The organism is Flavobacterium panici, from assembly GCF_903819335.1.
In the GTDB taxonomy this organism is placed as follows: domain Bacteria; phylum Bacteroidota; class Bacteroidia; order Flavobacteriales; family Flavobacteriaceae; genus Flavobacterium; species Flavobacterium panici.
The window spans coordinates 57,672-115,342 of sequence record NZ_CAIJDE010000050.1; the positions used below are offsets into that span (position 1 = coordinate 57,672).

The window sequence follows — 57,671 nt, forward strand, 5'->3', positions numbered from 1 at the left end:
TCCAACAATTGGAGCAATCATCGCATTATAAGCACGTCCGGGTTGATGTGGCCCATATTCCTGTTCGTATAGTTTTTTAGCGTTTTCTAATAAAACCGGATCGTTTTGAATCACTTCTTCCGGCATCCAGATTTCAGCCGGAGTTCCGCCCCAATTAGATGAAATTAATCCGATTGGAACATTTTTTAAATCTTCGCGTAAGCGTTTAGCAAAAAAATAACCAACGGCGCTGAAATACTTCATAGTTTCAGGAGTCGATTCAACCCAATTTCCTAATACATTATTTTGCGGAGTTGTTGCCGTGGATTTTGAAACGGTAAAAAATCGAATATTTGGATTTGCGGCATTTTTAACTTCTTCATCGCCGTTATCGATTCCCCAACTTGCCGACATTTCCATATTGGATTGTCCTGAACATATCCATACTTCGCCAATTAAAATATTTTTTAAAACAACTTCAGTATATCCTTTTATAGAAATTGTGTAAGGGCCGCCGGCTTCAGGAGTTTTAATTATAAGTTCCCATTTTGCCTGATTATTTGTAACTGCTTTATATTCCTGATTGTTCCAGCTTGAAACTAATTTGATTTCTTCTTTTGGATTTGCCCAGCCCCAAATTTTAACTTCAGAATTGCGCTGTAAAACCATATTATCTCCAAAAATATTCGGGAGCGTAACATTTGCTGTTATGATATTAGAAATCATAAAAAAGAAAATAAGCTTAAGTATATTATTTTTCATTTAACAGCTTTTTTAAAAATGGAGCATATTCGTCTGCCAAAGCTTTATGATCAGCCACATCAGGATGTCCTGAACAGCCTTTTGGCGTCATTGGTTTGAATTTGAAAATCTGAATTGGCTTATGTGTTTTGTCTTCCGCGAAAGCGTTTTTTACTTTATTCAGACAATCTTCAAAAACAAGGGCTCTTTCTCCACCTACCATCGGGCTATTTGTAATTACAATCTGCACATTTGGATTGTGTTCGTAAAGCATTTTTATAAAGTTGATGTAATTCGAAACATATTTTTCCGGATTAAAAGGCAAACGTTCTTTTTTTCCGTCTCCGCCAGAAAAATCATTTGTTCCTAAAGCAATGCTTATAATATCCGGCTGAAAAGCAAAATCGTATTTAGGTTTTGAGGGATCTTTGGTCAAATATAAATTAGGATAAACATCTGGCATTATGGCTTCGTCTTTGTTTTCGTCGTTCCAGTTTCTGTAAATTCCAATTCCCGAAACGCAACTCATTAAATAGTTTACACCAATTTCTCTTGAAATTCTTGGTCCGTAAGCGTAATAACCATTATGATGATCCATATATTCTCCTTTATCGCATGGAATATCCGACGGATCGCTGGCTGCACCGCAAGTAATTGAATCCCCTATAAATTCAATTTTCTTTTTCTTTTTAGATGAAATTGAAGTCAGTTTTGCAGTTGTTCCGGCAAACAAAATATTCCCGCTTTGAGCTTCGGTATTTTTATAGATTTCTAAATGATGTTCTTTTTTATTGGAAGTTACTTTTATTGGAAATGACTGAACTGCTCCTTTTTCAATTCTTATTTTTCCAATATATTTTCCATCTAAAACCAGCTGAACATAATTATGATGTTCATAAGAATCTACACTTTGAAGTGAAATTGAACATTCATTTCCTGTAAAATTAAAGGATACCGAAGAAGCCGTTCCAATCAAAATAACCTGATTGTTCTGAAGTTTATCAACTCTTCCGGCATAAAGAAAGGTATTCTGGTTTTGAGATGTTGAAACAACTGAAATCAGCAAAAACAGAATTAAAAGTGCATTTTTTTTTAGAAACATAATTTATTTGTTAAAATATAAATACGATTCACAAATATATTTGAAATGTACTAGACAAAAAGATACTAAAACATCAAAAAGTAATAAAAAAACACCACGTAAACACATCATTTAATTGCTAATTCTTACAATCTATACTGCATTTTGAAAAATAACGTTCTATCTTTAGCAATTAAACCTTTTCTTATTTAAAAAAAATGAAACTCAACTTTTTCACCATCATATTTTCCGTCATCTTATTTTCTTTTTGTACTGCAAAAGAGAAAAATAAAAATATTATTCAAAAAGAGCAATCAGCAATCGATCGGGATTCTATAATAGTTTTTGCCAAAAAATATTTAGGAACGCCTTATTTATATGCGAGCAGTAATCCGCAAAAAGGGTTTGACTGTTCTGGTTTTGTGAGTTATGTTTTTGGGAATTTTGGGATGACCTTGCCCAGAAGTTCGAGCGGATATAAAAATTTAGGAACGGCGCTAAAACCTGAAGATTTTAAAGTTGGGGATATTTTGGTTTTTTATGGGTATAAAGACAAAACGGTAATTGGTCATCTTGGCATAATTTGCGAGGCAGACGGAATGCAGTCTAAATTTATTCATGCTTCATCTGGAAAAGCGCAGCAGGTTACAATCACTTCACTTGCTACTGAACATTACACCAATCGTTTTTATAAATGTATTGATGTAATTTCTAAATAAAAAAACTCCAAATACATGACATATTTGGAGCTTTCACTTTATAACTAACCTTTATTTTTAAATAACCGTTCCTTTTAACGTAAGTATTTTTGGAGCAGTTTCTGCACTTGTTGTTACGGTAACTGTTTTTGTAAAAGCGCCTTTGTTTGCTGCATTGTAAGTTGCTGTTACTTTTGCAGATTTACCAGGTAAAATTGGCTCTTTTGTGTAGTCTGTTGCTGTACAACCGCATGAACCCTGAACTTGTGTAATTACAACAGCAGTTTTTCCTGTGTTTTTAAATTCATAAACGATAGCTTTTGGAGTTCCTTGTGGAATTTCTCCAACATCGATTGTTTCTGCTTTCCAAACAATTGTGGAAGCTGTTTCACTAATTTTTGTTTCAGCTGTTAAAGATTTTACCGGAGCAATTGCTGAAAAAGACATTAGGCTTAAAGCCAAAACAAGCATAGAAATTTTGATGATTTTCATAGTTAAATATATTAATGGTTTATAGTTCGATTTTTACATTACAAAGATATTTCAGACAAAAGCAAATCGCTGTTAAGCGGTTTCAAATGTTTGTTAATGACTTGTTAATCGCTGTTTTTAACTATATTTTTGATTAATATTACACTCTCAAAAGTCTGTTTTCTTGAAAATTAATAAACTCAATAGTATTATCGTTCTGGGATTGGTCGCCATAATTAGTATTTTGGTGGCGCAATTGCTTTGGACAAAAGAGGCTTTTACGATAGAGCAGAAAAAGCTGAGTCAAAAAGCGCATATCGCTCTTCTTGAGGTTGCTAAAAAACTATACGAAGGAACCAGTCACGAACTTCCGGCACAAAGTCCTGTGCAGAAAATTTCAAATGATTATTATATTGTAAATGTCGACAATGACTTTGAACCTGATATTTTAGAATTTTATCTAAAAACAGAATTCAAAAAAATGAATATTACGACTGATTTTGAATATGCGATGTACAATTGCCAGAGTGACGAAATGATTTACGGCGATTATATTTCTTTATCGAAAAAAAAATCGGAATGCAAAAAGACGGTTTATTTCCCCAAACATAAAAATTTAGTCTACTATTTTGCGGTTCGTTTTCCTAATGAAACGACTTATTTATTTAGTTCGATGCGGTTTTGGTTTGTGCTTTCGATTATGTTGATCTTGATTTTGTTGATTTACGTTTATTCGATTTTTACGCTTTTACAGCAAAAAAAATATTCTGAATTACAGCGTGACTTTATCAATAATATGACGCATGAATTTAAAACGCCTTTGTCTTCTATTTTAATTGCGTCGAAATATTTAAGTGAACAAAATCCTATTAAGGACGATAAAAAACTGCATACTTATACAGAGATTATTATTAATCAAAGTAATAAGCTGAATCATCATATTGAGAAGATTTTAAATATTGCGAAATCAGATTATGCGCCTTTAGAATTAAAAAAGGAACATGTTTTAATTATTCCGGTTATTGAAGAAGCGATTGAAAATATCCAATTAAAATATCCTGAAGCGATTATTACTATTGAAAGTCCTTCTCAGGAATATTTATTAGAAACAGATGTTTTTCATTTTGGCAATCTAATTTACAACCTTTTAGATAATGCGGTAAAATACTGCAATAAAAAGCCTGAAATTACGATTAGAATTTATGAGGATAATTCCATTTTAAAATTAGAGTTTGTCGATAACGGGATTGGAATTTCTACTAAAAAATTATCTTATATATTTGATAAGTTTTACCGAATTCAAAACGAAAAGAGTAATGAAGTAAATGGTTTTGGACTTGGTTTATATTACGTAAAAGAAATATGCAGTTTGCAAAACTGGAAAATAAAAGCTGAAAATAATACTGAAAACGGAGTTACTATAACTTTGTCTATTCCTTATAAGAAATGAAAAATTTCAAGATACTTTATACCGAAGATGACGAAACGCTGGCGTTTTTGACCAAAGATAATTTGGAACAAAATAATTATGAAGTGGTTCATTGTACGAATGGAAAATCTGGTTTGGAAACTTTCAAAAATGAAGATTTTGATATTTGTATTTTTGATATTATGATGCCGAAAATGGACGGTTTTGAACTGGCTGAAGAAGTCCGGAAAATTGATACTGATGTTCCGATTATTTTTCTTTCGGCTAAAACTTTGAAAGAAGATCGTATAAAAGGACTTCGCCTTGGTGCCGATGATTATTTGGTAAAGCCTTTTAGTATTGAAGAATTAATTTTGAAAATTGAGGTTTTCCTGAAACGTTCTCAGAAAAATAATAAAGTCGAAAAATCGGTTTATGAGATTGGAAAATATCAATTTGATACCAAAAATTTTATTCTTTTTAATGATGAAGAAAAAGTCGGTCTTACACAACGTGAAGCCGAATTGCTAAAATTGTTTCTTGACAATAAAAATTTAGTTTTAAAAAGAGAGCAGATTTTAACTGCACTTTGGGGAACTGATGATTATTTTATGGGAAGAAGTCTTGATGTTTTTATTTCGCGCCTGCGTAAAATTTTATCAAACGAAAAAGGCATTTCGATTGAAAACCTGCACGGAATTGGTTTTAGGTTTTCTATAGCGTAATTGTAAAGTGTATTCTTTCAAATAATCACAATTCTGTTAAAAATAAAGAATAATCTGTAAATAGATTTTGAAAAATCTTTGTATTTTTAAGTTCTAATTTTCCAAATATGAAAATACATCATTTGCGAAATGCCACATTGGTTATTGAGACAGAAAAGCATGTTATTCTTGTAGATCCGATGTTAGGAAAGAGAAAAACAATTGCTCCTTTTACTATTTTTCGTTACAATCCAAAACGCAATCCTCTAGTGGCCCTGCCTAAAAACAGCAGGGAAATTTTGAGCAATGTTACGCATTGTTTAATTACGCATTTACACCCGGATCATATTGATAAAGCCGGAGAAGTATTTTTAAGAAGAAAAAGTATACCGGTAATCTGTAGCGCTAAAGATGAAAAAACTCTTTTGCAAAGAGGTCTTAATATTGTACAAACTTTAAATTATTGGGAACCTCAGCCTTTTTTAGATGGAAGAATTATTGGAATTCCTGCTCTTCATGGTTACGGCTGGATTGCAAAATTGATGGGAAATGTAATGGGATTTTACATTGAACTTGCAAACGAAAAATCGGTTTATATAAGTTCTGACACTATTTTTACAGATGATGTTCAAAAAGCATTAATCGAACTCAAACCCGATATTGCAACTGTTGCCTGCGGAACTGCCAGATTAGATATTGGACAGCCTTTGTTAATGCGAATGAATGATATTTTGAAGTTTACAGCTCTTGCTCCCGGAAAAGTTTTTGCCAATCATCTTGAAGCTTTAAATCACTGCCCAACCACTCGTGAGGAATTAAGAAAGGCATTAACTGAAAATAATCTTTTGTATAAAGTTGCTATTCCGAGTGACGGAACTAGTGTAGATTATTGATCTATAAAACTAACAACCCAAACTCTCTCAAAGTATTAATTGGTTTTGAATACCAAAATAATTCAAAATCCTTTAATAAAGTTTCAAAATCATTTTTGACTTCCTGAAAAGTATAATTTTTAGCGTTTGAAATTGAAATTTTGCTTAAAATATCAATTAACCATTCACCTTCTTCTTTACTGGTTTGAATGGTGAAGCTTTCTTTTTTATCATGAAAAGTCAAAGACATCATTTCCCAGCTTCTTCCTTTTTTTGATTTGGTAAAGATTTCAGCCGAAGGTTTTCCGCCAAGCCAAACAACTTTCGCATTTGGTTTTGTATTGAAATCATTTTGTTCTTCGAGTGCATTAAAAATAAAATCGGGATGAATTTTTGTTTTCGGAATCTTGAAATCGAACCAATCTTGCAGTTCGTAATCAAAACAGATTCCGTGCATGAAATTGAAAAGTGATTTCTTTAAGCCGAAGCTGAATTTATCGTGATTGATTCCTGTTGAATCGGTATATTCAATATCGTTATTGGCAAAAGTTCCAATAACCTCTATTTTTTTAGTAACACCAAATTGCTCCGGATATAATCCAACCGGACTATGAGCAGTTAAGGCAAACTGATGCCAAAATCCTGATTGCAAAACTCCGGCTTCAAATAATTGGCGAACCATTTCAAGACTGTCAATCGTTTCCTGAATGGTTTGCGTAGGATATCCGTACATTAAATATGCATGAACCATAATTCCGGCTTCAGTAAAATTTCGGGTTACTTTTGCAACTTGTTCTACCGTTACACCTTTGTCTATTAACTTCAATAATCTATCCGAAGCCACTTCTAAACCTCCCGAAACAGCAATACAACCGGAAGCTTTTAGTAGTAAACATAAATCTTTAGAAAAACTTTTTTCAAAACGAATGTTTGTCCACCATGTTACAGCTAGTTTACGTTTTAAAATTTCGAGTGCCAAAGCTCGCATTAAAGCCGGCGGTGCAGCTTCATCAACAAAATGAAATCCGTTTTGACCCGTTTGCAGAATCAATTCTTCCATTCGGTTGCAAAGTAAACTTGCCGCAACGGGCTCGTAAACTTTAATATAATCAAGTGAAATGTCACAAAATGTACATTTTCCCCAATAACAGCCATGAGCCATTGTAAGCTTATTCCAACGTCCGTCGCTCCACATTCTATGCATCGGATTTACAATTTCGATAACCGAAATGTATTTATCCAAAGGAAGATCTGAATAATCCGGCGTTCCTACATAGGCTTGTTTGTAGTCGTGTTTTAAGGAATTGTTTTTGTAGACAACTTCTCCATTTTCTAATAAGAAAGTTCTTTTATAAGAATTGTAATTTGGATTTTCTAAATTGAAAATTAATTCTTCAATTGGAACTTCTCCATCATCTAAAGTAATAAAATCAAAAAACTTAAAAACTCGTTTATCCGAAAGTGAACGTAATTCAGTATTTGGAAAACCACCGCCCATTGAAATTTTAATTTCGGGATGATTTTGTTTTACCCATTGTGCAGATCTAAATGCGCTGTATAAATTTCCAGGAAATGGAACAGAAATTAAAAACAATGTAGGTTTTACAGCTTCTATCTTTTCTTTTAAAAGTGAAATTAAAATCGAATCGATATAAGTTGGTTCTTGCTGTAAAGCGTTGTATAATTCATCAAAAGAATTGGCACTTCGGCCTAAACGCTCGGCATATCGGCTAAAGCCAAAATTTTCGTCGACACATTCTACAATAAAATCCGAAATATCTTCAAGATACAAAGTCGCCAAATGTTTTGCTTTGTCCTGCGTTCCCATTGTTCCGAAAGCCCAATCGAGTTCTTCTAACTGTGCAAAACGAGAAGCTTCCGGCAAAAAATCTTCCTGACAAATCTGCAAAGCCAAAGTTGGATTTTTTCCCTGCAAAAACTGAATTACAGGATCAATCGTTTTAATATATTCATCCTGCAAAGCAAAAATACGTTTGGAGTTATCAGAAATAGTATTTCCAACAACTTCAAACTTGAAACCTGAAACCTGAAACAAATCAGAAAGTCCTTTCTTCGAAAACAATTCTAAAATGACATCAATTCCCAAATCTGCCTGAACCGATTCGATATTTTTTGTATTCAGAAAACCTTTTATATACGCCGTTGCCGGATACGGAGTATTCAGTTGGGTAAATGGCGGTGTTATTACAAAAAGTTTTGTTTTCAAAAGAATTTATTTTTTGCAAAAATACGGGATATTTGGAGACTTTTTAGGAAAAGATTTTATTGGTTTATGTTTTGGTTTTTTGGTTTTGTATTGTAGATAATTAATTACATTTGCGGCAGTCAAATTAATCAGATGAAGCATAAATTACTTTTCGTTTTCTTTATAATTACGATTCAATTATTTTCTCAAAATAAAAATCAATCTATTGGTTTTAAAGAGAACAAAGGCCAAATTGTAGATCAAAAAGGAAAACCAAATACTGCTGTAAAATATTTACTGAACACTAACGGGCTTAATGTTCAGTTAAAGAAAAATGGATTTTCGTATGATATTTATGAAGTTAAAAAAACGCCTTTTATACCTTCAAAAACAGCAAAGACACTTCCCGATTTAAATCCTCGAAAAGACCATCAAGAAAAGCCCGAGTTTAATTTAGAATATATTTTTCATAGGATAGACATTGACTTTGTAAATTCAAACTCAAAAGTTGAATTAATTTCAGAACAAAAATCAACTGATTTTGATAACTATTATAATGTTCCAAATAAACCAGAAGGCATTATTGGTGTTTATCAATTTAAACAAGTTACTTATAAAAATATTTACCCAAATATTGATGTTGTTTTTACAATCCCAAATGATCCTAAAAAAACCGTTGAATACAATTTTGTAATTCATCCTCAAGGGAAAATTTCTGATATTCAGTTAAAATTTAATGGTGCTGAAACTGATTTGGTGGATAATAAAATCCAAATAAATGTTCGTTTTGGGAAGATGGAGGAAACACTTCCTGCGAGTTGGATTGAGGATCAGGGAACTAAAAAAGAAATTGAAGTTGGATATACTAAAATTAAGAAGAATGTTTATGGGTTTAGCAGTTCTAATAATGATTCTGATAGAACAGTAATTATTGATCCTGTACCAACTAGACTCTGGGGAACTTTTTATGGAGACCATACTGGTTCAGGCCAAGTACTAAGTAATTCAAGTATCAGCACAGATTCTTTTGGAAATATATATGTGGCTGGAAGTACAAATGCTCAAAATTCATCATATGCCACAACAGGGGCACATCAAACGACACAATCTTCCTCATATTTAAATGGTATTATTGAAAAATTTAGTCCCAATGGAAATCGTTTATGGGGAACTTATTATGGCGGTCAAAATTATTGTGCCATATCTGATATAAAAATAGATTTTCAGGATAATGTGATTGTAATGGGTACAACTCAAGATCCAACTAACATAAGTACAGTAGGATCATACAAACCAAATTTAGGAGGTTATCAAGATGCCTTTTTGGCAAAATTTAATAATTCTGGCGTTAGGTTATGGGCAACCTATTTTGGTGGTGAATATGAGGATTCGGGATTTGCAATAGATGTTGATAACAACAATAACATTTATATGATTGGTCTTACTAACAGCACAACAGGGATTGCTATAAACAGCAAATTTCAAACACATATAAATGTAGATCCTGCTTTCTCTAATACAATTGATGGGTTTCTAACTAAATTTGGACCTACAGGTAATTTAATTTGGAGTACTTATGTAGGAGGAGAAAATCGTGATATGCTGAATGATATTGTAGTCAAAAACAATTTCTTAGTTATTGGCGGCACAACATATAGTTTTAACAATGTTTCTACCCCAGGGGTTTTTCAGGAGTTACATGACCCAATTACTCATCCCGATGGAGTTGTATACAAATTTTCACTAAACGGAGATAGAATATGGGCAACCTATTACGGAGGCGAACAGATTGAGGATATATATGCAGTCGAAATTGATGATGAAAACAACATTTATATAGGTGGTGAAACTGCCAGCAATAATAATATAACAACTTCTAACAGCTTTGAAAGCAGTAACCCTTTTTCATACAAAGGTTTTTTTGCCAAATTAAATACCAACGGAAAAAGAATCTGGGGCACTTATATTGGTGAAGCTCATATTTATTCTATTGTTTTTAGAAACAATTCAATATATCTTGGTGCTACAAATTTTGGATTTTCTTATTCAAGATTAACAACTCCATGCTCTTATAGATCAAATAAACATTTTGAAAGTTATATTGCTAAATTTTCTAAAGAAGCAGATTTTATTTGGGGAACTGATATTGGAGGAAACTCTTATCATAGTCCCACAAAAATTGCATTAGACCAAAACAATAACATATTTGCAAGTAGTATATCAAGTGAAAATAATGGTATTGCAGATGCGATTTCTTATCAATCTAACGTTCTTGGAACTCATAATTATTTTTTAATGAAATTTGAGGAGCCTATTATACTTGGTATACCTAAGGCTGAAAGCAACTCCCCAGTCTGCATCGACAAAACATTAGAGCTTAAAGCATCGGGTGGAACAAATTATTTATGGACAGGCCCAAACGGATTTACATCAACAGATCAAAATCCAACAATTACAAATGCAACAACTGCTAATAGTGGAGAATATAGCTGCTTAATAACTGGAACTGGCGGCTGCGATGACACTAAAAAAATTACTGTTGTTATTGGAGATATAGAAGCTCCTGTTCCTACTATAACAACTTTACCAACAATTACTGGCGATTGTAATACCATCATAAATACAATCCCAACCGCTGTGGATGCCTGTGCCGGACAAATTACAGGAACAACTACAAGTCCGTTATCTTATAACTTACCGGGAACTTATACAATTGTATGGAATTATGACGATGGCAATGGAAATTCATCAAAACAAAATCAAATTGTTACAATTACAAATCAGCCATTGCCAGTTGCAAATTCTCCACAAACTTTCTGTGTTGACAAAAACGCTACATTAAACGACATTCAAATTACTGGCCAAAACATTAAATGGTATAGCAACTTAACAGCAGGAACACTTATATCACCTACAACTGTAGCTCAGGATAAAGCAACATATTATGCTTCACAAACCATAAACGGCTGCGAAAGTGAAAGAGTTCCTGTTACAATTAACATTCAGGTCACTTTTCCTCCAACAGGAAATGTAAATCAACCATTTTGTTCAGGACAAAATCCAACTATTGCAGATATTCAGGTTATGGGAACTGCAATAAAATGGTATGATGCAGTAAGTAACGGTTCTTTATTAGCAGAAACTACAAATCTGGTTAATGGGCAAACTTATTATGCATCGCAAACAGAAAATAATTGTGAAAGTCAAAGACTTGGAGTTACTGTTTCAATAGTAAATACACCTTCTGCACCAGTCTTAAATGGAAGTACAGCATTCTGCAAGAAAGAAAATGCCATATTATCCGACATACAAATTTCTGGGCAAAATATAAAATGGTATGATACTAATTTCTCTGCTGCCAGTTTGCCAAATACTACTTTATTAGAAGATAATAGAACATACTATGCTTCACAAACAATTGGGTGTGAAGGGGACAGAACCCCTGTTTTAGTTCGTGTTTATGATACTCCGCTACCAACCGGAGACAATAATAAACAATTTTGTATTGATGAAATTGCTACAATTGAAAATATTGCTATAACAGGAACATCTCTTAAATGGTATGATGCAGCAACAAATGGAAACAGTTTATCAGAAACAACTTTATTACAAAACGGCATTTATTATGTAACGCAAACTCTAAATAATTGTGAAAGTGAAAGATTTGCCGTTACTGTAAAAATTCAGGATACTCAAATTCCAATTGCAGATTCACCACAGATATTCTGCATTCAAAAAAATGCATCAATTAATGATATTGATATTACAGGACAAAATATAAAATGGTTTGAGAGTATTTCTTCAAATAGTACTTTATCCGAATCAACACTGCTTGAAAACGGACACACTTATTATGCTTCGCAAACAATCAGTAATTGTGAAAGCGACAGAATTCCAGTTATGATAAATATTCTGGGAGCTACAACTGGGGATTGTATAAATTTTGTTGATGAACTGCCTTTTCCAAAATTCTTTACACCAAATAATGACAACTTTAATGATCATTGGACAATTGATTCAGCTTATTTAGCTCCAAACACAGCAATTAGAATATTTGATCGTTATGGAAAATTAATAAAAGAATTAGCTCCAAATGCTTCTTGGGATGGAACTTATCTTGGTCATCAGGAACCAGCATCCGATTATTGGTTTACTGTTACAAGATTAAACGGAACAGAATTTAGAGGACATTTTAGTTTAAAAAGATAATTTCAAATAAAAAGGCGCAGATTAAAAACCTACGCCTGTTTTTATTTCAAAAATTTAAAAATTCTATTATTATTTAAAATTTATGTTCCTCTTTGCTAATTACCAAAAATGAAACTAAAGAAATAAACGCTGCAATCGTTAAGTACAAACCAACATAACTTACATCATAAGTTTTGGCTAACCAAATAGCTATCATAGGCGCAAAAGCTGCTCCCAGAATTCCTGCTAAATTAAACGTTAATGATGCTCCAGAATAACGAACATTTGTTGGAAACAACTCCGACAGAAAAGTTCCTAAAGGCCCATAAGTGAATCCCATTAAAGCCATTCCGATACAAGCGAAAGTAGTAACTAAAACAATATTTCCTGAACTTAAAAAATAAGAAAAGAAAAATCCGAAAATCGCAATAGCCGCTGTAGCTATAATAAGCATTTTGCGTCGGCCAATTTTATCTGCAACTACAGCCGAAACCGGAATGAAAATAGCAAAAAACAATACCGAAAATAACTGTATTAATAATCCGTTTCTTTTAACAATCCCTAAATCTGAAGTTGCCCAGCTTAATGTAAAAACAGTCATCAAATAAAAAACTAAAAATGTTGTAATGGCTGCAAAGGTTCCAAAAATCAATTGGTTTTTATATGATTTCACAATTGTTAAAAAAGGAACTTTAACTTCTTCCTGTTCTTTTTTAGAATTTTCGAAAGATGGAGTTTCTGTAATTTTTGTTCGGATATAAAACCCAACAACAACCAATAATGAACTGGCAATAAACGGAATTCTCCAGCCATAATCCATAAAATCTTCATTGCTCATGGAATCGGTTAACAATAAAAAAGTTCCGCCAGAAAGCAGCAATCCTATTGGAGCGCCCAGTTGTGGGAACATTCCGTACCAGGCACGTTTATTTGGCGGTGCATTTTCTATCGCTAATAAAACAGCACCTCCCCATTCTCCGCCTAAACCAACGCCTTGCCCAAATCGGCATAACATTAATAATAACGGAGCTGCGACACCAATACTGGCATAACTTGGCAAAAAACCTATTGTAACAGTCGAAATACCCATCGTCAATAAAGCTGCAACCAAAGTAAATTTACGCCCGATTTTATCTCCATAATGTCCGAAAAAGGCAGAACCTAACGGACGTGATAAAAACGCAATTGAAAAAGTGGCTAAAGATTCCAGAGTCGCCATTGTCGAATCTGAACCGGGAAAAAATAATTGAGGAAAAACCAAAACCGCAGCATTGGCATAAATATAAAAATCAAAAAATTCAATTGTGGTGCCAATTAGGCTTCCAAAAAGAACATGTTTAAGTGAGTTCTTCTTTTTAGGGTTTGTTTCCATTCAAAATCAGGTATATCTTTTTTTGTCTACAAAAATATAGTTTCGTTATTAATATTTCACATTTAAGACAATTAGTTTCGAAACACATCTGTATTTTTAACAAATTTCATGTATTTAGCATTTTAAACTATGTTTAATTTACTCAAAATTAAAAACCTGATTACAGGAACTTTAAAACAAAAAATAAAAATCAATCTTAAGCAATAGTTAAAACCGATTTTAACTGTATATTTTCATTAAATTTACAGCTGTCAAAAATAAATTTAAAATTATGCCTACCGACTGTATCAGCTATCAAACTTCTGGATATTTCTCTAAATTGATACAAGATTATTTAGATCAGAAATCAGAATTGAAACCGCTGTACAACAATTTCCCAACATTGGAGAATTTCGAAAAACAAATTGCCGAAAAAGCAGGTAACTTTGATAACAGCAACCGAATTCCTTTGGTTACCACTTTAAAAAAGCAATATCAAAGCATCGAAATTTCTGATTCGACAAAACAAAATATTGAGCTTTTAGCGCTCGAAAATACTTTCACAATTACAACCGGACATCAGTTAAATTTATTTAGCGGGCCTTTGTATTTCTTATATAAAATCATTTCGACCATTAATCTTACCAAAGAATTAAAATCGAAATATCCGTCGTACAATTTTGTTCCCATTTATTGGATGGCGACCGAAGATCATGATTTTGAAGAAATAAACTATTTTAATTTTAAAGGCAAAAAATTCAGATGGAACAAAGAAAGTAACGGTCCCGTTGGCCGACTTTCAACTGAAGGTTTAGATGAATTCTTTGAAATTTATTCATTAGAATTAGGTTCAAGCACAAATGCCAATACTTTAAAAAAGCTTTTTCAAGATGCTTATTTAAAACACGATAATCTGGCCGATGCAACCCGTTTTTTAGCGAACAGTTTATTTGCTAATTACGGTTTAGTAATTATAGACGCTGACGATGCCGATTTAAAACGTGCTTTTATTCCGTATGCAAAAGAAGAATTAGAAAAACAGACTTCATACAAAGCGGTTCAGGAAACAATTGAACAATTGAAAGACTATACGGTTCAGGTAAATCCGCGTGAGATTAATTTATTTTATATTGAAGATAATCTGCGCGAAAGAATCATTTTTGAAGAAGATAAATACATTGTAAACAACACAAAAATCTCCTTTTCTAAAGAACAAATTCTTTCTGAATTAGAAAATCATCCTGAAAAATTCAGCCCAAATGTTATCATGCGTCCGCTTTATCAGGAAATTATTCTTCCAAATCTATGTTATATTGGTGGAGGCGGAGAAATTGCTTATTGGCTGGAATTAAAATCTTTTTTTGATGCCGTAAAAATTACTTTTCCAATGATTTTGGTTCGTAACTCTGTTCTTTTGGCAACCGAAAAACAAGGAAAAAAAGCAGATCAATTAAACTTAAGCTGGAGCGATCTTTTTACCAAACAAGAAAATTTAGTAAACGCGATTACACACAAAATTTCTGCATTTCCAATTGATTTAACACCTCAAAAAGAAATATTGAAAACCCAATTTCAATATCTTTATGAATTAGCAGATCAAACTGATAAATCTTTTTCAGGAGCAGTAAAAGCACAGGAAGTAAAACAGAAAAAAGGTCTTGAAAATTTAGAAAAGCGTTTATTAAAAGCACAAAAAAGAAAACTAAGCGATCAATTGCAACGCGTTACTGACTTACAATGCGAACTATTCCCAAATAATAGTTTACAGGAGCGTCAAAGTAATTTTTCAGAATTTTATCTGGAAAAAGGCGAACAATTAGTTCCGCTTTTATTGCAAAAATTGAAACCTTTAGAAATGAATTTTAACATCATAACAATTTAAAATAGTTTGCCACTATTTCACGAATTTACACAGATTATTTTCTTGTAAAGGATAGAAATTAGTGTAAATTCGTGAAATTCGGGGCAGAAAAAATAATAAAATATAATAATTCTTGAGAACCAAATAACCACCTATCTTCTCAAAATTATTATTTCAAACCAAATAGCGATTTTTAAAAATATTAACTAACCAATTTACCCAAAACCAATGGTAAAAGAACGCTTAATTTCGCTAGATGTCTTTCGTGGACTAACAATTTTATTAATGACCATTGTAAACAACCCCGGAGACTGGGGCCATGTTTTCCCGCCATTATTACACGCCGAATGGCACGGCTGCACACCAACCGATTTAGTATTTCCGTTTTTCGTTTTTATAATGGGAGTTGCCGTTCCGCTTGCAATGCCTGATAAATTTTATGACGGCACCACTTTCAACAAAATTTTAATTCGTTCTTTGCGAATGCTTTGTTTGGGTATTTTCTTCAACTTTTTCGGGAAAATCCAATTATTCGGACTGGAAGGAATTCCGCTTTTAATTGTCCGACTTGCCATTACTATTGGAGTTGGTTATGCTTTAATGGGAAATTTCAGTTCAAAAATCAAAAACATTCTGGCATTTTCAATTCTGATAATTTATCTGTTTCTCGCTTACAGCGGTATCGAAGCTTACAGTGATGTTAGACTTCCGGGAGTTTTACAACGAATTGCAATTGTTTATTTTGTAGTTTCTCTTTTGTATTTAAAAACTTCTCAAAAAACGCAGATCATAACCGGAATCGTTTTGTTATTAGGATATTGGGCAATCATGACTTTAATCCCTGTTCCCGGAATTGGCGATGCAAATCTGGATAAAGGAACAAATCTTGCTTCATGGCTGGACAGCGTTTTACTAAAAGGACATATGTATCGTGGAACCGTAACGTGGGATCCGGAAGGAATTTTAAGCACACTTCCGTCAATCGTAAACGGAATTATCGGTTTATTAATTGGTCAATTATTACAGCAAAACTTTCCAAAAACTAAAAAAGCACAAAAAATGGCAATCGCAGGAGTTGCGTTAATTATTGTTGGTTTGCTTTGGAATATTGTTTTCCCGATAAACAAATCACTTTGGACAAGCAGTTATGTTTTATACACTACCGGATTAGCCACAACATTTTTAGCAATTTTATATTACATAATTGATATCGCCGATTATAAAAAAGGATTCAAACCTTTCTTAATTTGGGGTGTAAACCCAATGATCGTTTTCTTTACTTCGCAGATAATTCCACAGGCATTAGTAATGATTGAGTTTCAAAACCCACATAAAACCGAAGAGAAAATTAATTTATTAAATTACCTGTACAGCTTTTGGATTGCACCATTTTTCAGCAATCCTATGACAGCTTCATTAGCCGGTGCATTAGTTTATGTTTGTATCTGGACGTTTATTTTATGGATATTCTATAGAAACAAATTAATATTCAAAGTATAAATTTCTTAACCATATAAGTAATATAAGTTCATTTTAGAAATACGTCATACTTTGCGGAGATATTCTGTACGAAGTATTTAAATGAACTTATATTACTTATATGGTTTAAAAAAAAGCTTTTCTTGGCTAAAACATCATTCTACCATGTTTTAATTACGAATTAATTAAAATCAATTCACAAAAAAAGTCTACTTTTGCACAAAATTTAATAAAATATAAAATGGCAACAAATAGAACTTTTACAATGATTAAACCAGATGCTGTTGCAAACGGACACATCGGGAATATCTTAGCAATGATCACTAATGGTGGTTTCAAAATCGTTTCATTAAAATTAACTCAATTAACTGTAGCTGATGCAAAAGCATTTTACGCAGTTCACGCAGAAAGACCTTTCTACGGAGAATTAGTTGAATTCATGTCACGTGGACCAATTGTTGCTGCAATTTTAGAAAAAGACAACGCAGTAGAAGATTTCAGAACTTTAATTGGAGCTACAAATCCAGCTGAAGCTGCTGAAGGAACTATTCGTAAAGCATACGCAACTTCTATTGGAGAAAATGCAGTTCACGGATCTGACAGCGACGAAAACGCTGCAATCGAAGGTGCTTTTCACTTTGCTGGTAGAGAGCAGTTTTAATTTATGATTTTAGAGTTCAGTCCCGATAGCTATCGGGATAGATTGCTGAACTTAATAAACAAAAAAATCCCGTTTCATTTGAAACGGGATTTTTTTATATCGAATACTGATTAAAGCTTATCTGCTTTTTTAACCAATTTCTCAACTTTTTCATCAAGATCTTTTAAAAGTTCTTCTAATGCACTTTCGCACATAGGCAATACTTTATCAAGACTTAAAACAGGAACTCCACCTACGATTGTTCCAGTTTTCTTAGAGTTTGCCCCTTCAGAAAAAGCAAATACTTTTTTTCCTGTTTTATCGTATAAAGCGATTCTGGCATAAGCTTTCATTTTTATTGTTCCAGTTCCTCCAACAGCGAATCCTTTTACTACAGCAAAATGAATTTCTGTAAATAAAACACCATCAGCTGTGTCTTTAAACATTTGAGCAGACGCTACTTCATTGGCAGAACCATTCATTCCTTCATAAATATATTTATATCCAGGATAGTTAATAATGGTACCGCTTTCTCCGCCTTCTCTTGCAAATTTAGGAGTAAAAGCAATGTATTCCGGCTTCTGAGTCACTTCAGTTTCAGGAAGTAAATCAAACGGAAATTTTTTAGCATAATCATTAAAAAATGCATTGTGATATTTCTCTAAAATTGGAGAAAGGTTAAAATTTGGGTTGTTTCCTAAATCAGCTATTGCAGCCAATCCATTTAAACCCAACTCCGAAAGATCTATTGTTTTATCTGTATAAAAAGATACAACGGCAACTTTTTTCTTTTGTGAATAACTGTTTAAGGCAAATAATACGGTTAAAATAAGTAATACTTTTTTCATGTTTTGGTTTTGTTTTTTATTTGTTTATTATTAATCAAGCATTTATTAAAAACCACTTAATGCTCAAATATATCATAAAAAAAACACTTCCATTATGGAAGTGTAAAATTTATTTTTAAGTTTCAAATAACAATTTAAAATCAGCGTAAAACCACATCTTTTACAACTTCACGCCCAAGCTCTTCGTTAATCATTTTAACGATTTTAGACTTTCCGTGACTTAATTCCTCTCTTAAAACAGCCGATCCAAGTTCAACATACAGCGTACTTCCTTTCAAAACAACATTTTTAGTATATGTTTTTACACCATTCCCCATTAATTGCGCCCAGGCTTCTTTTACATCAATCTGATCCATTCCAGGCTGTAACTTATTAACCTGAATAATTTGTTGTAAAACAGCCCCAATCGTACTTTGGTTATTTAGTCTTTTTGCCATCGTTTAAAATATTTATTGGTCCTGTTTTTTTATAATAATATTCTTTATTCTGATCATTTTTTACGACAAACCCTTCATCCGAAATCGAAATCAATTCCTCAGTCCATTTAGCATAATCTGTATTATAATCCAGAAAAGTTCCCTTATCCGTAAATCTTACTGAAACATTTTCAAAAGTATCAGTAGTTAAAAAAGTTCCGTCAAGCTGTGCCATTACTTTAGTACGAGTCCCTTTTGTACCTTTAATTTTAAAAAAATCAAAGTTTTCATTCATGCCATAAGCCTTTTCCTCCCCTTTATCAAAAACCACTTTTTCAATTTCCCAGTAACCATTTAGTTTTTCAATATCTGCCGGTTTTATTTCCTGTTTACAGCTTACAAACAAAAGCGACAAAACCAAAATCATAAAAGCATTTTTCATAGTAAAATATAATATTAATAAGGAGCTGTTTCCTGCTGTCCGCTATATCTTTTATGGCCTCGTTAAAAAGACGAGGCCATAAAAGGATGCCGCTTCCATCAGGGCTAGGACTCCCGTTTTCAAAAGAAAATTTAGAGAATTACAAAGGTAACTTTATAAATTTCAAAAGAAATATTTTAATCAATAATTATCTCATTTTTCTAATACTTTATTTCCTAAATCTTTACAGACTATAAAAAAGCCTATTCTAACAATCTTATGTCATATCATGGTAGATTTTAATGCAAATCTGTCAGACTTTTGCAGCAAAATTATTTCAGTTACATTTTCCTTTAAAGAAGATAATTCCAATTAAATTTTTATACATAAATCCTTTTATTAAAAATAGAATGAAAAAATATTTCATAATAGCATTAAGCACCCTGCTCTTAATTTTTGGATGTAGTAAAGCAAAACCCAAAAACATTGCACTCACAAAACCTGTGTATGTTCAAATAAATAATTATCATCAGCCTGAAGAAAAAGAAAATAGCGCACCTTCCCTAAAAGATGATTTTTTACAAAACAAAAATTCAAAAAACTCACCAGTAACAATTGTAGCTTCCAGCCTATCGAGAGCGCAGTACTCTGATCATAAAGACATTAAAATCGTTTTTAAAAATTCAAGCAAAAAGAGTATTCAGGCAATTAAACTGGAATGGTACTGCGAAAACTCATTTGATGAACCCGCAAATGGCAGGTATTTTTATGGAAAAGGAAGATCTACGGGAGAGATAGCAAATTTACTAAAGCCTGGTATGATCGAATCAAAAATCTGGGAAGATTTTTCTACAGATGCAAACCGTATTATAAAAGTAAGAGCTTACTATGTAGTATTTACAGACGGAACAAAATGGGAGCTTAAATAAAACATTTCATGGTTAAATATGTAAAATAAGTTTTCCCACTCATTAAACTATTTTACATATTTTTGGTCAAACCCCAAACCAAAAACAAAAGCCATGACCAAAACTATTTTTACAATCCTGACAGCCTTATTATTGATAAGCTGCAGCAAAGATTCAGCAGAACCAGATCCGGTTCCAACTCCATCAGAAAGCATGTATTTCCCTCCATTAACCGGAACAACATGGGAAACAAAATCCATAGCCGATTTAAAATGGAATCAAAGTGCTGTACAGCCACTTTTAGACTATTTAGAACTAAAACATTCTAAATCATTCATCATTTTAGTAAATGGCCGAATCGTTTTAGAAAACTACTTCAACGGACATAACGCTTCAACAAATTGGTATTGGGCAAGCGCCGGAAAAACGTTAACTTCAACCGTTACCGGAATTGCACAACAGGAAAACTTACTAAACATCAATAATAAAGTTTCTCAATATTTAGGCACTGGCTGGACAAGCGAAACGTTAGCACAAGAAAACAAAATTACCTGCAAACATTTACTAACCATGACATCCGGGCTTGATGATTCAACCGATGACGTAGATCCCGCAGATCTAATCTACAAAGCCGATGCAGGAACAAGATGGGCTTATCATAATGTTTATGTAAAACTACAAGATGTTGTTGCAAGTGCAAGCGGACAAACCTGGGAAAATTATTTCAATGCCAAATTAAGAGACAAAATCGGGATGAATGGTACCTGGCTAAAAATTGATGTAAACAGCGTTTATGCAAGTACTTCACGAAGCATGGCACGTTTTGGGCTATTAATGCTGAATAAAGGCAAATGGGAAAATAATATCATTTTAAATGAAGCCTATTTCAATGAAGCAACAACAACTTCACAAAACATTAATTTAGGGTACGGATATTTATGGTGGCTAAATGGTAAAAGTTCCTATCATTTACCGCAATCGCAGCTTACTTTTCAGGGAAGCGTAATTCCAACCGGACCAAGCGATATGTTTATGGCTTTAGGAAAAAATGACCAAAAAATATATATAGTACCAAGTAAAAATATGGTAGTTATCAGAATGGGAGAGGCTGCAGATAATGAAAATCTTGCCTTATCTGATTTCGATAAAGTTTTATGGGAAAAAATTAGCGCTTTATATCAATAAAAGGACTGCACAAAATTTAAATTAACTGCCATCCTTTAGATTTTAAAAAGCTTTTGCAATCATTGCAAAAATCTTTTTCTTCATCCAGTGGGTTTCCTCCTTCAGCATCACGCATTAAACATGTTTTTATTGCACAATGCGGTAAACCCGCTGTATGACCTAATTCATGTAAAACTAGTTTATAAAACTGTTTATTTTTATTTTTGACAAACAATCTAAAATCCGAGACTACACAGGCTTTTCCGGGTCTATAACCTAATCCCATTACACCCCAATCTTTAATTCCGTTTTTAGTTGTACTAATATCCGAATTTGATAATCCAACTATCACAGAATCTTTGCCAATATTATCTTTAAGACTTTTAATTATACTATCAGCACGGTATCTATTCCTTGGTTTATAATAGGAGTTTTCAGGAAACGAAATATTTGATCTTAAAACTACTTTTGGATTTATAGCTTTAATTTCTTCAAAAACCTTTTTAGCCTGTTCGGTTTTAAAACTACCTAAGGGCTGAATAACAATTACTTTTTGATTTTTATTACTTTCGTTTTTTCTGTTTGTACAAGAAAGTGCAATAAAAAGAAAAACGAAAAAGCAATATTTCATCATCAAAAAATGTATTAATAAATTACTGTTTAGTTCGCAGTCTTTTAAGAACTCCCATAAAGAAGAAACCTATTCCCAGAACTAATAAAACGTAATAAAAAGAAAGACTATTATCTCTCAAAATATTTGCAAAAACAAAACATATAACGCTTGCAAAATAAAAAGCAACAGCCGATATATTTTTAAAAGAAGAAAAACTCATTATAAATTATTTAAAGAAACTATCGACGAATTCATATTTATTAAAGACTTGTAAATCTTCAATTCCTTCGCCAACACCAATATATTTAACCGGAATTTGAAACTGATCTGAAATACCAATTACTACACCGCCTTTTGCTGTTCCGTCTAATTTTGTTACTGCTAATGAAGTTACTTCTGTCGCAGCTGTAAATTGTTTCGCTTGTTCAAAAGCATTTTGACCTGTTGAACCGTCTAAAACTAGAAGCACGTCGTGCGGCGCATCAGCAACCACTTTCTGCATAACACGTTTTACTTTCGTAAGTTCGTTCATCAAATTGATTTTATTATGCAAACGTCCGGCAGTATCAATAATTACAACATCAGCATTTTGAGCCACCGCAGACTGCAAAGTATCAAAAGCCACAGAAGCTGGATCGCTTCCCATATTTTGTTTTACGATTGGAACGCCTACACGATCCGCCCAAACTTGTAACTGATCGATAGCAGCGGCACGGAAAGTATCGGCAGCACCTAAAACCACTTTATAACCGGCTTTTTTAAACTGATAAGCCAGTTTACCAATTGTTGTAGTTTTTCCAACACCATTAACTCCCACAACCATTAAAACGTAAGGTTTTTTATCTTTTGGAATATCAAATTCGGTTGCTTCGCCTGTATTGGTTTCAGATAATAATCCGCCAATTTCATCACGAAGAATTTGATTTAATTCCTCAGTTCCTAAATATTTATCTTCAGATACACGTTTTTCGATTCTTTCGATGATTTTCAATGTTGTATTTACACCAACATCTGAAGCTACCAAAACTTCTTCAAGATTATCTAAAACATCATCATCGACTTTAGATTTTCCTGCAACAGCTTTGCTTAACTTAGAGAAAAAAGTAGTTTTTGTTTTTTCAAGACCTTTATCTAAAGTCTCTTTTTTTTCGGTAGAGAATAATTTTTTAAAAAAACTCATTTTTTAATTTATTGTTAGTTTTAGATTGTTTCTAAGAGCTTTGAAACAATCTTAATGTTTATAGAATGCCTTTTGTTTTAATTTAACCCCAATTACACGATATCCTTCTATTTGTCTTTTTTAAACAAGTAAAGATAAAGAGTCTGATGGGAACAAATGTTTAAAAAAAACACAAATTGATTGGTTTCTATAAAATTTTAAACAAATATAAAAAATAAAAAAGCTACTTCCGAATGAAAGTAGCTTTTCTATATATTGTAATTGTAATTATTTCTTTTTCAAGAATTCATCAACTTCTTCAGGAGCCATAATAGATTCTACGAATGTATATGCGCCAGTTTTAGGAGATTTTACCATTTTGATGGCTTTTGATAATCTCTTAGAAGATGTTTGTAACGATGCTACGGTTTTCTTTGCCATGATTCAAATGTTATTTGAAGTTTTTTATAAAACTCTAAATGGCAAAACCATTTGAGATTTACAAAAATCTCTAATTATTACTTAATTTCTTTGTGAACAGTTACACGTTTCAAGATTGGATTAAATTTTTTAATCTCTAATCTGTCTGGAGTATTTTTTTTGTTCTTAGTTGTAATATATCTAGAAGTTCCCGGAACACCAGAAGTCTTGTGCTCAGTACATTCTAAAATTACCTGGATTCTATTACCTTTCTTTGCCATCTTGCTATATATTTATTTAGGAAAAGATTATTTGATAAATCCTTCTGACTGTGCTTTTTTCAAAACAGCAGTGATTCCATTTTTATTAATTGTTTTTATCGTAGATGCTGCTACTCTAAGAGTAATCCATCTATCTTCTTCTGGAAGATAAAAACGCTTTTTAACTAAGTTTACAGAAAACTTTCTCTTAGTTTTGTTCATAGCGTGAGAAACGTTATTTCCTACCATCGCTCTTTTACCTGTAAGGTCACAAACTCTTGACATTATACTTATCTTTTATCGTTATTCAAAATCAGGGTGCAAAGAAAAGAAAAATAAACCATTGTAGCAAAAAATTATTGCACAATTTTTAAAATTTCTTTTTGTAATATTTCTAAACTCTTAATAGTTGCTCTATCTATCACTTTTTCACGTGGTTGGCCAAAGTTAAATTCTTCTGTAATTACTCCCTCTGGTGTAGCCAAAGCGATAAAAACAGCACCAATTTCAGCATTTGAGTCTCCTTTTGACGGACCAGCGTTCCCGGTTGTCGCGATTGCATAGTCGGTTTTTAGTATATCTTTCACATTCAAAGCCATAGCCGCTGCAACCTCAGCACTTACTACCGAAAATTGATCTATTAAATCTTGCGACACGCCCAAAACATTGACCTTCGCTTCTGTCGCATACGAAACCACACTTCCTTTAAAATATCTTGACGCTCCCTGCACAGATGATAAAAGCGAAGCAATTTTTCCTCCAGTGCAGCTTTCTGCTGTAGAAATCGTTTTGTTATTTTTAGCCAGCAATTTACCCACTACGGTTTCAATCGTTTCATTTTCTTCATAACCCACTATAATATCATGAATTATAGCATCTAATGATTGCACATTTTCTTCGATTGCTTTTTCTAATTCTTCTTTATCTGTTCCGCGGGCGGTCATACGCAAGCGAACTCGTCCGGGATTTGGCAGATACGCCAGTTTGATAAATTCAGGCAGATTATTTTCCCAGTTTTCAATACGTTCTGCGACTAAACTTTCGCCCTGACCGTACGTTAAAATGGTTTTATGAATAATATAAGGACGTTTATATTCTTTTACAATTTTTGGAATTATCTCATTTTCTACCAGATATTTCATTTCATACGGAACACCCGGAAGCGAAACAAATACGGTATTTTCCTTTTTCATCCACATTCCCGGCGCAGTCCCCATTTTATTATGAAGAACGGTGCATTTTGAAGGAACAAGAGCCTGATCTTTATTTAGCTGTGAAATTGGTCTTTTATAAAACCCTTCTATAAGTTCTGTTACGTGAGCCAGAACTTCGGGATTTACAACCAGCTGATCATCAAAATAATCACAGAAAGTCTTTTTGGTGATATCGTCTTTTGTCGGACCTAAACCTCCGGTAATAATGACTATATCAACTTTGTTTTGCAGCTGTGCAAAAGTGTTTAAAATATGCTGTTTGTCATCACTTATTGAAATCATTTCATAAGTCTCGACACCTATTCGATCCAGTTCTTTGGCTATAAAATTTGAATTTGTATCTACAATTTGACCAATTAAAATCTCATCTCCAATGGTAACTATTGTTGCTTTCATAGTATTAAAAGTTTTACTTATAAAGGTATAAGTTTATTTATGAAGTAGGATTGCGGAAATGATTTGAGGCAGAAAAATTTAAAAGATAATTTCTTTTATCTTTTAATAAGAAGTTAAAAACCAGAAAAATGGATTGAAATAAAATTAAAAAAAATGATTCCGCTTTTCAGTTTAAAAAAGCGGAATTATATGAATTTTAGACGTCAAAATCTTTTTTGATTTCTTTAATTGCGTCTTTTACCTGCACTTTTATACTTTTAAAAGTCTCGATAATATCTTTTTTCTTTCCTTCTGCTTTTGTCCACGCTTCGACTTGCAGGATTTCTTCAAATGCAACATTCAACCCCATTAAGTCTAATGTAGGTTTAATTTTATGCGCATACGAATAAGCGTATTTATGATCCTTTTTCTTAATTCCTTCTTTGATTTGTTTCAAATCCTCGGGAACCTCTGTAACAAATAATTTTAGAATTTCGTTTACAAATTCGGGGTCATTGTCTGAAAGCGCATACACTTTCGAAAGATTATACTTTAAAGCCATTATTTTACTTGTATTCTGAATAATTTTTTATCTTCTAAAAAGCCTTCCAAAACATCATTTGGTTTTACCGGCGCAACACCCGCAGGTGTTCCTGTAAAAATAATATCTCCAATTTTTAAGGTAAAAAACTGAGAAACATAAGAAACCAATTCATCAATTTTCCAAAGCATAAAACTCGTATTTCCTTTTTGAACTGTTTCAGAATTATTTTTGAGCTCAAACGTAAGATTTTCTAATGAAACAAAATCACTTTTTGGTAAAAAATCTCCAATTACTGCTGAACCGTCAAATGCTTTTGCTTTTTCCCAAGGCAGTCCTTTTGCTTTTAATTTATCTTGTAAATCTCTGGCAGTAAAATCAATACCTACACTAATATCGTCATAATATTTATGTGCAAACTTAGGCTCAATATACTTTCCAACCTTATTAATTTTCACAATTATTTCTAATTCGTGATGAACTTCCTCAGAAAATTCCGGAATTACAAACGGATGCTGCTTCAACAAAACCGCCGAATCCGGCTTCATAAAAACCACAGGCTCATCTGGACGTTCGTTTTTTAATTCTTCAATATGATTGGTATAATTTCTACCGATGCAAATGATCTTCATTATTTTTAGTTTTCAGTCACAGTTTTTCAGTCGCCGTCTTCACTAATACAAAATCAGTTTCAGCATAAAACTGAACACTGAGACTGCGACTGAGAACTTATTTTGTGTTTAATTTTCTCAATTTAATTCCTGTCAAAACTTTTTTAGTGTACAAAGGAAAATCGGCATTTTGAATCCAGCTGAAATATCCTGGTTCTGTTTCCAGTACTTTTAAAACTTTTGCCCCTTTGTGTTTTCCGAAAGTAAAAATTTCTTCGTCGTCTTTATCAAAAGCAATCATTCCGGCAAAATCGGCGATTTTTTTACGGGTTGTAAATTCAGATAATGATTTCATGTCATTTTCCAGTTCAGGATAACGATCTAACTGCGCTTTCAAAATCTCGTAGGTTGCCATCGTATCTGCTTCTGCAGAGTGTGCATTTTCAAGACTTTTTCCGCAGTAAAACTTCAAAGCAGCACTTAAAGTACGTTCTTCCATTTTATGAAAAATAGTCTGAACATCTACCGAAACTTTATTTTTCATATCAAAATCGACTCCGGCGCGCAGTAATTCTTCTGCTAATAACGGAATATCAAAACGATCTGAATTAAAACCTCCCAAATCACTGTCTTTTATCATATTATGAACCAGCGGTGCCAATTCCGCAAAAGTAGGCTCGTTGGCTACTTTTTCGTCAGTAATTCCGTGAACAGCTGTTGTTTGTGGAGGAATTGGAATCGTGGGATTAACCAGCCAGGTTTTACTTTCTTTATTTCCGTTTGGAAAAACTTTAAATATCGAAATTTCTACTATTCGATCTTTACCGATGTCAATTCCAGTTGTTTCAAGATCAAAAAAGCAGATTGGTTTGTTAAGTTTTAATTCCATTTTTAATTTTTATAAGATTACAAATGTAATTTTTTAATGCCAAAGTTCCCGCCCAAATTTCTATTTTTTTGACCAAAATTGGCTTTTTTTGTTGGTTTTGCATTCAAAATTAAACCAAAATAAGTCTCTTTTCTGTTTTTCTTATAAACGAAAAAACCCGAAAAACTTTTCAATTTTTCGGGTTTTAAATTTTATTTATGAATCGATTAGAAATCTCTGTCTACATCAAAAGCTTCTAAATATTCTGCTACTCTTTTTACAAAACTTCCTCCTAATGCTCCGTCAACAACTCTGTGATCGTAAGAATGCGATAAGAACATTTTTTGACGGATTCCGATAAAATCTCCTTCCGGAGTTTCAATAACCGCAGGAACTTTACGAATTGCTCCAAGAGCTAAAATACCCACTTGTGGCTGATTGATAATTGGCGTTCCAAAAACACTTCCAAAAGTTCCAACATTTGTAACGGTGTAAGTTCCGCCTTGTGTATCGTCTGGTTTTAGTTTTCCGGCTTTTGCACGGTTTCCTAAATCGTTTACCGCTTTAGCCATTCCAACAAGGTTTAACTGATCTGCATTTTTAATTACAGGAACAATTAAATTTCCGTTTGGTAGCGCTGCCGCCATTCCTAAATTGATATTTTTCTTTTTGATGATGTATTCGCCATCAACAGAAATATTCATTCCAGGGAAATCTTTTAAAGCTTTTGCAACCGCTTCCATCATAATTGGTGTAAAAGTCAGCTTCTCGCCTTCTCTCTTTTCAAAAGCCGTTTTAACTTTATCTCTCCATTTTACAATGTTCGTTACGTCAACTTCAATAAATGACTGAACGTGAGCCGAAGTTTGTACAGAAGCCACCATGTAACCAGAAATCAGTTTACGCATTCTGTCCATTTCGATGATTTCATCACCGCCATTTACAGAAACCGGAACTGCCTGCTGGCTTTTTTGAACTACTTGTTCTGGCGCTTTCGCAGTTTCAACAGCTGGTTTTGGAGTTTCAACCACTGCTTTTGGTGCTTGCTCAACTACTTTTGGAGCCTGAACAATTCCTGCTTTGCGGTCTTCTATATATTTTAAAATATCATCTTTCGTTACTCGGCTGTCTTTTCCTGAACCTTGAATATTATCCAATTCAGCAAGAGAAATACCTTCTTCTTTTGCAATATTTTTTACTAAAGGAGAAAGGAATTTTTCAGATCCGGAAAAATCCTGAGGAGCAGCAACTTCTTCTTTTACTGCTTCAATTGTTTTTTCGATTTCTACAGCTTCTGCAGGAGCAGCAGTTTCTACAGCTGGAGTTGCAGCCGGCGCATCACCACCTTCAGTTTCGATAATTGCAATAGTCTGCCCTACCTGAACTAAATCATCTTTGCCAAATAATTGTTCAACTAAAATTCCAGATACTTCACTTGGCACTTCACTGTCAACTTTATCAGTTGCAATTTCCAGTACAGCTTCATCAGCTTCAATTTTGTCTCCCACTTCTTTCAACCAGTTAGTAATGGTTGCTTCAGCGACGCTCTCTCCCATTTTAGGAAGCTTTAATTCAAATCTTGCCATATTATTATTCTAAAGGGTGATTTTGATTTTCTGATTGCGAAATTACTGAAAAATTTAAATATAAATTACACTTAATATAATTTTTACTGAATTTTTCTGATTTGCCCCCTGTCGTTTCTTGAATTACTTCCAATAATAAAATTGGTGTTTTTGGGGAAAATCTTAAAAGTAATGTTCTTATCTTTAAGAGTTTCTATGATATTGATACATTTTTTGAATGAAACATAGTGATTATCCAAAATGATCTCTGCCTTTTTTCCCTTTAAAATCAGCGACGAATTTACCATTTTTTCTTTTTTGAAATCTAAAAAACTAACTTTATTTTCCAAAATCGAAGCCAACTTTTCAGACAAATTCTCATTTTCAGAGTATAAAATATAACTTTCCGGCAACAGTTTTATTTTAGGTTTTCCCTGAAACATTTTTACAAATGAAAAAAAACAGGTTCCAACCTGAATGAAAAAGCTAAAAAACCATGATTTTTTAAAATGCTTTTGGTAGAAAAAATTCATTGCATCCTGAAAACGTTTCATATACAATTCATCTTTAACGGTACTTTCTCCTTTATAGTGTAAAACGGTTGTTTCGTGAAAATAATAATTAGATTTCTTTAATAAAAGTGCCCTGTAAGACAAATCAATATCATCTGCATACATAAAGCAGTTTTCATCAAAGCCATTTAATTTTTGGTATAAATCTTTTTCCAAAAACATAAAAGCACCTACAAGAATCTCCACTTTTCCGGTTTGATTTTCATTTAAATGCCGTGCATAATATTGATTAAAAAGATTCCATTTTGGAAATATTTTATACAAACCAAAGATTTTGGTAAAAGCCACCCACGGCGATGGAATGCCGCGTTTACTTTCTGGCAGGAAACTTCCGGTTCCGTCAATTAATTTACAGCCAATAATTCCTAAATCCTGTTTTTCTTCGGCGAAAGCCAAAATCTTGGTAAATGTATCTTCGGCAACAACGGTGTCGGGATTTAAAATACAGATATATTTTCCGCTGGCTTGTTCAACCGCAATATTATTTCCTTTTGGAAAACCAAAATTTTCCTGGTTTTGAATCAATTTTACTTCAGGAAATCTCGTTTTTATCATTAAACAGCTGTCGTCAGATGAATTATTATCGATAACAATAATTTCGGCATTAAGACCGGCAATTGCTTCCTGAACACTTAAAACACATTGTTCCAGAAAGTAACGCACATTATAATTAAGAATGACAACCGATAATTGCATTGAAATTTTTGTAATTGATTTTGGGGAAAGTTAGAAATTTTCGGCCAAACCTAATCGCAATGACCAATCGTTTTTACTAATTCCGTAATCAAGCACTAAATTACTGTTGTTTTTCTTGTTCCATTTAATGCGTAATCCGGTTCCAACGGCGGGATTCCATTTTTTAAATTGATAGGTATCTAACTTTGAAACAGAAGAAACGTTGGTAAAAAATACAGCGCCCCAAAAACCGTTTTTTGAAATATCAGTTCGGTATTCGGTTTCAAAATAAATCAGCACATTACTGCGAAATCTGTTTCGGGTAAAGCCACGTCCGGTTCTTCCATCGCGATCCCAGCCAATACTTGGCAGATCTAAATAATGTGGTTTTCCACCAAAAGTTGACCAATAAAAAGCTCTGTAGGCTAAAACCCGATGTTTGTATTTATGAAAAGAATGGTATTTGCGGGCATCAAAATAAATCGAATTCCATTTTTTGCCTTCCACTCCGCTTGTATTGATTCGGTAATCTGCTTCGACGTATAAACCTTGTTCAGGATTTACATTGTTTTCTCTGGAATCATAAAGTCCCTGAATGGCAACTCCGAAGGAACTTTCGTTAGAGAAATCGCCGTTCATATATTTAGAATAATCAGTTTCTTCATCGATATACGATTCTTCAGAAATATTCTGATAATTATCAAACAATAAACCTAATCCTAATCGATAATTCCCGATTATTTTTCGGGTTGCAAACTGGTAAAAACGCCATTGCTGGTAATCCAGAGTTGACATTTTTTTATCTGTATTATGTCCGCCGAGACCGTACGTATCCTGAGGATAAATCATATAGCGATAATCACCTATAAAATTCCAGTAATTATCTTTCGTGTATATATAAGTTTGAATGGGGAAAACATATTGTTTGGTAAAACTAAAATAAGGCGAAAATGAAACCTGGGACATTTTGGTCGTATTGCTGTCACCCAAATAAAAAGTAGTTAAAAAAGAAACTACCAAACCGGCATTTTTATTGGCATCGATTGGAACGGGAAGCAATGAAAATGCTATTTTTTTATCCTGATTTTTTCGTAACGAATCGTTTTTATTAAAGAGCTTGTACAAAACATCCAGAATATCTTTGTTGTTATTTGAAATGGAGTCGTTTTGGCAATAGCCGAAATGCATTTGAAAAAAGAAAAAGAAACCTAACAGAACCTTTGCATTTTTCATGACGTAAGTTTTTCAGATACAACTTCTTACAAATTTAAAATTTTATTCAGAATATACGCTTCTTTCAAAATAAATAAAAAGAAAATTCTATTTTTGAAGTAAATCAAAATCTCTTTTCAATGAAAATCAAAGCAGTTGTTTTAATTGGTTCTCTCCTTTTTGTGTTTGCAATTTTAAGTTTCGCTTCCGCGGAAGAAGTTTCAAATTCAAATACAGATTTGGTAAAGACCTCAACTTGGTTTATTGCTGGTCCTGCCAAAGAAAATCAGGAAACAATTAATAGAATCCGAAAAGAAAAAGGGATAATTAAAGTTACAGCAAAAGATAATCCGGTTGGAGAAATTGAGCTGAATGTGATGCTTACAGAATCTGATTCAAATGACGGCAAACCAACAAATTTGTCTGAAAACTCAAAATATCTAAGTATTACGTATAAATCATCGCATCTTATAAAATTGCAAGCGCGCGAAGGAAACGCCGAAGGAACGGGATGTGTGCACGGCGGCTCGCATCCAAGAATAGATTTACCTGTTTCTGCTAAAAAATTCTCGACCATAAAAATTCCGTGGACGGATTTCAAACAAGACGCCGATCCAAACGGAAAGTCTTTAGATATTCATAATCTCTGCAAGTTCAATTTTGTGAATTACAATCCAGTTTCAGGTGCGACATTAGAAATAAAATCAGTTATTCTAAATTGAAATGAGGATATTTTAACGCAAAGCGCGCTAAGGTTTTTCGCAAAGTGCACAAAGTTTTTTCTAAGTGAGTTTTACAAACTGCAAAGTTCTCAAAGCTTTGTCAATACAAAGCTTTGAGAACTTCAGCTAATTTTTTAGCTACAACTTAAAAATCTTTATGCACTTTGCGAAAAACCTTAGCGAACTTTGCGGCTAATTTTTTAGCCACAGATTTAAAGGATTAAACAGATTAAAACTTTGTGTCCTTTGCGAAAAACCTTAGCGCGCTTTGCGTTACAAAAACATTATAAATGTAGCTGAATTTTAAACCTATTGAAGATTTTCATTACGAATAACATTATTGTTGAGAAAACCAGTGACCAAATAATTCCCGGAACTCCTTCTCTAAAATATTCTGGTATAATGTGAATTTTGAATGCGAGATTAAAATAATAAATAACACCCGGCAAAATATAAATCAATAACGGATTTGCTGCCGCAGGCATGAAAAAATCACTCCATTTGGTTTGTTTTTTAACTTCCATTAACCAATACAAACAGTAAAATAAAACGGTGCAAATTCCGGCAGAAATTAATGTCCATGATGGCGTTCCTTGTATTTTTGAAATTCCGTAATATGGTCGAAGGAAAAAACCAACGGCAAAAAACAAAACAATAAATCCTATTACAGGCCAATTGATTTTATTTTCTATTTTCTTGTCAAAAAAGAGTAATGAAATAATTATTCCGGCAGTTACTAAAGTTACATGCGTTAAATGTCCGGCTATAAAATGCAGCCATTCCGGCATAACTAAACCTTTTGTCAAATTAGCAGAATTTGCGGCAACACAAACTACAAGAAAAGCAATCATTGCCCATAATCTGCCTGAAACCAGCCAATAATAAATTACCGAAATAAGATAAGCCCAACCAATTAAACCCAGAATTCCCCACCATTTTGGCGTGATTCCTGTTTTTCCGGTTTCTTCCTGAACGTATAAAAAGTAAAGTGCAATTAAAACCAATATTCCGCCGTATTGAAGAATGTATTTTAACCAAACTGAAAAATCTTTTGGGTATTTATTCCAAATAGGAATTGGCATTGCATAAGCCAAAAGTCCCCAAAAAGCGGGCGCGATTATCATTTTTGTCGCATCGTAACCGTATTCGGCATTTACCATATAAACACCAATTATGATTAAGGCTACAGCACGTTTTAAAGTATGTGTCCAGATTACTTTTGGAGTGTCGCCTTTTATCAATCTGGCGTTAAAGGCAAACGGAACTGACATTCCGACTATAAATAAAAAAGCAGGAAAAACTAAATCGACAAAGGTCATTGCATCGGCATCGGCGGGCATATGTTTCATCCATTGCGGCACATTTTTGACACTTGCGAGTTCATTTACAAATATCATTACAAAAATGGTAATTCCGCGTAAAGCATCAATCGAAATAATCCTTTGATTATATAAATTCTCTTTAATTTTCATAAAATATTACTTTTTTATCAAATATAATATAATTCTAAAATGTCGGTTACATTGTTACATAAATTTTCTTTTGCAATATTTCTTTAAAGAGAAATAAAAACAACATCAATTCTTTACTTTTGCAGTTATGCTATCATTCTTTAAATCAAAACCTTTTTTAAAAGACCTTCTGGCGGGCGATTATGTCGATATTCACTCCCATTTGCTTCCGGGAATTGATGATGGCGCATCATCTATCAAAAAAACAATAAAACTTGTAAAGGCATTTCAGGAATTGGGAATTTCTCAGTTTGTAACTACGCCGCACATTAATCATTTTGTCTGGGATAATGCTGAACAGGATATTTTAGACCGACAAAAGGAAACTGAAGTTTTATTGAAAGAACAAAACATCAATATTCCGTTTAAGGCCGCATCTGAGTATTTTATGGATGACTGGTTTGAAAATCATGTAAAAACAGAAAAGCTTTTAACCTTAAAGGATAATTATGTATTGGTTGAAATATCGTATTTAAGTGCGCCTTTAAACTTATATAAAATCATTTTTGAGATACAGCTTGCAGGATATATTCCGGTTTTAGCGCATCCGGAACGGTATTTATATTTTCATAATAACTTTGAAGAGTATGAAAAACTAAAGAAAGCGGGTTGTTTATTTCAGCTGAATTTATTGGCTGTTATGGGTTATTATGGCAGCGAAATCACAAAAACTGCTGCGTTTTTATTAAAGAAAGGAATGTATGATTTTTCAGGAACCGATGTACATCACGGCAATCATATCGAATCTTTACATCAAAAAATAAAAATTGATTCAGTTGAAAACTTAAAGGAAGTTATTGCCAATAATCAGTTTTTTAGATTCTAATTTTTTTCCAACTTAAAGCATAAAAAAATGCTACGGATTTTACTATTTTTTATTCTGTCTGTTTTTTCAGTTAAAGCCCAAACTTCAGGCTGTACAGATGTGCTTTCAAAAAATTACAATCCAAATGCCGTGCAAAATGACGGAAGCTGTACTTATGAAAGTTTAAAACTAAGACCTGAATATTCCATTAAACTAAATGACTCTATTAAAGAAACTTCGGGTTTAATTGCTTTTGATGGTTTATTGTGGACTCATAATGATGATCACGATAAAACAATCTACGGATTAGATTCTTTGGGAAAAATCAAAAAGAAAATCATTCTGGATCAGGTTGTAAATCATGATTGGGAAGAGATTTCGCAAGACAGTTCGTATTTATATATTGGAGATTTTGGAAATAATTATAACGGAAATCGAACGGATTTAAATATCCTGAAAATTGAAAAAAAATCGTTTTTAGAAGGAAATCCCATTATCGAAAAAATCTTATTTCAATATGCTGACCAAACTGATATTTCAGCACAAAAACCAAATTCGACCGATTTTGACTGTGAAGCTTTTGTAGTTTCTAAAGACAGTATTTATTTGTTTACCAAACAATGGAAATCGTCTAAAACCAGTATTTATGTTTTACCCAATCAACCCGGAAATTATATTGCACAATTTAAAAGTACATTAGATACTAAAGGTTTAGTTACAGGCGCGACGTATTTTGAAGAAAAGAAAATCGTGGTTCTCTGCGGTTATTCTAAAACCGGAAAAACATTTCTTTATCTTTTATACGATTTTAAAAACAATGATTTTTTATCGGGAAATAAACGAAAAATCGATCTCAAACTTCCATTTCATCAAATAGAAGGAATTGCGACAAAAGATGGTCTTCATTATTTTATTACCAATGAATCTTTGGTTCGAAAACCCATTTTAAATAATCCGCAGCAAATACATTATTTAGATTTAGGTTCTGTTTTAAATCCATATTTTACTCAACAGAAATAGCGTTGTTTTTCGCTCCCATTATTAAAAGCCATAAACACGTTCCGATTTCGCCAAGAGTTGCCGGAAGTCTTACAAAAGAGGATATTCCGAGGTCAGCATAATTTGAAAACAATGCATTTCCCAAGAAATTTATTAAATAACTCACACAGCCAAGCATTAATAATATTCCTAAAAATTTGGGAATTATTGCTGATTTAAAAATTAAATATCCCAACGGAAACAGCCAAAGTCCCCAAAATACCTGAACGATTAAATTTCCGTAATCATATTGATTGAGATAAAAACATTACCAGATCTTTTTCCTCTCCGCCTGAATTAATTATAGAAAGTACTGCAAATTTATTCTGCATGTTTATAAAAGAAATTGGCACGCTTACAATCGCTAAAATAACCATATATATGGCGTACGTTTTATGAACGGGTTTTAATAATCTGTACAAAACCAAAGGCAGAAACAAAAAGAAAGTATAACAGATTAATCCGCTTACAATGCCAAGTCTGAAAAGAAATTCTGAATTAGCAATATTAGTAAAAGTTGCTGCAGCATCACTCCAGACAATTAATTTTGAGGGAACATATCCTAAACTAAAAATCCCGGTTACTACGACTACTAAATATAGTAAACCTGCGATTCTGCCTGTATTTCTAAACGATAGTTTTGATTCTTGATTCATACTTTTATCTTTAAAATTTAAACTTGTTTTGGCCATTTAAGTGCAGTCCAAAATATAATTGAAGTCAAAATACTTTCTATTATGGCGAGAAAAATGTAAAAACTCCACCAGGCTCCAGTTGTTGTAAATGCTATTAACAGCATTATGGCAGTATAAATAATTCCGAAAATGAGATTCAGCCAGCGGTTTATTTTTGGTTTTAAAACTACCGATGCAAAAATCATTAAGGCCGGAATCGCCATTAAAAGTGTTGCCAGAAATAATTTTACGGGAGAATCCAGCAATGTGTCTCCGCTTATAAAATCTTCGACTTTTTTTGGAACATACAGCGAAAAATAATCTCCATAGATATAACAAAACATTACGGAAGTCCACAATGCTGCAAGTTTGATTTTTGTGTTTATTTTAAAATCTTCAAAACCATCGGTGTTTATTTCTTTCTCACTCATATTTAAGGAATTAAGCTTTTAAATATGTCGGAGATAGTTCTAAAATGTTACAATTTGTTTTTTTTTCTAAAAGATAAGAGGCTGTCTCAAAAGTCGAGGCACCCGTTATACCATAACTATTTTGTTTGTTTTTTTAGTGACTTAATTGATCGCTTTTTGATATCCGATTTATCATTCCATAGGAATGTTTCGTAAGTAGAAAAAAAAATCAGCCGCATTTGCGTTCCGTAGGAACGTTTGATAGATCAGATTATTAAAAGCAATATAAAATCAAACGTTCCTACGGAACGTAATCCATTATAACAACATAATTTTCTACCAATGAAATGTTTTCTACTACGGAACAAATAGGTAAAATAACAAAGAGGCTGTCTCAACTTTTGAGACTGGTTCTTCTAATTTTCCTATTCTAAAACTTAAATAAGATTAACAATTCGCAAATCGTAAGATAAAAGTTTACTTTTGCAAAAAGTTATGTTTTCCAAAACACTCATAACTCATAATTTATAACTTACAATTTACAAAGTGAATTACTTATCTGTAGAAAATATATCGAAGTCATTTGGCGAAAGAGTCCTTTTTGACAACATTTCATTTGGAATCAACAAAGACCAAAAAATCGCTTTTATTGCTAAAAATGGTTCTGGAAAAACCACCATTATGAGCATTATTAATGGCTTAGACGAACCAGATACGGGACAAGTTGTTTTGAGAAAAGGAATCAGAATGGCGTTTCTTTCACAAGACAATAATCTGCAGGATGAACTTACGATTGAAGAAAGCATTTTTGCATCTGATAATGAAACGCTTAAAATAATCGAGGCTTACGAGAAAGCACTTGAAAACCCAAATGACGAAGAAGCGTATCAAAAGGCTTTTGACGGAATGGACCAGCATAATGCGTGGGATTTTGAAACGCAGTACAAGCAGATTTTATTCAAATTAAAACTGGAAGATTTTAAACTTAAAGTAAAAAATCTTTCGGGAGGTCAAAAAAAGCGTCTTTCATTGGCTATCATATTGATCAATCGTCCTGATTTATTGATTCTTGATGAGCCAACCAACCATTTAGATCTTGAAATGATCGAATGGCTAGAAAGTTATTTTGCCAAAGAAAACATTACCTTGTTTATGGTAACGCACGACCGTTTCTTTTTAGAGCGTGTGTGTAACGAAATTATCGAATTAGACAACGGAAAATTATACCAATACAAAGGAAATTACTCTTATTATTTAGAGAAAAAAGAAGAAAGAGTAACATCTGAAAATTCGAGTATTGACAAAGCTAAAAACTTATTTGTAAAGGAATTAGAATGGATGCGCCGCCAGCCAAAAGCGAGAACAACCAAATCTAAATCCCGTCAGGATGACTTTTATGTAATTAAAGAAAAAGCACAAAGCCGACGAAAAGAAAATAAAGTGGAACTTGAAATTAATATGGAAAGAATGGGAAGCAAAATTATTGAGCTTCATAAACTTTCTAAAAAATTCAAAGACCGTGTGATTCTGGATAACTTTAGTTTTGATTTTCAGCGTGGTGAAAGAATCGGGATTATTGGTAAAAACGGAACCGGAAAATCTACTTTCTTGAATCTTCTTACAGGGACAATTCCGCCAGACAGCGGCCGCGTTGTAAAAGGAGATACTATTAAAATTGGTTATTATACACAATCTGGAATTAACCCAAAACCGGGTCAGCGTGTTATTGATATTATTAAGGAATATGGTGAATATATTCCGCTTGCAAAAGGAAAAATTATTTCGGCTTCGCAATTGTTAGAGCGTTTTCTTTTTGATGCGAAAAAACAATACGATTATGTTGAAAAATTAAGCGGAGGAGAATTAAAACGTTTGTATTTATGTACAGTTTTAATTCAAAACCCGAACTTTTTGATTCTCGATGAGCCAACAAACGATTTGGATATTGTAACATTAAACGTTCTTGAAAGTTTTCTTTTAGATTATCCGGGATGTTTATTGGTTGTTTCGCACGACCGTTATTTTATGGATAAAATTGTCGATCATTTATTTATCTTTAGAGGACAAGGCGAAATCGAAAATTTCCCAGGAAACTATTCTGATTTCCGTGCTTATGAAGACAGTGCCGATGTGGCTCAAAAAGAAGAAAACAAAGCGGAAAAGAAAGACTGGAAACAAAATAATCCAACCGGAAATTTAAGCTTTAATGAGCAAAAAGAATATCAAAAAATCGAAAGAGAAATCAAAGATTTAGAAATCGAAAAAACTAAAATCGAAACATTATTTGCTGACGGAAAAGTTGCCGATGCTGATATCGAAAAGAAAGCAAATGAGCTTCAAAGCATAATCAATAAAATAGAAGCGAAAGAAGAACGCTGGTTCGAACTTTCAGCGAAGATCGAAGGATAGATTAGTTTTCAGTCGCAGTCTCAGTTTTCAGTTTTTTTTTGCTTAAAAGTAAACTTTTTCCTTCTTTTTTTTATTATTCTTGTAGAAAAATAAAAAATGGATTTTAAAGAATTACTGGCTTATAAAAAATCATTTGAGCTTGCGATGGAAATTTTTGAGATTTCAAAAACTTTTCCAAAAGAAGAAACTTATTCCTTAACTGATCAAATACGTCGTTCATCAAGAAGTGTGACCGCAAACATTGCAGAATCATATAGAAAAAGAAGATACGTAAATCATTTTATAAGTAAATTAACGGATAGTGACGCTGAAAACTCAGAAACTAGTACTTGGCTGGAATTTTTCTCTTAAATGCAAATACATAAATCAGGAATCGTTTGATCAATTGAATATTAAAAGCATTGAAATTGGAAAACTAATTAATTATATGATTAACAATCCGAATAGATTTGGTTGCAGTTAAACACAAAGACTGAATACTGTGACTGTGACTGAAAACTTTTATTAAATTAGCATTTAAAAAAATAAAAAATGAAACAACTTTTAACAGCGTTACTTGCATTGACCCTTTTCGTTTCTTGTTCAAAAGATAAAGATGAAGTTAAAGATTACACGGCCCAGAATGAACAGGAAATCAAAGATTATCTGGCTAAAAATAATTTAACTGCAACAAGAACAGATTCTGGTTTGTACTATATTATAAATGAACCGGGTGAAGGTGAAGTATTCCCTGATGCTAATGCAAATGTAACGGTTGTTTACAAAGGTTATTTCACAAACGGAAATGTATTTGATGAAAGCGACAAAAATGTAGATGAAGCTGACAAAAAAGGAGTAGCATTTGGTTTAAGTCAGGTAATTCAAGGCTGGAAAGAAGGAATCCGATTTTTTAAACCGGGAGGAAAAGGCGTTCTTTTAGTTCCCGCACATTTAGGTTACGGAAGCAGAGATTACAACGGAATTCCGGGCGGATCTGTTTTGGTATTTGATATAACTTTAAAATCAATTAATTAAGATATTTTCAAAATTTCGGCATGCTTTTTCAAATCAAATCTTATCTAAAATTTCTTTGGAATTCTAAAAACGAACACGGTGTTCATTCGCCTTTTGTTTTTAGTTTATTGACCAAATGCTTTTATGATAAGAAGCCGAAACGTGAATATTTAATTCTAAAAAACTATAGAAAATCACTTCTTGAAAATAAAAATTTTATTGAAGTAACTGATTTTGGTGCAGGTTCAAAAGTTTTTAAATCAAACAGAAGACAGATTTCTAAAATCGCATCTACAGCCGGAATTTCTCCAAAACGGGCTGAATTATTATTTCGTGTAACTAATTATTTTCAGCCAAAAAACATTCTTGAAATTGGGACTTCACTAGGTTTGGCAACTGCTGCCCTTGCTCTTGGAAATACTGATGCTAAAGTTATTACAATTGAAGGTTGTCCAAATACGGCAAATACGGCACAAAATCAATTAGATAAATTTGACTGCAAAAATGTTGAAAATATAATCTCAGAATTTGAATCTTTTTTAATTTCTGAAAATCTGGATTCTAAGAGTTACGATTTAATATACTTTGACGGCAATCATTCTAAAAAAGCAACTTTAACTTATTTTGAAATTTTACTGCAAACCATAAACAATGATTCTGTTTGGATTTTTGACGACATTCATTGGTCTCCGGAAATGGAAGAAGCCTGGGAAATCATAAAAAATCACCCAAAAGTAAAAGTTACGATCGATACTTTTCAATGGGGTTTTGTATTTTTTAGATACGAACAGGAAAAAGAAAATTTCGTGATTCGCGCCTAACAAATTTCAGTATACAATTTTTATTACATTTGTTACTATACGAAGTTTATATGAATGCAATAAAAATTGATACATCTTTACAATATTCAATAGCTGTAACTGAATTTATTTCAGACAATCCAAATGCCAATTGTGTTATTATTGCTTCTGCTACAGGAGTTAAGCAAAATTATTATCACAATTTTTCAAAGTTTTTATCTCATAATAATTATTCTGTTTTCACCTTTGATTATGGCGGAATTGGCGATTCAAAACCAGAATCTCTAAAGAAGTTTTCTACAACCGCAACAAACTGGGCTCAAAACGACTTTGAAAGCGTCGTTCAGTATGTTAAAAGCAAAAAGCCAGACAGCAAAATATTCATCATAACACACAGTATTGGCGGTCAGCTTATTGGTTTAGTTCCTTCAAATAATTTATTTGAAGGCGTAATTATGGCTGTCTCACAATCAGGAAGCTGGATTCACTGGAAAGGATTTGAGAGACTAAAAATGCAATTTTTGCGGTATGTTACTATACCTTTATTTTGCAGAATTTTCAATTATTTACCTTCCAGCCATTTTACGCGTATGGAAGATTTACCAAAAGAAATGGCTCTGGAATGGGCAAAATGGTGTAAAAAACCAAATTATCATTTTGATTGTATCGACAATGTAAAAGAGCATTATGATAAAATTAAATGCAAAATTATTTCTTATAGTATCGACAATGATTTTTATGCAACTGTTCCGGCAGTAAACTGGATTGCATCACAATTTAAAAACGCTGAAGTTACCAGAACGCATTTAAAAGCCGAAGACTTTGGAGTAAAAGACATTGGGCATTTTGGCTTCTTTAAAAATAGATTTAAAGATAGTATTTGGAACGTGTTTTTAGAGGATTTAAGGAAATTCGAGAATTAGGATCTTCAAAATTCAGATATATTATCTCCCATTAAAAATAAAAAAAGGCATCTCAAAAGTCAGAGTAACATCATTTTATTTTACATATACTTGTTCCGTAGGAACATTTCGTGGGTAGAAAATTATATTTTCACCATCGTTTACGTTCCATAGGAACGTTTCATTTTAACATCGCTATTTAAAATCTGGCATATCAAACGTTCCTACGGAACGTAATCGTGTCTAACCTCTATTCTTTCTACCTACGAAACATTCCTAATGGAATGAAACTGTATAAAAAATGGCAAGTATTAGTTTACATTAAAATAGTTTACATTAAAAACATAAAAAAAATGGCAATCATTTCTGACTGCCATTTTTACTAATTCAAAATATCTACAATTATTTTTTAGCGTCTTTATTTTCTTCAGATTTTGCACCCATTCTGTTAACAGTATACATTGGTGCAAATTTAATTTTTAAACCGGCAATTTTTCTGTTATCTTCAGATGTAAGTCCTTCTTTTTCAACTGTATTTTTACGGCTGTCAAGTGCTTCATACATCAATTTAACTTCATCCCAGTCTTCTCTTGAATATTTATCTTTATTATCTTCAACAGTGTGAACGAATTGTTGGTAAACGCTGTGAATATTTTGGGCATTTACCCAGCTAAAATTCATATCATCACCAATTTTTCCTGCACCAAACAAAGCATCTCTTAATTGTTGTTTTGGACTTGGAGCCGGAGCTGGAGGGGCAAAAACGGTGGACATCTCATTTTTAAACTCTTCGTATTTAACTTTGCTGGCATTTATTTTTTCAGTAGCAGCCGAATTATCTTTTAAGTCTGCCAGTGCTGCCTGAGCTTCCTGAGATCTTCTGTCATATTCAGCATCAACTGCTTTCCAGTCTGCTTTTAAATTTTCTGCTGAAACATTTTTAACTGAATCGACGTATGCTACATAAGCGTCAACTTTTTTCTGAGCTTGTTCTTGTTTTTCATCTTTACACGATGTAAAGCTTAATGCAATTAATGCGATTCCTAATACCATTTGAATATTTTTCATAATACTGATTGTTTTAATTAATTATAATCAAATTTACCAAATAGCTAACTAAACAAATTACATTATTGTCATGTTTGAAAATTTAAAAACATTTTAATACTATAAAATTCACAAAATAATGACAATTATGCAAAATCAATCGAAAATGATATAACTATTTCTGCTTTAAAAACCATATTTATTTTAATACATATCTATTAAAAAGCTTTTGTAACAAAATTCAATTCTAACCTACTTATCATTTTTATGAAAAGTGTTTTGTACTTTTAAATCCAAAATTGTAAAACGAAATGGCAAATCCATTAATTAAAATAACTGACATAAGACGAAATTTTGTACTTGGTAATGAAATCGTGTATGTTTTAAAAGGAATTAATTTAGAAATCAACAAAGGCGAATATGTTGCCCTAATGGGACCTTCGGGATCTGGAAAATCAACTTTAATGAATTTATTAGGTTGTTTGGACACGCCAACTTCCGGACGTTATGTTTTAAATGGAAAAGATGTGAGCCAAATGCGTGATGACGAACTAGCCGGAATTCGTAATACAGAAATCGGATTTGTTTTTCAAACTTTCAATCTTTTACCAAGAACCACGGCTTTAGACAATGTGGCTTTACCAATGATTTATGCCGGATTTTCAAAATCTGACAGGAATGCAAGAGCTACTGAGGTTTTAGCACAAGTAAATCTAGCAGACAGAATGGATCACCAGCCAAATCAGCTTTCTGGAGGACAACGCCAGCGTGTTGCCATTGCCCGCGCTTTAGTCAATAAACCTTCAATTATTTTAGCCGATGAACCAACAGGAAACTTAGACAGTAAAACTTCTGTAGAAATCATGAAACTTTTTGGAGATATTCATGCACAAGGAAATACTGTAATTCTAGTAACTCACGAAGAAGATATTGCTGCTTACGCACACCGCGTAATTCGTTTACGTGATGGTTTAATAGAAAGCGACACCACTAAATAATTTTAGATTTCTGATTTTAGATTTTAGATTATTTTCTAAATCTAAAATTTAAGACTCTAGCATTTCAATCTAAAATCAGAAATCTACAATCTAAAATAACCATGAAAGTATATACCAAAACAGGCGACAAAGGAACAACGGCTCTTTTTGGAGGCACTCGTGTTCCTAAAGATCATATCAGAATTGACAGTTATGGAACTGTTGATGAATTAAACTCCTATATAGGCTTAATTCGCGATCAGGAAATTGATTCACATTATAAGACTCTTTTAATAGAAATTCAGGATCGTCTTTTTACTGTAGGCGCCATTTTGGCAACTCCACAGGAAAAAGAAGTTTTAAAAAACGGAGAACTTCGCTTAAAAAATCTCGGAATAATTGATTCAGATATCGAATTACTCGAAAACGAAATAGATAAAATGGAAGAAAGTCTTCCGCAAATGACTAATTTTGTTTTACCGGGCGGTCATCCAACCGTGTCACATTGTCATATTGCCCGCTGTATATGCCGCCGCGCAGAGCGTTTGGCAGTACATTTAAGTCATAATGAACACGTTCCTGAAATCGCAATTATGTACTTAAACCGACTTTCTGACTACCTTTTTGTCTTGGCACGGAAGTTGTCGTTTGACTTAAAAGCGGAGGAAGTGAAATGGATACCCAGAAAATAAATTTTCTGCAAATTCCAAATTTTTGAAATCCCAAATTCCAAAGAAAAAATTAAATTCTTTCGAATTTTTAAAGCGAAATAAAGTTCTAAAAATTGGAATTTTGAATTTAAATATTGAGATTTCAAGTGCTTTTTTTGGAATTTGGAATTTAAAAATTGGAATTTAACAAGAGACGTTCTTAAATTTTATTAAAATAAATCAAATTTTACTTGTCTTTTTCAGTAAAAAATTTATTTTTGCACAAACTAAACAGATAACAGATGTATTGGACATTAGAATTAGCATCTTATTTAAGTGATGCGCCATGGCCTGCTAACAAAGACGAACTTATAGACTACGCTATTAGAGCTGGTGCTCCATTAGAAGTAGTAGAAAACCTTCAGTCAATAGAAGACGAAGGCGAGATATATGAATCAATGGAAGAAATTTGGCCTGATTATCCAACAGACGAAGATTATCTTTGGAATGAGGATGAATATTAAAAAATAAACCAAAGGAAAAAGTCTCATCACAGAGGCTTTTTTTTTGGTTCAAATACATATTATATAATAAAGAAATACAAATAAATTATGAGTTTCATAAATAGCATCATTAAGGTCTTTGTAGGTGATAAATCTCAAAAAGATGTCAAAGCTTTACAACCTTATTTAAACAAAATTAAGACTTTCGAAACTAGTTTAATGAGTTTATCTCATGACGAACTAAGAGCGAGAACCGCTTATTTTAAAGAAAAAATTAAAGAAGCAAGGGCAGATAAAGATGCTAAAATCGCTTCTCTAAAAGCTGAAGTTGAAAATATTGAGGATATCGACAAAAGAGAAGATATTTATGATGCAATAGACGCTCTTGAAAAAGAAGCTTATGAAATCTCTGAAAAAACTTTATTGGAAATTCTTCCGGAAGCATTTTCTGTAGTAAAAGAAACAGCTCGTCGTTTTAAAGAAAACTCTCATATCGAGGTTACTGCAACTGCAAAAGACCGCGAATTCTCTGCAACAAAACCATATATTACTATTGACGGTGAAAAATCTATCTGGGCTAATAAATGGAATGCTGCCGGAAAAGACATCACTTGGGACATGATTCACTATGATGTTCAGTTGATTGGTGGAATGGTTTTGCACGAAGGTAAAGTTGCCGAAATGCAAACGGGTGAAGGTAAAACTTTAGTTGCTACACTTCCTCTTTACTTAAACGCTTTGACAGGAAACGGAGTTCACTTAGTAACGGTGAATGACTACTTGGCAAAACGTGACAGTACATGGAAAGCTCCTTTATTCGAATTCCACGGCTTATCTGTTGACTGTATCGACAACCACCAGCCAAGTACAGAAGCTAGAAAAAAGGCTTATGATGCTGATATCACTTACGGAACCAACAACGAATTTGGTTTTGACTACTTAAGAGATAACATGGCACACTCGCCTAGTGATTTAGTGCAGAGAAAACACAATTATGCTATTGTCGACGAGGTCGATTCTGTATTAATTGATGATGCTAGAACACCGCTTATTATTTCAGGACCAGTTCCGCAGGGAGATCGTCATGAATTTAACGAATTGAAACCAAAAATCGAGAACTTAGTTGCACAACAGCGTCAGTTGGCGAATGGTTTCTTAGCTGAGGCTAAAAAATTAATCAAAGAAGGAAATACTAAAGAAGGTGGTTTCTTATTGTTAAGAGCTTACAGAAGTTTACCTAAAAATAAAGCATTAATTAAATTTTTAAGTGAAGAAGGAATTAAACAATTGCTTCAAAAAACTGAAAATCAATACATGCAGGATAACAATCGCGAAATGCATAAAGTGGATGAAGCTTTATACTTTGTGATTGAAGAAAAAAACAATCAGGTTGAATTAACAGATAACGGTATTCAATACCTTTCTGGAGATACTGATGCTGACTTTTTCGTACTTCCAGATATTGGAACTGAAATCGCTGCTATCGAAAAACAAAAACTGGATAAAGATGCTGAAGCAGAAGCTAAAGAAAGATTGTTCCAGGATTTTGGAGTAAAAAGCGAGCGTATTCACACTTTAACTCAGCTTTTAAAAGCGTACGCTCTTTTTGAAAAAGATGTAGAATACGTTATCATGGACAACAAAATTATGATTGTCGATGAGCAAACAGGTCGTATTATGGATGGTCGTCGTTACTCTGACGGTTTACACCAGGCGATCGAAGCTAAAGAAAATGTAAAAATTGAAGCTGCAACCCAAACTTTTGCAACCGTTACATTACAGAATTATTTCAGAATGTACAGCAAATTAGGCGGTATGACGGGTACAGCGGTTACAGAAGCTGGCGAGTTATGGCAGATTTACAAACTGGACGTTGTTGAAATTCCAACCAACCGACCAATTTTAAGACAAGATAAAGAAGATTATATCTATAAAACTACACGTGAAAAATTCAACGCTGTAATTGAAGACGTTACTGAATTATCAAACGCTGGAAGACCAGTATTGATTGGAACAACTTCTGTAGAGATTTCAGAATTATTAAGCCGTATGCTTAAAATGAGAGGAATCACGCATAACGTATTGAATGCTAAAATGCACAAGCAAGAGGCACAAATCGTTGAAGAAGCTGGTAAAGCCGGAGTTGTAACTATTGCAACTAACATGGCTGGTCGTGGTACCGATATTAAATTATCTCCAGAAGTAAAAGCTGCAGGAGGTTTAGCAATCGTAGGTACTGAGCGTCATGATTCACGACGTGTTGACAGACAGTTACGTGGTCGTTCTGGTCGTCAGGGAGATCCGGGAAGTTCTCAATTTTATGTTTCTCTTGAAGATAACCTAATGCGTTTATTTGGTTCTGAAAGAGTAGCTAAAGTGATGGACAGAATGGGATTGAAAGAAGGTGAAGTTATTCAGCATTCTATGATGACTAAATCTATCGAACGTGCTCAGAAAAAAGTAGAAGAAAATAACTTTGGTGTTCGTAAACGTTTATTAGAATATGATGACGTTATGAACTCTCAGCGTGAAGTAGTTTACAAACGTCGTCGTCACGCACTATTTGGCGAGCGTTTAAAACTGGATATAGCGAATATGCTTTATGATACTTGCGAATTAATCGTAAGCAACAACAAAGTGGCAAACGATTTCAAAAGTTTTGATTTTGACTTAATTCGTTATTTCGGAATTACTTCTCCAATTTCAGAAGCTGATTTCCAAAAATTATCAGACATTGAAATCACTGGAAAAGTTTATAAAGAAGCTTTGGCTTTTTACACTGAAAAAACAGAAAGAAGCGCAAGAGAAGCTTTCCCTATTATTAGAGGAGTTTATGAAGAGCCAAACAATCATTTCGAAAGAATTGTAGTTCCTTTTACAGACGGAATCAAAACTTTGAATGTTGTTACAGACTTGAAAAAAGCTTACGAAAGCGAAGGAGCGCAATTAATTGCTGATTTCGAGAAAAACATCACACTTTCGATTGTTGATGAGGCCTGGAAAAAACACTTGCGTAAAATGGACGAATTGAAACAATCTGTTCAATTAGCCGTTCACGAACAAAAAGATCCATTGCTTATTTACAAATTAGAAGCTTTCAACTTGTTTAGAGGAATGTTAGACAACGTTAATAAAGAAGTTATTTCATTCTTGTTTAAAGGTGATTTACCAGCTCAAAACGTTACTTCTGAAATTCACGAAGCAAGAGAAGTTCGTCAAAAAGAAAATTTACAATTAAGTAAAGACGAAATTCCTAACAGTGAAAGTATCAACCGCGAAGCTGGAGAAACACAACAGCGTCAGGTTACAGAAACTATCGTTAGAGATATGCCGAAAATCAATCGTAACGACAATGTAACGATCCAAGAAGTCGCAACTGGTAAAACAGAAACAATGAAATTCAAAAAAGCAGAAACTCTTTTAGCTTCTGGAGCTTGGGTTATTGTTAAAGAATAAGTTTTCAGTATTCAGTCGCAGTTTTCAGTTTACAGACTAGACGAATTACATATCAAACCCGACAAGTTTTAAAACCTGTCGGGTTTTTAGTTTATAGTATTCAGTCGCAGTTTTCAGTATTCAGTTTACAGACTGTGACTGAAAACTGCGACTGAGACTGAAAACTTTTTCAAAAAAATTTTTTCCACAAACTCTTGGTAATAAATGCGAATTAAATGTATTTTTGCATTCGAAACATAGAAACAGCGTTTTGAAACGATTTTTGATCATATTGCTTTCATGTACACTTTTACTGCCCTCTTTTGGCAGTTTCTTTGTTTACACTTCTTTCAAACTTAATCAGGAAGAAATTTCAAAAACGATTTGCGTACAGCGAAAAATGGTTTTTAATTCCTGTAACGGTCGATGTGAACTTCAAAAAAGTTTAAAAAAATACGCTGATAACGAAAAAAGAATGCAAAACAACCTGAAAGAAAAAGCAGAAGTTGTTTACATTCAAAATACTACCACAACTAATTTCAAATTAGTTACACCTATCGAATCAAGAGCAAAAATCTTTGCTTCTTTTGATACAAAACCAATCTCGGTTTCAAACACTACGTTTCGACCTCCATCCTATTTTATATAAATTTCTGACAACCGCTTTTCAATCATTTTTGAAAAGATTTTTTCTTGTCGTTAAGTCAGGAAAAGCACACGTTACTTTAAAATTTATATAAATTTAAAATGAAAAAAATATACATTATCCTATTCTTTATAGGACAATTTGTCTTTGCGCAGAATAAGGTAGAAAAAGACACAACAAAATCACAAGAGCTTGAAAACGTTTTTATAACTGCCAACAGAACTGCTACTAAACGCAAAGAAACTCCTGTTGCCATTAGCAAAATAACAGCCAAAACCATTAACGAAGCAAAAGCAACTGCCGTTTATGAAATTATAAACAAAACACCGGGAGTTTTAATGGTTAATTTAGGAAACGAACAGCACATGATGTCTATTCGTCAACCAATGACAACAAATGCTTATTATCTGTATTTAGAAGATGGTTTGCCAATTCGTCCAATGGGAATTTTTAATCACAATGCTTTATTAGAAATCAATCAATATAATTTACAAAGTATTGAAGTAGTTAAAGGTCCGGTTTCTTCTTTATACGGCCCTGAAGCTGTGGGCGGAACAATCAATTTAATTTCGATAAAACCACCTGTTGATCCAGAATTTAAATTTGGAGTTCAGGCAGATAATTATGGTTACAGAAGATTTCAGGCTGCCGGCGGTGCAACCGTAGGAAAAGTTGGTTTTCATATTGCCGGAATTTCAAGTTTACAGGAAAACGGATGGATGACTTATTCTGATTACAACAAAGACAATCTGAATGCGAGAATTGATTATAACATCTCTCCTTCTACCCGATTAATAAGCAATACGATGTATGGAAAATATTATTCGGATATGAGTGGTTCGGTCAATGAAGAAGCTTTTTATAACAGAACTTACAAAAGCACTTCTAATTTTACTTATAGAAAATCTGATGCTTTAAGAACCCGCTTAACGCTGGAACACGACTGGAACAGTAATTCAAACAGTTATATTACAGCTTATTTACGCGACAATAAATTAGGACAAAATCCTTCTTACGGAATTAAATGGAGCCCAACTGTAAATCCTACAACTGCTAAAGGTGAAGTAAATTCAAATAACTTTAAAAGCTACGGAGCAATTGCCCAACACGTTCAAAAATTTAATTTACTTAATATGAAACTTGTTGCCGGAGCTTTATACGATTATTCTCCCGTAACCTATTGGTCCTATGTAATTGACTTAAAAGCGAACCTAAATCCGGGAGAAGCGGGTAAACAAACCGTTGATTCTTATGAAATTATTGCAGAACATCCAGATTCAAAATTAGCTGATTATACTGCAGATATTTATAATTATGCTCAATATGCTCAATTTAGTTTTAGCCCTATCGAAAAATTAGTTATTACAACTGGCGCTCGATATGATAACATGAAAGTAAATTATAATAATGCTTTAGACAAATCTACCGGAAGCAAAGTGTATGATAAAACAACTTATAAAACGGGTATAAATTTCAATCCTTTTGAGTTTGCTGGCATTTACGCTAATTATTCTCAAGGTTTTGCTCCTCCGGGAATTACCTCTATTTTTAGAACCAAACCCGGAACTGGAGGCACAACAGGTGTTCCGGCTGATTTTTATTATAACCTAGAACCTGCCACTTTTGATAATGTTGAATTTGGAGGATGGTTTTCTTTGCTTGAAAACAAATTAAATTTTGATTATGCCTTTTATTATATGGAAGGTAAAAACGAGCTGTTAAACATTAAACTTCCAGATAACTCAACAGATTATCGTTCGGCAGGAGAAACCCGTCATAAAGGAGTGGAATTTGGAGCTTCCTATCGCCCTTCGCAGCAATTGAATATTCGCTTAGGCGGAACTTACGCGCAGCATACATATATCGATTTTAAACTTTCGGACAAACCAAGCGATCCTGTTCAGGATTTAAACGGAAAAGAAATGCCGGCAGCACCAAAATGGTCTGGAAATTCTGAGGTAAGTTATTATCCAGACTGGCTTCCTAATTTAAGAACTTCTCTTGAATGGCAGCTTGTGGGAAGTTATTACCAAGATCAAATCAATACGGTAAAATACGACGGTTACAACATTTTCAATGCAAGAGTTGGTTATCAGTGGAAAGGAATTGAAATATATGGAAATGTAATGAACTTAACTGATAAATTATACGCTTACAATGTTTCGAGAGCCAATACCACAAACGCACAGCCAACATATACAGCGGCAGCTCCAAGAACTTTTGTATTTGGAATTCAGTACAATTTTTCATTAAAAAAATAAGTTTTTGCCACAGATTAAAAGGATTAAAGGGATTATAAAAGAGTTTTAAATTTTCCCTAAGAAATTAAAATTCATAAATCATTTAATAAAAAAATCATTTTAATCCATTTAATCTGTGGCAAAAAAAATAAAAACAAAAACAACTCAATTATGAGTAAAGAAATCAAGAAAAAATCTTCTAAAAAGAAAGATTCTAAAATCGTAAAAAAAATCAAGCAGCACATGTACAAGTGGCATCGTGTTATTGGCTTAATTACCATTATTCCTGTTATTTTCTGGACGCTGTCTGGTTTGATGCATCCTTTTATGGCGCATTTTTTCAAACCTGAAATTGCACATGAAAAACTGGAGCAGCAAATAATCGACAAAAGCCAGTTGAAATTATCTATTCAGGAAGTTTTACAAAAAAACGAAATCACTCAATTCAAGAATTTCCGAATCGTCACATTTAATAATATTACTTATTATCAGGTAAAAACCATTTTTGGTGAATTGTGGTATTATGATGCTTCAAACGGAAAAAAACTGGAAGACGGAGATCAAAAATATGCCGAATGGCTTTCTCGTTATTTTTTGGATGATCAAAAAAGCACCATAAAAAAGAGTGAAGTTGTAACTGAATTTACATCACAATACAAATATGTAAATCGCTATTTACCGGTTTACAAACTTACTTTTGAGCGTCCTGATGCTATGGAAGTTTATGTAGAAACATCTTCCAGCAAACTGGCTACTTACAATCCAACTTCAAGACAGGCTTTTATCTGGTTTTTTGATACTTTTCATAATTGGTCATTTATTGATGCGATATCTAACAATAGTATCAGGATTATTACCATGATTTTTTTATTGTCAATTATTGGATTTTCTGCTTTAAGCGGTATTTTGATTTACGGTTTATTGTGGAAACAATTCAAAAAAACAGATAATGCGGCGCCTAAAAAAGGGCTTAGAAAATACCATCGCCAAATTGGGATTTGGGTTTCACTTTTCACTTTGACTTTTGCTTTTAGCGGAGGATATCATGCCACAACAAAATGGGCACCTTATACTTTATCGCAAATGGTTTATGAACCTACATTTGTGACTAAAGAAATCCCATTAGCAAATAATGCGCTGGATCTAGACTGGACCCGTTTTCAAAATGCCAGTATTATTACTTTAAACGATACCACTTATTTTCGTTGTCAATTACTTGAAAAAAGTAAATTCAAGACTTCAAAAGTAGATTCTAATTCAAAATGGAATAAAAAGAAAGATCAAAAATCGGAAGTGATTTACATTAACGCTGCAACCAATAAAGTTGTCCCAAATGTTGATCTTCATTATGCCGAATATTTGGCTTACTATTTTACTGGCGGAGCTCCGCAAGCGGCTTGCTGCGAAATGATCGAAACTTCTGAAGAACCGGAAGAATCAATAGAAAACGTAAAATTATTAGAATCAAAAGTGTTGACTGATTTTGAAAGCAGAGAATATGGTTTTGTAAATAAACGACTGCCTGTTGTAAAACTAGCATACGATACTCCGGAAAAAACAACGTATTTTATTGAAACTTCAACTTCAAGACTCGCAGCTGTGGTTAAAAATGCAGATAAAGTAGAAGGTTATTCTTTTGCGATATTGCATAAGTTTTTATTCATGGATTGGGCAGGAAAAAACATTCGCGATCTGGCCACCGTTTTAGCTGCATTGAGTATTTTAATTGTCAGCATTTTAGGTTTCATTTTATTCTTGAAAAAGTAAACAACTCCACAACAACCTGCAAGGTTTTCAAAACCTTGTAGGTTTTAAGTTTTTAATATCTAGTCTTTTTTCGCCACGAATTCACGAATGTATTTGTATAAAAATTCATGAATTCGTGGCGAAAACTTTATCCTGTTTGTGTGTAATGTTACACCAAAATACCTACAAGGTTTTGAAAACCTTGCAGGATATCGTGATTTCTAATTCGTGTAATTCGTGGCAGAAAACTCTCCCCAACTACCAAAAGTGGCTGGGGATTTTTTATATTTGATGACTAATAAACCTTTTACAATAAAGAGTTGAGAAAAAAGATTCAGTTTTCGTTATTACTAATTTGGGCAATCCTTTTTAGTTATTTCTTTATCTTAATGCTGAAGCTGACTTTGCAGTACATTCCGCTAAAAAACGACGCTGCTTTTCTTCAAATCAAACAAACCGAAGTTTCTGAAATTCCCTATTACATTGTCTTCTTTTACATTCATGTCTATTCGGCAATTTTTGTTTTGCTTTCGGGATTTTTTCAGTTTAACAATACTCTTTTAAAAAAATATCCTGTTCTGCATCGAAATATTGGAAAGGTATATGTTTTTGTAATTCTGTTTTTAAGCGCGCCTTCGGGGTTATTTATTGGCTTTTTTGCTAATGGCGGATTTTATTCTAAAATATCTTTTATCTCTTTATCCGTTTTATGGTTTTACTTTACTTTAAAAGGTTTTCTGTTCATTAAAAACAAAAATATCAAGCAGCACAAGGCCTTTATGCTCCGAAGTTTTGCTTTAACATTTTCTGCCGTTACCTTACGTTTTTGGAAGGTGATTCTTGTATATTTGTTTCATCCTGCGCCAATGGATTTATATCAAATTATTGCCTGGTTAGGCTGGATTCCTAATTTATTAATCATCGAATATTATCTTTATCATCAATCAAAAAAATGAAAAACCTTCTTTATTTATTTTTAGCCGTCTCGCTTTTTTCTTGTAACTCTAAAGAAAAACAACCAAAAATCAGTGATAACAAAATGCCCGAAGAAATTCGAACTGATTTATACGGCTCATGGGTTGGCGATTTTGTTGTTGCAGAACGTGACACAACCCAGCCGGAAAAAGAAAGATATAGTAATAAGATTAATATCGTTATCAAAAAAATTACCGAAACAGAAGTTACAGGTCAAAGTATTGTTGCAGGTAATAACAGACCGCTTACTGGTACAATGAAAAGAACCGGAAATACAATTTCTTTTACACTAAAAGAACCGGGCGATGATAAAAACGATGGTGTTTTTACTTTCGAAATACAAAATGATACTCTTTTAAAAGGAACATGGACAGCAAATAATCCGAAAAAAGAAGTTCAAAAAAGAAAATTTGAACTAACTAAAAAACAGTTTAAATATGATCCTACAGTAATGCTTCCGGATAACGATATGTATGTTGACTATGAAAATCCAAAAGAAGAGGAAGTAACTTATGAAGAGGAGAATGAAGGCGAAGAAACAAAAGACTCTACAAAAACCGAAACATATTTTGAGAATGTATACAGAATGGCATCTGAAAATATTTTAAAAATCAATTCTTCTACACAAAAGTTAAAAGAATCGGATGTTAAAAACTTAAAGAAAATCGATCTGGAAATTCTTAGAAATACCATTTTTGCCAGACACGGATTTTCTTTTAAAACGAAAACGGTACGCCAGTTTTTTGATGACGTTGAATGGTATATTCCGGTTTCGACTAATGTTGACGATCAATTAACTTCTGTAGAAAAAGAAAATATTGTATTATTAAAACGTTTTGAAAAATACGCCGAAGATAATTATGATTCTTTTGGAAGATGATTTTTTTTTTAAGATGCTAAGGTTCTGAGATACTAAGATTCTAAGTTTTTATTTTTGCCACGAATTACACGAATTTCCACAAATTTTTAAATAATTAATTCGTGAAAATTCGTGTAATTCGTGGCGAAAAACTTTTACCTTGGATTTTCCTGATAATAACGTGCTTCGATTCGCTTAATATCTTTAATTGAATTTTTAGCCCACAACAGACGTTTTTCTAATATTTCTTCATCAGATAAATGCCAGTCAATATCTGAATTTCGTAGTCTGTTGGTTAGGTTTTGAATAATGATAGCAGCAGAAACAGAAATATTCAGACTCTCTGTAAAACCTACCATTGGGATTTTTAAAAATCCATCTGCTTTTTCTAAAATTTCCGGCGAAAGACCGTCTTTTTCAGTTCCAAAAAACAAAGCACTTGGTTTTGTGATATCAAAATCCTGAATCATACAGTCGTTTTCATGCGGTGTTGTCGCAATAATTTGATATCCTTTATTTCTTAAAGAGGAAACACAGCCTTCTACACTATCAAAACGGTTAATATCAACCCATTTTTGTGCACCTAAAGCAATTTCTTTATCTATTCTTTTACCAAAACGCTGTTCGATAATATTAAGTTCCTGAATTCCAAAAACCTCACAACTGCGCATTACGGCACTCGTGTTATGCATTTGAAAAACATCTTCGACCGCAATAGTAAAATGTTTGGTTCGGTTTTCTAATACTTTTAAAAACTTCTCTTTTCGGTTGTCTGTCAATATATTTTCGAGAAATGCCAGGTAATCTAAATCAATCATTTTGTTTGTATTTGGCGCAAAAATACATATAAATCAATAAAAAGTAAATTCATCTGTATTTTAGCTTTCCTGATGTTCCAGAAACGTGTTGTTTAATTTTTCGTGCAGCAGGTTAAGCTTTGTAAAATTAATTTCTAATTCTTCTTCCTTAAAAGAATCTCCGTTAAAAGCTTCATTTTCGTTTTTAGAATGGGCATTTAAACGCTCATACATTTTATCAAGTTCTGCATAAGCGTAATTGACTTTGATAAACGAAATAAATTTTTCAACAACCTGTTTCATTCCGTCATTATAATAAAGAGCCGTAACATTTTGATCTGTTTCATAAAAACTCAGAAAACCTTCAAAATATTTCTCTAAAACCAAAGCCCCATATTGCTGAAAACTTATTCTATTTATTTCCTGCGCCGTAATTCCAAAAACACTCGGCGGCAGTAAATTGGGAACCATATGCATTCCCATCTTTTTTTGATGCGATTTCAAAACTTCTGTTGGATTTCTGTAAAGCAGCGCAAAAGGTGTTTCGGCAAAAATGCTTCTTAAATAACCTGCATTAAAAATATGCCAGGCATCCAGCTTTAAAATTAAATTCTTTTGTTCCGGAAATCTTTTTTGTCCTAATAATTTAATAACTCCTTTTAAAAGTGCCGACTTTTTATCTAAGCCAAACAAATTACTTCTCAAAATTTCATCCACGATTGGCGCTTCAGAAACCATAATATTTTCTGCTGAAGTGGCTAAAGACTGACTCAGCATGGTAGAACCGCATCTTGAAACGTGAAATACCAAAGATTTTAAATCGACCGAATCTATTTCTTCAGACCATTCTACAAGATTTTCAGGAGTACTTATTACTTTAAACGACTTTGAATTGTATTCGTGTTTTCTGCATTTTAAAATTGTTTCCTCAAAAAAAGGTTCGGCATATTTTAAATCTCCCACATAAATCCATTCAAAATAGATTTCATTATTTTTTTCAAGTAACTTATAAGGAATCCAGTTAGAAAGAGGATGAAGTATGTTTTCCATTGGTAATTTATTTTATTTTGACTGAAGATCTGCGATAATTTTTGCTGTCATTTCTGATGGATTCCGCGAAAGCTCAGCAATAATCTGTTGTTTTATCTCATCAGAATATTCATTTTTATTGGAAGAAGCATGAATATCAAAACCCATTTCGGTAAATAATTTATCAGACCAATCGTTTCGTATGCAGTCCAGTGTGAGATGAATTCGCGGTTCGGCGCTCTTATTTTCAACACTGTGCGGAAGCTGGAAATTAGCATACCAGCACTCTCCCATTTTCATAGGAACGAGTTTTTTATCCACATAAAAGTATACTTCTGAATTTGTTATAATAGGAACATGAATCCTGAAAAATCCATCTTCATAAGAAGTGTCATTATCTACATGTTCTTTAATTTCGCTGTTTGGCCCTAATCGCAGTAATCGCACGGCTTCTTTTTCACATTGAAACCAATCCATAATTTCCTTAAAATAATGACAACGGTCGAGCAGCGGCGTATTTTGGTATTCCTTATTTGAGAAAGAGGTAATATCGTTTACCAAACCAGATTGCGATCGTAAAGAAACACTTGTCCAGTTTCCCTCATATCGGTTGGTGTTAAAATGCGGGGTCCATAAATCATTTTCGCAAATTGTAAGTTCTTGCTGCAGTTTTTCAATCGAAAAGGTAATAGGAAGTCTGCTTGACGAAGGATTCATAAGCTTAGGGTTAAATTTGAGATTTTTGTTTTGGTCCTGTAAATATATAAAATACACCAACCCAATCATCAAATAGATAAGCAAAATTTTACAAATTCAGGAATCCGTTTTTTAAGATTAAAGTTCTTTCTTTAAATTATCAATAATGAAGTCATAAAGTTTATTTGTTGAAAAAGACACCGTTTCTAAATCGGTTTTTAAGACTAAATCTGCTTTTTCGGGAGTTTCAAAAACATCACTTATTCCGGTGAAATTTTTAATTCTG

The 57,671-nt window shown here is 33.0% G+C and carries 55 protein-coding genes and 1 pseudogene (2 of these 56 cut by a window edge); 27 read left to right on the top strand and 29 right to left on the bottom strand.

Annotated features, from left to right (window positions below; all coding sequences use genetic code 11):
* A protein-coding gene (locus tag FLAPXU55_RS16680) for a sialate O-acetylesterase (RefSeq protein ID WP_180859582.1) crosses the window boundary here: on the bottom strand, window positions 1-741 show its 5' portion. Its footprint begins 639 nt before the window's first position; the window shows 741 of its 1,380 coding nt (coding positions 1-741); its start codon is at window positions 739-741; its stop codon lies beyond the left edge, outside the window.
* Complete coding sequence (locus tag FLAPXU55_RS16685; protein ID WP_180859583.1) at window positions 731-1,822, bottom strand: SGNH/GDSL hydrolase family protein; 1,092 nt, start codon at window positions 1,820-1,822, stop codon at window positions 731-733. The genes FLAPXU55_RS16680 and FLAPXU55_RS16685 overlap by 11 nt, the downstream gene beginning before the upstream one ends.
* A 197-nt stretch (window positions 1,823-2,019) precedes the next feature.
* Here FLAPXU55_RS16685 and FLAPXU55_RS16690 point away from each other — a divergent pair, with 197 nt between their 5' ends.
* Window positions 2,020-2,520, top strand: a complete 501-nt coding sequence (locus tag FLAPXU55_RS16690) for a C40 family peptidase (RefSeq protein ID WP_180859585.1) — start codon at window positions 2,020-2,022, stop codon at window positions 2,518-2,520.
* A gap of 57 nt (window positions 2,521-2,577) precedes the next feature.
* Here the strand turns inward: FLAPXU55_RS16690 and FLAPXU55_RS16695 are convergent, their stop codons facing one another.
* Entirely contained in the window at window positions 2,578-2,991 is a 414-nt protein-coding gene (locus FLAPXU55_RS16695; protein WP_180859587.1) for a DUF1573 domain-containing protein, read from the bottom strand.
* 163 nt (window positions 2,992-3,154) lie between these two features.
* Between FLAPXU55_RS16695 and FLAPXU55_RS16700 the strand changes: the two genes are divergently transcribed.
* From FLAPXU55_RS16700 to FLAPXU55_RS16710, 3 genes are all read left to right on the top strand, one after another.
* Window positions 3,155-4,420, top strand: a complete 1,266-nt coding sequence (locus tag FLAPXU55_RS16700) for a sensor histidine kinase (protein ID WP_180859589.1) — start codon at window positions 3,155-3,157, stop codon at window positions 4,418-4,420.
* On the top strand, window positions 4,417-5,103 hold the full coding sequence (locus tag FLAPXU55_RS16705) for a response regulator transcription factor (RefSeq protein WP_053473822.1): 687 nt from the start codon (window positions 4,417-4,419) through the stop codon (window positions 5,101-5,103). The genes FLAPXU55_RS16700 and FLAPXU55_RS16705 overlap by 4 nt, the downstream gene beginning before the upstream one ends.
* 107 nt (window positions 5,104-5,210) lie before the next feature.
* Window positions 5,211-5,975, top strand: a complete 765-nt coding sequence (locus FLAPXU55_RS16710; protein ID WP_180859590.1) for an MBL fold metallo-hydrolase — start codon at window positions 5,211-5,213, stop codon at window positions 5,973-5,975.
* Window position 5,976: 1 nt separating this feature from the next.
* On the opposite strand, the gene FLAPXU55_RS16715 is transcribed toward FLAPXU55_RS16710, so the two are convergent.
* A complete protein-coding gene (locus FLAPXU55_RS16715) occupies window positions 5,977-8,181 on the bottom strand; it encodes a B12-binding domain-containing radical SAM protein (RefSeq protein WP_180859591.1) in 2,205 nt (734 codons plus the stop codon).
* Window positions 8,182-8,313: 132 nt separating this feature from the next.
* Between FLAPXU55_RS16715 and FLAPXU55_RS16720 the strand changes: the two genes are divergently transcribed.
* A complete protein-coding gene (locus tag FLAPXU55_RS16720; RefSeq protein ID WP_180859592.1) occupies window positions 8,314-12,369 on the top strand; it encodes a DUF7948 domain-containing protein in 4,056 nt (1,351 codons plus the stop codon).
* Window positions 12,370-12,442: 73 nt separating this feature from the next.
* On the opposite strand, the gene FLAPXU55_RS16725 is transcribed toward FLAPXU55_RS16720, so the two are convergent.
* A complete protein-coding gene (locus tag FLAPXU55_RS16725) occupies window positions 12,443-13,720 on the bottom strand; it encodes an MFS transporter (RefSeq protein ID WP_053473817.1) in 1,278 nt (425 codons plus the stop codon).
* A 271-nt stretch (window positions 13,721-13,991) separates the two neighbouring features.
* Between FLAPXU55_RS16725 and bshC the strand changes: the two genes are divergently transcribed.
* From bshC to FLAPXU55_RS16740, 3 genes are all read left to right on the top strand, one after another.
* Window positions 13,992-15,581, top strand: coding sequence for a bacillithiol biosynthesis cysteine-adding enzyme BshC (gene bshC, locus FLAPXU55_RS16730; RefSeq protein WP_180859593.1), 1,590 nt, complete (start codon window positions 13,992-13,994; stop codon window positions 15,579-15,581).
* A 207-nt stretch (window positions 15,582-15,788) separates the two neighbouring features.
* Window positions 15,789-17,060, top strand: a complete 1,272-nt coding sequence (locus FLAPXU55_RS16735; protein ID WP_180859594.1) for an acyltransferase family protein — start codon at window positions 15,789-15,791, stop codon at window positions 17,058-17,060.
* Between the two features lie 220 nt (window positions 17,061-17,280).
* On the top strand, window positions 17,281-17,700 hold the full coding sequence (locus tag FLAPXU55_RS16740; protein ID WP_031456090.1) for a nucleoside-diphosphate kinase: 420 nt from the start codon (window positions 17,281-17,283) through the stop codon (window positions 17,698-17,700).
* Between the two features lie 110 nt (window positions 17,701-17,810).
* Here the strand turns inward: FLAPXU55_RS16740 and FLAPXU55_RS16745 are convergent, their stop codons facing one another.
* From FLAPXU55_RS16745 to FLAPXU55_RS16755, 3 genes are all read right to left on the bottom strand, one after another.
* A complete protein-coding gene (locus FLAPXU55_RS16745; RefSeq protein ID WP_053473814.1) occupies window positions 17,811-18,527 on the bottom strand; it encodes a hypothetical protein in 717 nt (238 codons plus the stop codon).
* A gap of 140 nt (window positions 18,528-18,667) precedes the next feature.
* Window positions 18,668-18,964, bottom strand: coding sequence for a DUF721 domain-containing protein (locus tag FLAPXU55_RS16750; RefSeq protein WP_180859595.1), 297 nt, complete (start codon window positions 18,962-18,964; stop codon window positions 18,668-18,670).
* Window positions 18,945-19,385 (bottom strand): hypothetical protein, encoded by a 441-nt coding sequence (locus FLAPXU55_RS16755; RefSeq protein WP_180859597.1) that lies wholly within the window; start codon window positions 19,383-19,385, stop codon window positions 18,945-18,947. Before FLAPXU55_RS16755 ends, FLAPXU55_RS16750 begins: the two co-directional genes overlap by 20 nt.
* Window positions 19,386-19,774: 389 nt before the next feature.
* Here FLAPXU55_RS16755 and FLAPXU55_RS16760 point away from each other — a divergent pair, with 389 nt between their 5' ends.
* Window positions 19,775-20,293: a putative periplasmic lipoprotein gene (locus FLAPXU55_RS16760; protein WP_180859600.1), complete on the top strand. Its 519-nt coding sequence runs from the start codon at window positions 19,775-19,777 to the stop codon at window positions 20,291-20,293.
* Between the two features lie 93 nt (window positions 20,294-20,386).
* Entirely contained in the window at window positions 20,387-21,457 is a 1,071-nt protein-coding gene (locus FLAPXU55_RS16765) for a serine hydrolase domain-containing protein (RefSeq protein ID WP_180859602.1), read from the top strand.
* A gap of 16 nt (window positions 21,458-21,473) precedes the next feature.
* Here FLAPXU55_RS16765 and FLAPXU55_RS16770 read toward each other — a convergent pair whose 3' ends face one another.
* The 12 genes from FLAPXU55_RS16770 to FLAPXU55_RS16825 form a co-directional block, all read right to left on the bottom strand.
* Window positions 21,474-22,070 carry a Zn-dependent protease gene (locus tag FLAPXU55_RS16770; protein WP_235992081.1) on the bottom strand — a complete coding sequence of 199 codons (597 nt, stop codon included), beginning with the start codon at window positions 22,068-22,070 and terminating at the stop codon, window positions 21,474-21,476.
* A 205-nt stretch (window positions 22,071-22,275) separates the two neighbouring features.
* A complete protein-coding gene (ftsY, locus tag FLAPXU55_RS16775; protein ID WP_180859604.1) occupies window positions 22,276-23,229 on the bottom strand; it encodes a signal recognition particle-docking protein FtsY in 954 nt (317 codons plus the stop codon).
* Between the two features lie 267 nt (window positions 23,230-23,496).
* Window positions 23,497-23,649: a DUF4295 domain-containing protein gene (locus tag FLAPXU55_RS16780; RefSeq protein ID WP_008468081.1), complete on the bottom strand. Its 153-nt coding sequence runs from the start codon at window positions 23,647-23,649 to the stop codon at window positions 23,497-23,499.
* Between the two features lie 77 nt (window positions 23,650-23,726).
* Window positions 23,727-23,909, bottom strand: a complete 183-nt coding sequence (gene rpmG, locus FLAPXU55_RS16785) for a 50S ribosomal protein L33 (RefSeq protein ID WP_008253902.1) — start codon at window positions 23,907-23,909, stop codon at window positions 23,727-23,729.
* 27 nt (window positions 23,910-23,936) lie between these two features.
* Window positions 23,937-24,173, bottom strand: coding sequence for a 50S ribosomal protein L28 (gene rpmB / locus FLAPXU55_RS16790; RefSeq protein ID WP_008468080.1), 237 nt, complete (start codon window positions 24,171-24,173; stop codon window positions 23,937-23,939).
* 71 nt (window positions 24,174-24,244) lie between these two features.
* Entirely contained in the window at window positions 24,245-25,498 is a 1,254-nt protein-coding gene (locus FLAPXU55_RS16795) for a competence/damage-inducible protein A (protein WP_180859606.1), read from the bottom strand.
* Between the two features lie 196 nt (window positions 25,499-25,694).
* Window positions 25,695-26,039 (bottom strand): Hpt domain-containing protein, encoded by a 345-nt coding sequence (locus tag FLAPXU55_RS16800; RefSeq protein ID WP_053473805.1) that lies wholly within the window; start codon window positions 26,037-26,039, stop codon window positions 25,695-25,697.
* Complete coding sequence (locus FLAPXU55_RS16805; RefSeq protein ID WP_056201799.1) at window positions 26,039-26,650, bottom strand: fumarylacetoacetate hydrolase family protein; 612 nt, start codon at window positions 26,648-26,650, stop codon at window positions 26,039-26,041. Before FLAPXU55_RS16805 ends, FLAPXU55_RS16800 begins: the two co-directional genes overlap by 1 nt.
* 97 nt (window positions 26,651-26,747) lie before the next feature.
* Window positions 26,748-27,518, bottom strand: a complete 771-nt coding sequence (locus FLAPXU55_RS16810) for a 3'-5' exonuclease (RefSeq protein ID WP_053473803.1) — start codon at window positions 27,516-27,518, stop codon at window positions 26,748-26,750.
* Window positions 27,519-27,724: 206 nt separating this feature from the next.
* Window positions 27,725-29,083 carry a dihydrolipoamide acetyltransferase family protein gene (locus tag FLAPXU55_RS16815; protein WP_180859608.1) on the bottom strand — a complete coding sequence of 453 codons (1,359 nt, stop codon included), beginning with the start codon at window positions 29,081-29,083 and terminating at the stop codon, window positions 27,725-27,727.
* An 83-nt stretch (window positions 29,084-29,166) separates the two neighbouring features.
* The gene (locus FLAPXU55_RS16820) at window positions 29,167-30,330 is read right to left on the bottom strand and encodes a glycosyltransferase family 2 protein (RefSeq protein ID WP_180859610.1); all 1,164 of its coding nucleotides are present in this window, start codon (window positions 30,328-30,330) and stop codon (window positions 29,167-29,169) included.
* Between the two features lie 30 nt (window positions 30,331-30,360).
* A complete protein-coding gene (locus tag FLAPXU55_RS16825) occupies window positions 30,361-31,542 on the bottom strand; it encodes a BamA/TamA family outer membrane protein (protein WP_235992084.1) in 1,182 nt (393 codons plus the stop codon).
* 119 nt (window positions 31,543-31,661) lie between these two features.
* Here FLAPXU55_RS16825 and FLAPXU55_RS16830 point away from each other — a divergent pair, with 119 nt between their 5' ends.
* Window positions 31,662-32,243, top strand: coding sequence for a hypothetical protein (locus tag FLAPXU55_RS16830; RefSeq protein WP_180859612.1), 582 nt, complete (start codon window positions 31,662-31,664; stop codon window positions 32,241-32,243).
* A 284-nt stretch (window positions 32,244-32,527) separates the two neighbouring features.
* Here the strand turns inward: FLAPXU55_RS16830 and FLAPXU55_RS16835 are convergent, their stop codons facing one another.
* Entirely contained in the window at window positions 32,528-33,715 is a 1,188-nt protein-coding gene (locus FLAPXU55_RS16835) for a DUF5009 domain-containing protein (RefSeq protein WP_180859614.1), read from the bottom strand.
* A gap of 127 nt (window positions 33,716-33,842) precedes the next feature.
* Between FLAPXU55_RS16835 and FLAPXU55_RS16840 the strand changes: the two genes are divergently transcribed.
* Window positions 33,843-34,580: a tyrosine-protein phosphatase gene (locus FLAPXU55_RS16840; protein WP_180859616.1), complete on the top strand. Its 738-nt coding sequence runs from the start codon at window positions 33,843-33,845 to the stop codon at window positions 34,578-34,580.
* A gap of 27 nt (window positions 34,581-34,607) precedes the next feature.
* The gene (locus tag FLAPXU55_RS16845) at window positions 34,608-35,579 is read left to right on the top strand and encodes a T9SS C-terminal target domain-containing protein (protein WP_180859618.1); all 972 of its coding nucleotides are present in this window, start codon (window positions 34,608-34,610) and stop codon (window positions 35,577-35,579) included.
* Here the strand turns inward: FLAPXU55_RS16845 and FLAPXU55_RS24205 are convergent.
* From FLAPXU55_RS24205 to FLAPXU55_RS16855, 3 genes are read right to left on the bottom strand one after another with little or no spacing between them, the layout of a single operon-like run.
* The gene (locus tag FLAPXU55_RS24205) at window positions 35,563-35,829 is read right to left on the bottom strand and encodes a DUF4386 domain-containing protein (protein WP_317169657.1); all 267 of its coding nucleotides are present in this window, start codon (window positions 35,827-35,829) and stop codon (window positions 35,563-35,565) included. The genes FLAPXU55_RS16845 and FLAPXU55_RS24205 overlap by 17 nt on opposite strands.
* Before the next feature lie 13 nt (window positions 35,830-35,842).
* A complete protein-coding gene (locus FLAPXU55_RS24210; protein ID WP_262891000.1) occupies window positions 35,843-36,253 on the bottom strand; it encodes a DUF4386 domain-containing protein in 411 nt (136 codons plus the stop codon).
* Between the two features lie 17 nt (window positions 36,254-36,270).
* Window positions 36,271-36,702 (bottom strand): DUF6326 family protein, encoded by a 432-nt coding sequence (locus FLAPXU55_RS16855; protein ID WP_180859620.1) that lies wholly within the window; start codon window positions 36,700-36,702, stop codon window positions 36,271-36,273.
* 525 nt (window positions 36,703-37,227) lie between these two features.
* Between FLAPXU55_RS16855 and FLAPXU55_RS16860 the strand changes: the two genes are divergently transcribed.
* From FLAPXU55_RS16860 to FLAPXU55_RS16880, 5 genes and pseudogenes are all read left to right on the top strand, one after another.
* Window positions 37,228-39,090, top strand: coding sequence for an ABC-F family ATP-binding cassette domain-containing protein (locus FLAPXU55_RS16860; RefSeq protein ID WP_180859622.1), 1,863 nt, complete (start codon window positions 37,228-37,230; stop codon window positions 39,088-39,090).
* Between the two features lie 96 nt (window positions 39,091-39,186).
* Window positions 39,187-39,553: pseudogene (locus tag FLAPXU55_RS16865) on the top strand (four helix bundle protein).
* A gap of 68 nt (window positions 39,554-39,621) precedes the next feature.
* Entirely contained in the window at window positions 39,622-40,104 is a 483-nt protein-coding gene (locus FLAPXU55_RS16870; RefSeq protein WP_053473793.1) for an FKBP-type peptidyl-prolyl cis-trans isomerase, read from the top strand.
* A gap of 20 nt (window positions 40,105-40,124) precedes the next feature.
* Window positions 40,125-40,904 (top strand): O-methyltransferase, encoded by a 780-nt coding sequence (locus FLAPXU55_RS16875; protein ID WP_053473792.1) that lies wholly within the window; start codon window positions 40,125-40,127, stop codon window positions 40,902-40,904.
* 50 nt (window positions 40,905-40,954) lie between these two features.
* Window positions 40,955-41,806 (top strand): alpha/beta hydrolase family protein, encoded by an 852-nt coding sequence (locus tag FLAPXU55_RS16880; RefSeq protein WP_180859624.1) that lies wholly within the window; start codon window positions 40,955-40,957, stop codon window positions 41,804-41,806.
* 381 nt (window positions 41,807-42,187) lie between these two features.
* Here the strand turns inward: FLAPXU55_RS16880 and FLAPXU55_RS16885 are convergent, their stop codons facing one another.
* Window positions 42,188-42,853: a DUF6565 domain-containing protein gene (locus tag FLAPXU55_RS16885; RefSeq protein WP_053473790.1), complete on the bottom strand. Its 666-nt coding sequence runs from the start codon at window positions 42,851-42,853 to the stop codon at window positions 42,188-42,190.
* 290 nt (window positions 42,854-43,143) lie between these two features.
* On the opposite strand from FLAPXU55_RS16885, the gene FLAPXU55_RS16890 reads away from it, so the two are divergent.
* From FLAPXU55_RS16890 to FLAPXU55_RS16930, 9 genes are all read left to right on the top strand, one after another.
* Complete coding sequence (locus tag FLAPXU55_RS16890; RefSeq protein ID WP_180859626.1) at window positions 43,144-43,830, top strand: ABC transporter ATP-binding protein; 687 nt, start codon at window positions 43,144-43,146, stop codon at window positions 43,828-43,830.
* Window positions 43,831-43,931: 101 nt separating this feature from the next.
* On the top strand, window positions 43,932-44,501 hold the full coding sequence (locus tag FLAPXU55_RS16895; protein ID WP_180859628.1) for a cob(I)yrinic acid a,c-diamide adenosyltransferase: 570 nt from the start codon (window positions 43,932-43,934) through the stop codon (window positions 44,499-44,501).
* Between the two features lie 260 nt (window positions 44,502-44,761).
* A complete protein-coding gene (locus tag FLAPXU55_RS16900; RefSeq protein WP_007138072.1) occupies window positions 44,762-44,983 on the top strand; it encodes a DUF2795 domain-containing protein in 222 nt (73 codons plus the stop codon).
* An 87-nt stretch (window positions 44,984-45,070) separates the two neighbouring features.
* Window positions 45,071-48,418: a preprotein translocase subunit SecA gene (gene secA / locus FLAPXU55_RS16905; protein WP_180859630.1), complete on the top strand. Its 3,348-nt coding sequence runs from the start codon at window positions 45,071-45,073 to the stop codon at window positions 48,416-48,418.
* 250 nt (window positions 48,419-48,668) lie between these two features.
* Window positions 48,669-49,046, top strand: a complete 378-nt coding sequence (locus tag FLAPXU55_RS16910) for a hypothetical protein (RefSeq protein WP_180859632.1) — start codon at window positions 48,669-48,671, stop codon at window positions 49,044-49,046.
* 98 nt (window positions 49,047-49,144) lie between these two features.
* Window positions 49,145-51,304, top strand: a complete 2,160-nt coding sequence (locus FLAPXU55_RS16915) for a TonB-dependent receptor (protein ID WP_180859634.1) — start codon at window positions 49,145-49,147, stop codon at window positions 51,302-51,304.
* 150 nt (window positions 51,305-51,454) lie between these two features.
* Window positions 51,455-53,050: a PepSY-associated TM helix domain-containing protein gene (locus FLAPXU55_RS16920; protein WP_180859636.1), complete on the top strand. Its 1,596-nt coding sequence runs from the start codon at window positions 51,455-51,457 to the stop codon at window positions 53,048-53,050.
* Window positions 53,051-53,349: 299 nt separating this feature from the next.
* Window positions 53,350-53,985: a DUF2306 domain-containing protein gene (locus tag FLAPXU55_RS16925; RefSeq protein WP_235992086.1), complete on the top strand. Its 636-nt coding sequence runs from the start codon at window positions 53,350-53,352 to the stop codon at window positions 53,983-53,985.
* Window positions 53,982-54,884 carry a YARHG domain-containing protein gene (locus FLAPXU55_RS16930; protein ID WP_180859638.1) on the top strand — a complete coding sequence of 301 codons (903 nt, stop codon included), beginning with the start codon at window positions 53,982-53,984 and terminating at the stop codon, window positions 54,882-54,884. The genes FLAPXU55_RS16925 and FLAPXU55_RS16930 overlap by 4 nt, the downstream gene beginning before the upstream one ends.
* Before the next feature lie 134 nt (window positions 54,885-55,018).
* Here the strand turns inward: FLAPXU55_RS16930 and FLAPXU55_RS16935 are convergent, their stop codons facing one another.
* The 4 genes from FLAPXU55_RS16935 to cysC form a co-directional block, all read right to left on the bottom strand.
* Window positions 55,019-55,681, bottom strand: coding sequence for a TrmH family RNA methyltransferase (locus FLAPXU55_RS16935; RefSeq protein ID WP_180859640.1), 663 nt, complete (start codon window positions 55,679-55,681; stop codon window positions 55,019-55,021).
* Window positions 55,682-55,741: 60 nt separating this feature from the next.
* On the bottom strand, window positions 55,742-56,710 hold the full coding sequence (locus tag FLAPXU55_RS16940) for a sulfotransferase family protein (protein WP_180859641.1): 969 nt from the start codon (window positions 56,708-56,710) through the stop codon (window positions 55,742-55,744).
* A gap of 12 nt (window positions 56,711-56,722) precedes the next feature.
* Window positions 56,723-57,406 carry an aspartyl/asparaginyl beta-hydroxylase domain-containing protein gene (locus tag FLAPXU55_RS16945; protein WP_180859643.1) on the bottom strand — a complete coding sequence of 228 codons (684 nt, stop codon included), beginning with the start codon at window positions 57,404-57,406 and terminating at the stop codon, window positions 56,723-56,725.
* Window positions 57,407-57,523: 117 nt separating this feature from the next.
* Window positions 57,524-57,671 carry the end of an adenylyl-sulfate kinase gene (cysC, locus tag FLAPXU55_RS16950; protein WP_180859645.1) on the bottom strand. The gene runs 386 nt beyond the window's last position, so only the last 148 of its 534 coding nucleotides appear in the window; its start codon lies beyond the right edge, outside the window — the gene reads right to left on this strand; the stop codon is at window positions 57,524-57,526.

Coding starts and splice junctions, on each gene's coding strand:
- FLAPXU55_RS16685 (WP_180859583.1), bottom strand. CDS start 1,822: ATGTTTCTAAAAAAAAATGCACTTTTAATTCTGTTTTTGCTGATTTCA.
- FLAPXU55_RS16690 (WP_180859585.1), top strand. CDS start 2,020: ATGAAACTCAACTTTTTCACCATCATATTTTCCGTCATCTTATTTTCT.
- FLAPXU55_RS16695 (WP_180859587.1), bottom strand. CDS start 2,991: ATGAAAATCATCAAAATTTCTATGCTTGTTTTGGCTTTAAGCCTAATG.
- FLAPXU55_RS16705 (WP_053473822.1), top strand. CDS start 4,417: ATGAAAAATTTCAAGATACTTTATACCGAAGATGACGAAACGCTGGCG.
- FLAPXU55_RS16710 (WP_180859590.1), top strand. CDS start 5,211: ATGAAAATACATCATTTGCGAAATGCCACATTGGTTATTGAGACAGAA.
- FLAPXU55_RS16720 (WP_180859592.1), top strand. CDS start 8,314: ATGAAGCATAAATTACTTTTCGTTTTCTTTATAATTACGATTCAATTA.
- FLAPXU55_RS16725 (WP_053473817.1), bottom strand. CDS start 13,720: ATGGAAACAAACCCTAAAAAGAAGAACTCACTTAAACATGTTCTTTTT.
- bshC (WP_180859593.1), top strand. CDS start 13,992: ATGCCTACCGACTGTATCAGCTATCAAACTTCTGGATATTTCTCTAAA.
- FLAPXU55_RS16735 (WP_180859594.1), top strand. CDS start 15,789: ATGGTAAAAGAACGCTTAATTTCGCTAGATGTCTTTCGTGGACTAACA.
- FLAPXU55_RS16740 (WP_031456090.1), top strand. CDS start 17,281: ATGGCAACAAATAGAACTTTTACAATGATTAAACCAGATGCTGTTGCA.
- FLAPXU55_RS16745 (WP_053473814.1), bottom strand. CDS start 18,527: ATGAAAAAAGTATTACTTATTTTAACCGTATTATTTGCCTTAAACAGT.
- FLAPXU55_RS16750 (WP_180859595.1), bottom strand. CDS start 18,964: ATGGCAAAAAGACTAAATAACCAAAGTACGATTGGGGCTGTTTTACAA.
- FLAPXU55_RS16755 (WP_180859597.1), bottom strand. CDS start 19,385: ATGAAAAATGCTTTTATGATTTTGGTTTTGTCGCTTTTGTTTGTAAGC.
- FLAPXU55_RS16760 (WP_180859600.1), top strand. CDS start 19,775: ATGAAAAAATATTTCATAATAGCATTAAGCACCCTGCTCTTAATTTTT.
- FLAPXU55_RS16765 (WP_180859602.1), top strand. CDS start 20,387: ATGACCAAAACTATTTTTACAATCCTGACAGCCTTATTATTGATAAGC.
- FLAPXU55_RS16770 (WP_235992081.1), bottom strand. CDS start 22,070: ATGATGAAATATTGCTTTTTCGTTTTTCTTTTTATTGCACTTTCTTGT.
- ftsY (WP_180859604.1), bottom strand. CDS start 23,229: ATGAGTTTTTTTAAAAAATTATTCTCTACCGAAAAAAAAGAGACTTTA.
- FLAPXU55_RS16780 (WP_008468081.1), bottom strand. CDS start 23,649: ATGGCAAAGAAAACCGTAGCATCGTTACAAACATCTTCTAAGAGATTA.
- rpmG (WP_008253902.1), bottom strand. CDS start 23,909: ATGGCAAAGAAAGGTAATAGAATCCAGGTAATTTTAGAATGTACTGAG.
- rpmB (WP_008468080.1), bottom strand. CDS start 24,173: ATGTCAAGAGTTTGTGACCTTACAGGTAAAAGAGCGATGGTAGGAAAT.
- FLAPXU55_RS16795 (WP_180859606.1), bottom strand. CDS start 25,498: ATGAAAGCAACAATAGTTACCATTGGAGATGAGATTTTAATTGGTCAA.
- FLAPXU55_RS16800 (WP_053473805.1), bottom strand. CDS start 26,039: ATGGCTTTAAAGTATAATCTTTCGAAAGTGTATGCGCTTTCAGACAAT.
- FLAPXU55_RS16805 (WP_056201799.1), bottom strand. CDS start 26,650: ATGAAGATCATTTGCATCGGTAGAAATTATACCAATCATATTGAAGAA.
- FLAPXU55_RS16810 (WP_053473803.1), bottom strand. CDS start 27,518: ATGGAATTAAAACTTAACAAACCAATCTGCTTTTTTGATCTTGAAACA.
- FLAPXU55_RS16815 (WP_180859608.1), bottom strand. CDS start 29,083: ATGGCAAGATTTGAATTAAAGCTTCCTAAAATGGGAGAGAGCGTCGCT.
- FLAPXU55_RS16820 (WP_180859610.1), bottom strand. CDS start 30,330: ATGCAATTATCGGTTGTCATTCTTAATTATAATGTGCGTTACTTTCTG.
- FLAPXU55_RS16825 (WP_235992084.1), bottom strand. CDS start 31,542: ATGAAAAATGCAAAGGTTCTGTTAGGTTTCTTTTTCTTTTTTCAAATG.
- FLAPXU55_RS16830 (WP_180859612.1), top strand. CDS start 31,662: ATGAAAATCAAAGCAGTTGTTTTAATTGGTTCTCTCCTTTTTGTGTTT.
- FLAPXU55_RS16835 (WP_180859614.1), bottom strand. CDS start 33,715: ATGAAAATTAAAGAGAATTTATATAATCAAAGGATTATTTCGATTGAT.
- FLAPXU55_RS16840 (WP_180859616.1), top strand. CDS start 33,843: ATGCTATCATTCTTTAAATCAAAACCTTTTTTAAAAGACCTTCTGGCG.
- FLAPXU55_RS16845 (WP_180859618.1), top strand. CDS start 34,608: ATGCTACGGATTTTACTATTTTTTATTCTGTCTGTTTTTTCAGTTAAA.
- FLAPXU55_RS24210 (WP_262891000.1), bottom strand. CDS start 36,253: ATGAATCAAGAATCAAAACTATCGTTTAGAAATACAGGCAGAATCGCA.
- FLAPXU55_RS16855 (WP_180859620.1), bottom strand. CDS start 36,702: ATGAGTGAGAAAGAAATAAACACCGATGGTTTTGAAGATTTTAAAATA.
- FLAPXU55_RS16870 (WP_053473793.1), top strand. CDS start 39,622: ATGAAACAACTTTTAACAGCGTTACTTGCATTGACCCTTTTCGTTTCT.
- FLAPXU55_RS16875 (WP_053473792.1), top strand. CDS start 40,125: ATGCTTTTTCAAATCAAATCTTATCTAAAATTTCTTTGGAATTCTAAA.
- FLAPXU55_RS16880 (WP_180859624.1), top strand. CDS start 40,955: ATGAATGCAATAAAAATTGATACATCTTTACAATATTCAATAGCTGTA.
- FLAPXU55_RS16885 (WP_053473790.1), bottom strand. CDS start 42,853: ATGAAAAATATTCAAATGGTATTAGGAATCGCATTAATTGCATTAAGC.
- FLAPXU55_RS16890 (WP_180859626.1), top strand. CDS start 43,144: ATGGCAAATCCATTAATTAAAATAACTGACATAAGACGAAATTTTGTA.
- FLAPXU55_RS16895 (WP_180859628.1), top strand. CDS start 43,932: ATGAAAGTATATACCAAAACAGGCGACAAAGGAACAACGGCTCTTTTT.
- FLAPXU55_RS16900 (WP_007138072.1), top strand. CDS start 44,762: ATGTATTGGACATTAGAATTAGCATCTTATTTAAGTGATGCGCCATGG.
- secA (WP_180859630.1), top strand. CDS start 45,071: ATGAGTTTCATAAATAGCATCATTAAGGTCTTTGTAGGTGATAAATCT.
- FLAPXU55_RS16915 (WP_180859634.1), top strand. CDS start 49,145: ATGAAAAAAATATACATTATCCTATTCTTTATAGGACAATTTGTCTTT.
- FLAPXU55_RS16920 (WP_180859636.1), top strand. CDS start 51,455: ATGAGTAAAGAAATCAAGAAAAAATCTTCTAAAAAGAAAGATTCTAAA.
- FLAPXU55_RS16930 (WP_180859638.1), top strand. CDS start 53,982: ATGAAAAACCTTCTTTATTTATTTTTAGCCGTCTCGCTTTTTTCTTGT.
- FLAPXU55_RS16935 (WP_180859640.1), bottom strand. CDS start 55,681: ATGATTGATTTAGATTACCTGGCATTTCTCGAAAATATATTGACAGAC.
- FLAPXU55_RS16940 (WP_180859641.1), bottom strand. CDS start 56,710: ATGGAAAACATACTTCATCCTCTTTCTAACTGGATTCCTTATAAGTTA.
- FLAPXU55_RS16945 (WP_180859643.1), bottom strand. CDS start 57,406: ATGAATCCTTCGTCAAGCAGACTTCCTATTACCTTTTCGATTGAAAAA.